Source organism: Mycobacterium sp. THU-M104 (genome assembly GCF_049197365.1).
Taxonomy (GTDB): Bacteria; Actinomycetota; Actinomycetes; order Mycobacteriales; family Mycobacteriaceae; genus Mycobacterium.
Genome location: NZ_JBMIOP010000013.1, coordinates 1 through 55,004, shown reverse-complemented (window position 1 = coordinate 55,004; position 55,004 = coordinate 1). Strand labels below are relative to the sequence as shown.

The 55,004-nt window shown below is 69.6% G+C and carries 50 protein-coding genes and 4 pseudogenes; 16 read left to right on the top strand and 38 right to left on the bottom strand.

What is annotated here, in order from left to right; genetic code table 11:
• Nucleotides 1–153: 153 nt before the first annotated feature.
• Nucleotides 154–459, top strand: a pseudogene (locus ACOJVU_RS01075) (type II toxin-antitoxin system Phd/YefM family antitoxin); the annotation flags it as partial.
• A gap of 3 nt (nt 460–462) precedes the next feature.
• Entirely contained in the window at nt 463–897 is a 435-nt protein-coding gene (locus tag ACOJVU_RS01070; protein WP_421528067.1) for a type II toxin-antitoxin system VapC family toxin, read from the top strand.
• Nucleotides 898–1,123: 226 nt separating this feature from the next.
• On the opposite strand, the gene ACOJVU_RS01065 is transcribed toward ACOJVU_RS01070, so the two are convergent.
• From ACOJVU_RS01065 to ACOJVU_RS00990, 16 genes are all read right to left on the bottom strand, one after another.
• Complete coding sequence (locus tag ACOJVU_RS01065) at nt 1,124–1,477, bottom strand: hypothetical protein (protein WP_421528066.1); 354 nt, start codon at nt 1,475–1,477, stop codon at nt 1,124–1,126.
• Nucleotides 1,478–1,548: 71 nt separating this feature from the next.
• A complete protein-coding gene (locus ACOJVU_RS01060) occupies nt 1,549–2,364 on the bottom strand; it encodes a DivIVA domain-containing protein (RefSeq protein WP_421528065.1) in 816 nt (271 codons plus the stop codon).
• Nucleotides 2,365–2,622: 258 nt separating this feature from the next.
• Nucleotides 2,623–2,928 carry a YggT family protein gene (locus tag ACOJVU_RS01055; RefSeq protein ID WP_421528064.1) on the bottom strand — a complete coding sequence of 102 codons (306 nt, stop codon included), beginning with the start codon at nt 2,926–2,928 and terminating at the stop codon, nt 2,623–2,625.
• Between the two features lie 152 nt (nt 2,929–3,080).
• A complete protein-coding gene (locus tag ACOJVU_RS01050; protein WP_421528063.1) occupies nt 3,081–3,734 on the bottom strand; it encodes a cell division protein SepF in 654 nt (217 codons plus the stop codon).
• Nucleotides 3,735–3,811: 77 nt separating this feature from the next.
• On the bottom strand, nt 3,812–4,606 hold the full coding sequence (locus ACOJVU_RS01045; RefSeq protein ID WP_421528062.1) for a YggS family pyridoxal phosphate-dependent enzyme: 795 nt from the start codon (nt 4,604–4,606) through the stop codon (nt 3,812–3,814).
• Nucleotides 4,603–5,310 (bottom strand): peptidoglycan editing factor PgeF, encoded by a 708-nt coding sequence (pgeF, locus tag ACOJVU_RS01040; RefSeq protein ID WP_421528061.1) that lies wholly within the window; start codon nt 5,308–5,310, stop codon nt 4,603–4,605. Before pgeF ends, ACOJVU_RS01045 begins: the two co-directional genes overlap by 4 nt.
• Before the next feature lie 88 nt (nt 5,311–5,398).
• The gene (gene ftsZ, locus ACOJVU_RS01035) at nt 5,399–6,565 is read right to left on the bottom strand and encodes a cell division protein FtsZ (protein WP_421528060.1); all 1,167 of its coding nucleotides are present in this window, start codon (nt 6,563–6,565) and stop codon (nt 5,399–5,401) included.
• A gap of 248 nt (nt 6,566–6,813) precedes the next feature.
• On the bottom strand, nt 6,814–7,770 hold the full coding sequence (locus tag ACOJVU_RS01030) for a cell division protein FtsQ/DivIB (RefSeq protein WP_421528059.1): 957 nt from the start codon (nt 7,768–7,770) through the stop codon (nt 6,814–6,816).
• A complete protein-coding gene (gene murC / locus ACOJVU_RS01025) occupies nt 7,767–9,218 on the bottom strand; it encodes a UDP-N-acetylmuramate--L-alanine ligase (RefSeq protein WP_421528074.1) in 1,452 nt (483 codons plus the stop codon). Before murC ends, ACOJVU_RS01030 begins: the two co-directional genes overlap by 4 nt.
• Nucleotides 9,219–9,256: 38 nt before the next feature.
• Complete coding sequence (gene murG / locus ACOJVU_RS01020; RefSeq protein ID WP_421528058.1) at nt 9,257–10,471, bottom strand: undecaprenyldiphospho-muramoylpentapeptide beta-N-acetylglucosaminyltransferase; 1,215 nt, start codon at nt 10,469–10,471, stop codon at nt 9,257–9,259.
• Nucleotides 10,468–12,054: a putative lipid II flippase FtsW gene (gene ftsW / locus ACOJVU_RS01015; RefSeq protein WP_421528057.1), complete on the bottom strand. Its 1,587-nt coding sequence runs from the start codon at nt 12,052–12,054 to the stop codon at nt 10,468–10,470. The genes murG and ftsW overlap by 4 nt, the downstream gene beginning before the upstream one ends.
• A gap of 6 nt (nt 12,055–12,060) precedes the next feature.
• Nucleotides 12,061–13,530, bottom strand: a complete 1,470-nt coding sequence (gene murD / locus ACOJVU_RS01010) for a UDP-N-acetylmuramoyl-L-alanine--D-glutamate ligase (RefSeq protein ID WP_421528073.1) — start codon at nt 13,528–13,530, stop codon at nt 12,061–12,063.
• Nucleotides 13,530–14,609 (bottom strand): phospho-N-acetylmuramoyl-pentapeptide-transferase, encoded by a 1,080-nt coding sequence (mraY, locus tag ACOJVU_RS01005; protein ID WP_421528056.1) that lies wholly within the window; start codon nt 14,607–14,609, stop codon nt 13,530–13,532. Before mraY ends, murD begins: the two co-directional genes overlap by 1 nt.
• Nucleotides 14,606–16,162: a UDP-N-acetylmuramoyl-tripeptide--D-alanyl-D-alanine ligase gene (locus ACOJVU_RS01000; protein ID WP_421528055.1), complete on the bottom strand. Its 1,557-nt coding sequence runs from the start codon at nt 16,160–16,162 to the stop codon at nt 14,606–14,608. The genes mraY and ACOJVU_RS01000 overlap by 4 nt, the downstream gene beginning before the upstream one ends.
• A complete protein-coding gene (locus ACOJVU_RS00995; RefSeq protein ID WP_421528054.1) occupies nt 16,159–17,694 on the bottom strand; it encodes a UDP-N-acetylmuramoyl-L-alanyl-D-glutamate--2,6-diaminopimelate ligase in 1,536 nt (511 codons plus the stop codon). The genes ACOJVU_RS01000 and ACOJVU_RS00995 overlap by 4 nt, the downstream gene beginning before the upstream one ends.
• A 100-nt stretch (nt 17,695–17,794) precedes the next feature.
• Complete coding sequence (locus ACOJVU_RS00990) at nt 17,795–18,343, bottom strand: TetR/AcrR family transcriptional regulator (protein WP_421528053.1); 549 nt, start codon at nt 18,341–18,343, stop codon at nt 17,795–17,797.
• Between the two features lie 116 nt (nt 18,344–18,459).
• Here ACOJVU_RS00990 and ACOJVU_RS00985 point away from each other — a divergent pair, with 116 nt between their 5' ends.
• Together ACOJVU_RS00985 and ACOJVU_RS00980 are read left to right on the top strand one after the other, a co-directional pair.
• The gene (locus tag ACOJVU_RS00985; RefSeq protein WP_421528052.1) at nt 18,460–19,563 is read left to right on the top strand and encodes an FAD-dependent monooxygenase; all 1,104 of its coding nucleotides are present in this window, start codon (nt 18,460–18,462) and stop codon (nt 19,561–19,563) included.
• Between the two features lie 229 nt (nt 19,564–19,792).
• Nucleotides 19,793–20,035, top strand: a pseudogene (locus ACOJVU_RS00980) (TetR-like C-terminal domain-containing protein); the annotation flags it as partial.
• A 47-nt stretch (nt 20,036–20,082) separates the two neighbouring features.
• Here the strand turns inward: ACOJVU_RS00980 and ACOJVU_RS00975 are convergent.
• The 5 genes from ACOJVU_RS00975 to ACOJVU_RS00955 form a co-directional block, all read right to left on the bottom strand.
• On the bottom strand, nt 20,083–22,152 hold the full coding sequence (locus ACOJVU_RS00975) for a peptidoglycan D,D-transpeptidase FtsI family protein (RefSeq protein WP_421528051.1): 2,070 nt from the start codon (nt 22,150–22,152) through the stop codon (nt 20,083–20,085).
• The gene (locus ACOJVU_RS00970) at nt 22,149–23,297 is read right to left on the bottom strand and encodes a hypothetical protein (RefSeq protein ID WP_421528050.1); all 1,149 of its coding nucleotides are present in this window, start codon (nt 23,295–23,297) and stop codon (nt 22,149–22,151) included. Before ACOJVU_RS00970 ends, ACOJVU_RS00975 begins: the two co-directional genes overlap by 4 nt.
• Nucleotides 23,294–24,316, bottom strand: coding sequence for a 16S rRNA (cytosine(1402)-N(4))-methyltransferase RsmH (gene rsmH / locus ACOJVU_RS00965; protein ID WP_421528049.1), 1,023 nt, complete (start codon nt 24,314–24,316; stop codon nt 23,294–23,296). Before rsmH ends, ACOJVU_RS00970 begins: the two co-directional genes overlap by 4 nt.
• Before the next feature lie 214 nt (nt 24,317–24,530).
• Nucleotides 24,531–24,962, bottom strand: a complete 432-nt coding sequence (mraZ, locus tag ACOJVU_RS00960; protein ID WP_421528048.1) for a division/cell wall cluster transcriptional repressor MraZ — start codon at nt 24,960–24,962, stop codon at nt 24,531–24,533.
• Between the two features lie 381 nt (nt 24,963–25,343).
• Complete coding sequence (locus ACOJVU_RS00955) at nt 25,344–25,748, bottom strand: DUF3040 domain-containing protein (protein ID WP_421528047.1); 405 nt, start codon at nt 25,746–25,748, stop codon at nt 25,344–25,346.
• 338 nt (nt 25,749–26,086) lie between these two features.
• On the opposite strand from ACOJVU_RS00955, the gene ACOJVU_RS00950 reads away from it, so the two are divergent.
• Together ACOJVU_RS00950 and ACOJVU_RS00945 are read left to right on the top strand one after the other, a co-directional pair.
• Complete coding sequence (locus ACOJVU_RS00950) at nt 26,087–26,695, top strand: GNAT family N-acetyltransferase (RefSeq protein WP_421528046.1); 609 nt, start codon at nt 26,087–26,089, stop codon at nt 26,693–26,695.
• Nucleotides 26,696–26,846: 151 nt separating this feature from the next.
• A complete protein-coding gene (locus ACOJVU_RS00945; RefSeq protein ID WP_421528072.1) occupies nt 26,847–27,491 on the top strand; it encodes an LppM family (lipo)protein in 645 nt (214 codons plus the stop codon).
• On the opposite strand, the gene ACOJVU_RS00940 is transcribed toward ACOJVU_RS00945, so the two are convergent.
• Nucleotides 27,488–28,384: a mycobacterial-type methylenetetrahydrofolate reductase gene (locus ACOJVU_RS00940; RefSeq protein WP_421528045.1), complete on the bottom strand. Its 897-nt coding sequence runs from the start codon at nt 28,382–28,384 to the stop codon at nt 27,488–27,490. The genes ACOJVU_RS00945 and ACOJVU_RS00940 overlap by 4 nt on opposite strands.
• 256 nt (nt 28,385–28,640) lie before the next feature.
• Between ACOJVU_RS00940 and idsA2 the strand changes: the two genes are divergently transcribed.
• Both idsA2 and ACOJVU_RS00930 read left to right on the top strand, forming a co-directional pair.
• Nucleotides 28,641–29,690, top strand: a complete 1,050-nt coding sequence (gene idsA2, locus ACOJVU_RS00935) for a bifunctional (2E,6E)-farnesyl/geranyl diphosphate synthase (RefSeq protein WP_421528044.1) — start codon at nt 28,641–28,643, stop codon at nt 29,688–29,690.
• Nucleotides 29,691–29,694: 4 nt separating this feature from the next.
• Nucleotides 29,695–31,254 (top strand): alpha-(1->6)-mannopyranosyltransferase A, encoded by a 1,560-nt coding sequence (locus tag ACOJVU_RS00930; protein WP_421528043.1) that lies wholly within the window; start codon nt 29,695–29,697, stop codon nt 31,252–31,254.
• Here ACOJVU_RS00930 and ACOJVU_RS00925 read toward each other — a convergent pair.
• Nucleotides 31,241–31,645: an Rv2175c family DNA-binding protein gene (locus tag ACOJVU_RS00925; protein ID WP_421528042.1), complete on the bottom strand. Its 405-nt coding sequence runs from the start codon at nt 31,643–31,645 to the stop codon at nt 31,241–31,243. The genes ACOJVU_RS00930 and ACOJVU_RS00925 overlap by 14 nt on opposite strands.
• A 79-nt stretch (nt 31,646–31,724) precedes the next feature.
• Here ACOJVU_RS00925 and ACOJVU_RS00920 point away from each other — a divergent pair, with 79 nt between their 5' ends.
• The gene (locus ACOJVU_RS00920; protein ID WP_421528041.1) at nt 31,725–32,954 is read left to right on the top strand and encodes a protein kinase domain-containing protein; all 1,230 of its coding nucleotides are present in this window, start codon (nt 31,725–31,727) and stop codon (nt 32,952–32,954) included.
• Between the two features lie 5 nt (nt 32,955–32,959).
• Here ACOJVU_RS00920 and ACOJVU_RS00915 read toward each other — a convergent pair whose 3' ends face one another.
• The 3 genes from ACOJVU_RS00915 to ACOJVU_RS00905 are packed head-to-tail and all read right to left on the bottom strand — an operon-like array spanning nt 32,960 to nt 35,832.
• The gene (locus ACOJVU_RS00915; RefSeq protein ID WP_421528040.1) at nt 32,960–34,348 is read right to left on the bottom strand and encodes a class II 3-deoxy-7-phosphoheptulonate synthase; all 1,389 of its coding nucleotides are present in this window, start codon (nt 34,346–34,348) and stop codon (nt 32,960–32,962) included.
• 44 nt (nt 34,349–34,392) lie between these two features.
• Nucleotides 34,393–34,911 (bottom strand): polyadenylate-specific 3'-exoribonuclease AS, encoded by a 519-nt coding sequence (locus tag ACOJVU_RS00910; protein WP_421528039.1) that lies wholly within the window; start codon nt 34,909–34,911, stop codon nt 34,393–34,395.
• Nucleotides 34,912–34,956: 45 nt separating this feature from the next.
• The gene (locus ACOJVU_RS00905; protein WP_421528071.1) at nt 34,957–35,832 is read right to left on the bottom strand and encodes a hypothetical protein; all 876 of its coding nucleotides are present in this window, start codon (nt 35,830–35,832) and stop codon (nt 34,957–34,959) included.
• Nucleotides 35,833–35,940: 108 nt separating this feature from the next.
• On the opposite strand from ACOJVU_RS00905, the gene ACOJVU_RS00900 reads away from it, so the two are divergent.
• Complete coding sequence (locus ACOJVU_RS00900; protein ID WP_421528038.1) at nt 35,941–37,236, top strand: glycosyltransferase 87 family protein; 1,296 nt, start codon at nt 35,941–35,943, stop codon at nt 37,234–37,236.
• Here the strand turns inward: ACOJVU_RS00900 and ACOJVU_RS00895 are convergent.
• From ACOJVU_RS00895 to ACOJVU_RS00875, 5 genes are all read right to left on the bottom strand, one after another.
• Entirely contained in the window at nt 37,233–37,982 is a 750-nt protein-coding gene (locus ACOJVU_RS00895; protein ID WP_421528037.1) for a lysophospholipid acyltransferase family protein, read from the bottom strand. The two genes, ACOJVU_RS00900 and ACOJVU_RS00895, sit on opposite strands and share 4 nt — an antisense overlap.
• An 80-nt stretch (nt 37,983–38,062) precedes the next feature.
• Nucleotides 38,063–38,482 (bottom strand): hypothetical protein, encoded by a 420-nt coding sequence (locus tag ACOJVU_RS00890; RefSeq protein WP_421528036.1) that lies wholly within the window; start codon nt 38,480–38,482, stop codon nt 38,063–38,065.
• Entirely contained in the window at nt 38,479–39,762 is a 1,284-nt protein-coding gene (locus ACOJVU_RS00885) for an ArsA family ATPase (protein ID WP_421528070.1), read from the bottom strand. Before ACOJVU_RS00885 ends, ACOJVU_RS00890 begins: the two co-directional genes overlap by 4 nt.
• Complete coding sequence (locus ACOJVU_RS00880) at nt 39,755–40,192, bottom strand: SRPBCC family protein (protein ID WP_421528035.1); 438 nt, start codon at nt 40,190–40,192, stop codon at nt 39,755–39,757. Before ACOJVU_RS00880 ends, ACOJVU_RS00885 begins: the two co-directional genes overlap by 8 nt.
• Before the next feature lie 96 nt (nt 40,193–40,288).
• Nucleotides 40,289–40,687, bottom strand: coding sequence for a polyketide cyclase / dehydrase and lipid transport (locus ACOJVU_RS00875; RefSeq protein ID WP_421528034.1), 399 nt, complete (start codon nt 40,685–40,687; stop codon nt 40,289–40,291).
• A 126-nt stretch (nt 40,688–40,813) separates the two neighbouring features.
• On the opposite strand from ACOJVU_RS00875, the gene ACOJVU_RS00870 reads away from it, so the two are divergent.
• Nucleotides 40,814–42,616, top strand: coding sequence for an AMP-dependent synthetase/ligase (locus ACOJVU_RS00870; RefSeq protein ID WP_421528033.1), 1,803 nt, complete (start codon nt 40,814–40,816; stop codon nt 42,614–42,616).
• Here ACOJVU_RS00870 and pimB read toward each other — a convergent pair whose 3' ends face one another.
• The 4 genes from pimB to ACOJVU_RS00850 all read right to left on the bottom strand — a co-directional run bounded on the left by pimB (nt 42,617) and on the right by ACOJVU_RS00850 (nt 46,288).
• Nucleotides 42,617–43,759: a GDP-mannose-dependent alpha-(1-6)-phosphatidylinositol monomannoside mannosyltransferase gene (gene pimB / locus ACOJVU_RS00865; RefSeq protein WP_421528032.1), complete on the bottom strand. Its 1,143-nt coding sequence runs from the start codon at nt 43,757–43,759 to the stop codon at nt 42,617–42,619.
• Between the two features lie 11 nt (nt 43,760–43,770).
• Entirely contained in the window at nt 43,771–44,643 is an 873-nt protein-coding gene (locus ACOJVU_RS00860) for a hypothetical protein (RefSeq protein ID WP_421528069.1), read from the bottom strand.
• A 49-nt stretch (nt 44,644–44,692) separates the two neighbouring features.
• On the bottom strand, nt 44,693–45,841 hold the full coding sequence (gene ripC, locus ACOJVU_RS00855) for a peptidoglycan hydrolase RipC (RefSeq protein ID WP_421528031.1): 1,149 nt from the start codon (nt 45,839–45,841) through the stop codon (nt 44,693–44,695).
• A gap of 183 nt (nt 45,842–46,024) precedes the next feature.
• Entirely contained in the window at nt 46,025–46,288 is a 264-nt protein-coding gene (locus ACOJVU_RS00850; RefSeq protein WP_421528030.1) for a hypothetical protein, read from the bottom strand.
• A gap of 157 nt (nt 46,289–46,445) precedes the next feature.
• Here ACOJVU_RS00850 and ACOJVU_RS00845 point away from each other — a divergent pair.
• Nucleotides 46,446–48,332: pseudogene (locus ACOJVU_RS00845) on the top strand (DEDD exonuclease domain-containing protein); the annotation flags it as partial.
• Here the strand turns inward: ACOJVU_RS00845 and trpD are convergent.
• On the bottom strand, nt 48,270–49,352 hold the full coding sequence (trpD, locus tag ACOJVU_RS00840) for an anthranilate phosphoribosyltransferase (protein WP_421528068.1): 1,083 nt from the start codon (nt 49,350–49,352) through the stop codon (nt 48,270–48,272). The pseudogene ACOJVU_RS00845 and the gene trpD sit on opposite strands and share 63 nt — an antisense overlap.
• A gap of 173 nt (nt 49,353–49,525) precedes the next feature.
• Here trpD and ACOJVU_RS00835 point away from each other — a divergent pair, with 173 nt between their 5' ends.
• Genes ACOJVU_RS00835 through ACOJVU_RS00820 form a run of 4 tightly spaced genes read left to right on the top strand, consistent with a single transcriptional unit; the run spans nt 49,526 to nt 53,891 of the window.
• The gene (locus ACOJVU_RS00835) at nt 49,526–50,137 is read left to right on the top strand and encodes a cytochrome c oxidase subunit 3 (RefSeq protein ID WP_421528029.1); all 612 of its coding nucleotides are present in this window, start codon (nt 49,526–49,528) and stop codon (nt 50,135–50,137) included.
• A 30-nt stretch (nt 50,138–50,167) separates the two neighbouring features.
• Complete coding sequence (locus ACOJVU_RS00830; protein ID WP_421528028.1) at nt 50,168–51,037, top strand: c-type cytochrome; 870 nt, start codon at nt 50,168–50,170, stop codon at nt 51,035–51,037.
• On the top strand, nt 51,034–52,209 hold the full coding sequence (locus ACOJVU_RS00825) for a ubiquinol-cytochrome c reductase iron-sulfur subunit (RefSeq protein WP_421528027.1): 1,176 nt from the start codon (nt 51,034–51,036) through the stop codon (nt 52,207–52,209). The genes ACOJVU_RS00830 and ACOJVU_RS00825 overlap by 4 nt, the downstream gene beginning before the upstream one ends.
• Nucleotides 52,206–53,891: a cytochrome b gene (locus tag ACOJVU_RS00820; RefSeq protein ID WP_421528026.1), complete on the top strand. Its 1,686-nt coding sequence runs from the start codon at nt 52,206–52,208 to the stop codon at nt 53,889–53,891. The genes ACOJVU_RS00825 and ACOJVU_RS00820 overlap by 4 nt, the downstream gene beginning before the upstream one ends.
• A gap of 277 nt (nt 53,892–54,168) precedes the next feature.
• Here ACOJVU_RS00820 and ACOJVU_RS00815 read toward each other — a convergent pair whose 3' ends face one another.
• Both ACOJVU_RS00815 and ACOJVU_RS00810 read right to left on the bottom strand, forming a co-directional pair.
• Nucleotides 54,169–54,819, bottom strand: a complete 651-nt coding sequence (locus tag ACOJVU_RS00815; RefSeq protein ID WP_421528025.1) for a DUF2561 family protein — start codon at nt 54,817–54,819, stop codon at nt 54,169–54,171.
• Nucleotides 54,819–55,004, bottom strand: a pseudogene (locus ACOJVU_RS00810) (hypothetical protein); the annotation flags it as partial. The pseudogene ACOJVU_RS00810 and the gene ACOJVU_RS00815, both read right to left, overlap by 1 nt.

Here is a 55,004-nt window from a genome sequence, read left to right as displayed (position 1 = left end):
CAAGTCCCCCCTCGGACACAACTTGTTCGTTAAAAACATAGAAAACTCACTCTGAGCTCGATCAGAGCCGACCTTTTGCGTTTGCTGATATCGACAGGGCATCGCGTTTGTGTCCTAAATCTGTCGTACGGCGGGAACGGCACCACACTCAGTAGTGACATGTACAAATCACGGCTCAATGAGTGTACAGTTCACCGTGTGGATGTATCCGTGACCGAGTTGCGCGCGCATCTCAGCGATTGGCTCGATCGAGCGCGGGCTGGTGGCGAGGTCGTCATCACCGACCGTGGGATTCCGGTCGCGCGACTGGCTGCACTGGACAGCGCAGGCACCTTGGAGCGTCTCACGGCCGCAGGCGTGATTGGCAAGGCCACCGCGCAGCGGCCCGTCGCTGCGGGTCGGCCCGGGCCCCGACCGCGACGGCCGGTGTCCGACCGGGTCAGCGACCAGCGGCGCTGACCGGTGCCGCTGGTCTACTTCGACGCCAGCGCCTTCGTCAAACTTCTCACCACTGAGACAGGGAGCGCGCTGGCGACCGCACTCTGGGACGGCTGCGACGCCGCCTTGTCCAGCCGCCTGGCCTACCCCGAAGTCCGCTCCGCACTCGCTGCAGCGGCCCGCAATCACGACCTAACCGAATACGAGCTCGCCGATGCCGAGCGTGGCTTGGAGGACTTCTGGGCCGCGACCCGCCCAGTCGAACTCACCGCGACGGTTCAACAACACGCCGGCCACCTCGCGCGAGCCCATGCCTTGCGCGGAGCCGACGCAGTTCATCTGGCCAGCGCGTTGGCTGTCGGCGAACCCGACCTGATCGTCGCCGTCTGGGACCGACGCCTGCACACCGGAGCCCAAGCCGCCGGGTGCCGAGTCGCCCCCGCCCAACTCGACCCCTAGCCCGACCGCTCGACGTCAGAGCGGGTCAGCCCGGCACGGACGACGGTCACGTACCGATTCACCACGTCACGAACCGTGTCGCAATCGGCCAAGTGTCCCTTCGGGTACCATCCCGAACGGTCGACCCACGGGCCGCGGGTGCGCACTGGGCGGAATACAGACGATCGTGGCGATCGACGGGGTCCGCGAACTTCTCGGCGCACCGCCCGGTTGAGGCCCGCAGTGGCTACGGTGCCGGCTCGTCGCCGCGGCCGTCGGTGGCTACGGATGCGTCGGTGCCGGCTTCCTCGAACGACTCCGTGACGTTGGCATCGGCGGCACCCGCAGTGGCGGGCCGTTCGTCCGCACCTTCCTCCGGGTAGTCGACGTACTCGCCCTCTTCGTTCGCGGCAGGCTCGTCGCCCTCCTCGTCGCCGGCAGCACGCTGCTGGCGTTCCCGCAGCGCGTCAACGATCAGCAGCACCACGCCCAGGACACTGGCGCCGATGCACACCCACGCCACCAGCTCGTTGCTGGTCACGACCGCGAACACCAACGCGACCAGCCCGACGAGGGCCAACACCAACGCGATGATCAGCATCGGTCATCCTCCAGCCGACGAGGGACGTTTCGGGTACAGGTTGGCTCGAGTGTGCCAACCGTGCGGTTCCGCTAGTTTTTGCCCCGGTTGAACTGGTCAAACCCGCCGGAGTCGGCGCTGGAGTCGACGGGGGCCGCAGATCCGCGCTGGCCGAGCTCCTCGAGCTGAGATTCCAGATAGGTCTTGAGCCGCGTGCGGTACTCGCGTTCGAAGGTGCGCAGCTGTTCCAGGCGGCCTTCCAGCACCGTGCGCTGCTGGTTGATGGTTCCCATGATCTCGGAGTGTTTACGCTCGGCGTCGGCCTGCAGCGCGTCGGCTTTCTCCTGGGCCTGGCGCAGCTGCGCCTCCGAGCGGGTCTGGGCGTCGGACAGCATCGCCTCGGCGCGCTGCCGGGCCTCGGCGACCGTGGTCTCGGCGGTGTTGCGGGCCTCGGCGAGGATCTGGTCGGCGTTGGCGCGCGCATCGGTGAGCATTTTCTCCGATTCGGCCTTGGCCGTGCCGGTGAGCCGGTCGGCGGTGTCCTGCGCCAAGGCCAGCACGCGCGCGGCCTTCATGGCCTGCTCCTCGGTGCTGCCACCCGATTCCGCGGGCGCAGCGGCCACGACAGGCACCGGCTTGGCCGGCTCGGGCTCGGGCTCGGGCTCGGCGACGGGAATCGCCTGAGTGGGCTGGGACGCCACCGCTGTTCCGGCGCCGCCACCGGAGGCGAGCTCCTGATCGAGTTCCTCGATCCGCTGGCGCAAATCGGAATTCTCTTCGATGAGCCGTGTCAGCTCGGCTTCCACAAGGTCGAGGAAGGCGTCCACCTCGTCTTCGTTGTAGCCCCGCTTGCCGATGGGTGGCTTACTGAACGCCACATTGTGGACGTCGGCTGGTGTCAGCGGCATTGTTTCGTCCCCTCAAGTACCTGTCAAACGTTCTGGAAAGTGTAGAACGGAGTGCTACCCGTCGTGCAACTGCCGCCCATCCTGTCACACCAGAACCGAACGTTGCCGATTCGGCCAATAAACTGGAACGGATTTCTGACATTGACGCCAATGAAATCCCAACCCGCGGAAATTTGAAATTGCCGGCGCCGAATCGAGGCTAAAGCGTCGCCGAACCGTCGCCCGTCCGGAACCCGGATTCGAGCGCCGATTCGGCCACTAGGGAAGCGTTGCTGACGCGGCCGCGCCGAACGCCAGTTGCATCCCGATGAAGGCGACGAGCAGCAGCACCATGATGGACAGGTCGAATCGCACCGCGCCGATGGTGAGCTGCGGTATCAGCCTGCGCAGTAGCTTCACCGGCGGATCGGTGATCGACATGATGATCTCCAGGATCACCACGGTGACGCCGGTGGGATGCCAATCACGGCTGAACGAGCGGATGAACTCGACGACCACCCTGGCGATGAGCAGCAGCCAGAAGATGAACAGCGCGAACCCGAGAATCTGAAAGAACAGAACCAACGAAAGACCCGACCTTACCGATGAGATGTCAAGTGCCGCACACTTGACGGTCAACGTCAGCGTACCGACTGCGGCCGCGGGCACACATCTGCGTCAGGCGCGGTCCGTCCTGGCGGGCTGCGCGACCCGGCCGCACCACGCCGCGGCCGGCGCTACTGGTAGGCGTAGAAGCCGGTCTCGGCGATCCGCCGGCGCTCCTCGGGCGTCACGTCGACGTCGGCGGGTGACAGCAGGAACACTTTGGTCGCGACCTTGTCGAACGAGCCGCGCAGCGCGAACGCCAGACCGGCCGCGAAGTCGACCAGCCGTTTGGCGTCGGCGTTGTCCATCGAGACCAGGTCCATGATCACCGGGGTGCCGTCGCGGAACCGCTCGCCGATGGTCCGGGCCTCGCTGTAGTCCTTGGGCCGCAGCGTGGTGATCTTCGACATCGGACTGCCCTCGTCGAACAGCATCGCCATCCGGCGCGGGTCCATCGCCAGCGCCCCTCGGGTGGAGTTGCGCAGCCACGAACCGAAGCGTTGTTGCCGGGGCATGTCGGGACGCTCGTACTCGCGGGGGTGCACCGAACCGTATCGGGCCTCCTCCGCATACCCGCCGCGATACCCGGGTGGCGCATAGTCGGCCGGCTCGCCGCGCGGGTCCCGGAGGTCTTCGTAGTCGTGTCCCTCATAGCGGCCGTACCCGTCGTCGAAGCGCGGGCGCGGGAAACCGCGGGAGGGCACATGGTCGTCGTAGTACTCGTCGTCGTAATCCTCCATCGGGGCCATGCCGAAATAGGCCTTGACCTTATGCAGTGTGCTCATCGTGGTGACCCCTTCTAGCCCTGGGAAGGTTCTCGCAATGGTGTTGTCTGTGATGAAGATGTGACGACAGTGACTACTCAGGGTGACGGTAGCGGCCGTGGACCCAATAGCGCGGTACCGACACGCACACACGTCGAACCATGTTTGACGGCGATTTCGAAGTCGGCCGACATTCCGGCCGACAGCCCGACCGCTTCGGGATGCGACTGCAGAACTTGCCGGTGTTGCGCCTGGAGCCGATCGAAAGCCACCTCGGGTTCCCAGGTCAGCGGCGGGACGGCCATCAGCCCGACCAGTTCCAGGGATTCGGCGCCGGCGACCTGCGCGCACAGCTCGTCCACCGCTCCCGGGGTACCGATGTCGACGCCGCCGCGCGACACGTCCCCGTCGAGGCTGACCTGGACGTAGACGCGTAGCGGCTGCTGCCGACCCCCGTCTGCCAGCGCCCTGGTGACCGCCCGGTCGAGGGCGGTCACCAGCCGCGCGCTGTCGATCGAATGCGCGGTGTGCGCCCACTGGGCCACCGATCGGGCCTTGTTGCGCTGGATCTGGCCCACCATGTGCCAGTTGATGGGCGGCAACACCGTGCGCGGCGAGACGACCGCGAGCCGGGCGAGTTCGGCCACCTTTGCCGAGGCCTCCTGTTCCCGCGACTCGCCGACGGCCCGGCAGCCCAGGCGGGCCAGGATCGCGACGTCGGTGGCGGGAAAGAACTTGGTGATCGGGAGAAGTTCGATGTCGGCGATGTTGCGGCCCGCCGCGTCGGCCGCCGCCGCGAGCCGCGACCGCAGGGCGGCCAGGGCGTGCGTCAAATCCGCTTCGCGGGCGCCGCCGTAGCCCGCTACCGTCATGTCCTCCGCCACGGCAGTCATTCCATCCAGACCAGTGACGCCAGCCGGCCCGTCGGCGCCTCCCGGCGGTGGCTGAACAACATCGGGTCGGCCACAGTGCAGCGCGGGTCGACGTCGATCGACGTGACGCCCAGGTCACGAAGCCGGCGCACGATGCCGGCGCGCAGGTCGAGCCCGGGAGTTCCGGCCGAGGTGGTGGTGCGGCTGCCCGGGAGCGCCGCATCGACCTCGTCGGCCATCGCGGCGGGCACTTCGTAGTTGGCCCCGCTGACCGCCGGGCCCAGCAGCGCCGAGATGTCGGGGGGGCGCGCGCCCAGGCGCTGCATGGCCGCCACGGCGCGGTTCACGACACCGCGCTGCGCGCCCACCCGACCGGCATGGACCGCCGCGACCACCCCGGCACGCACGTCCGCCAGCAGCACCGGCACGCAGTCGGCCGTCACCACCGCCAGTGCCAGCCGGGTCGTGCCGGTCACCAACGCGTCGGTCTCGCCGACGGCGGCGTCACGCGGTCCGTCGACGACCTCGACGCGGTCACCGTGTACCTGGTCCATCCACACCACCCGGTCGGCACCGAGGCCGATGGCCGCGGCCAGGCGGGTCCGGTTGGCCGCGACGGCATCCGGGTCGTCGCCGACGTGGTCGCCGAGGTTGAAGGTGTCGAACGGCGGCTTGGACACACCGCCGGCGCGGGTGGTCGTCAATCGCCGGATCCGAAGGCTCACTCCACCAGTATCCGGAAGACGTTGGCCGCCACGCGACCCCGACACCGTTGTCTGTGGAGGTCGGGACCGCATTGTGACCTCCACGGCCTCAGCGGCGCATGAAGGGCGGCACGTCGACGTCGTCGTCGTCGCCGCCGATGTTCAGTGTCGACCCGTTGGTGTGTAGCGGCACGCTGACCGCGTCGACCGGCTCGAACAGCGTCGAGCTGAGCTTGCCCGCCTTCGCCGACTCGATCCGGTGGGACCCGCCGCCACCGGCCGCGGCGCCGCCGTCGGCGGCGTCACCCACAACCTGCCTGCGGCCCGGTCCGGCGGCGTCGAAGCCGGCAGCGATCACCGTGACCCGCACCTCGTCGCCGAGCGAGTCGTCGATCACGGTGCCGAAGATGATGTTGGCGTCCTGGTGTGCGGCATCCTGCACCAACGACGCCGCCTCGTTGATCTCGAACAGGCCCAGGTCGCTTCCGCCGGCGATCGACATCAGCACGCCCTGGGCACCCTCCATCGAGGCCTCCAGCAGGGGCGAGTTGATGGCGATTTCGGCGGCCTTGAGCGAGCGGCCCTCCCCGCGGGCCGAGCCGATGCCCATCAGCGCGGTACCCGCGCCGGACATGATGCCCTTGACGTCGGCGAAGTCGACATTGATCAGGCCAGGCGTGGTGATCAGGTCGGTGATGCCCTGCACGCCGTTGAGCAGTACCTCGTCGGCGCTGCGGAAGGCGTCCATCAGCGAGACGGCGGCGTCGCCCATCTGCAGCAGTCGGTCGTTGGGGATCACGATGAGCGTGTCACAGCTCTCGCGCAGTGCGCTGATGCCGTTCTCGGCCTGATTGCTGCGCCGCTTGCCCTCGAAAGAGAACGGCCGGGTGACAACCCCGACGGTCAACGCGCCCAGTTTGCGGGCAATGCTGGCGACGACGGGGGCGCCACCGGTGCCGGTCCCGCCCCCTTCGCCGGCGGTGACGAACACCATGTCCGCCCCGCGCAGCAGTTCTTCGATCTCGTCCTTGGCGTCGTCGGCGGCCTTCCGGCCGACTTCGGGGTCGGCACCGGCGCCGAGCCCACGCGTCGAGTCGCGGCCCACGTCGAGTTTGACGTCGGCGTCGCTCATCAACAACGCCTGCGCGTCGGTGTTGATCGCGATGAACTCCACACCCTTGAGACCCTGTTCGATCATCCGGTTGACGGCGTTGACACCGCCGCCACCGATACCCACGACCTTGATGACGGCGAGGTAGTTGTGCGGGGGGGTCATCATTCGTTTTCCTCCCTGATGGGCTGGTGTCCCGGCCGGGGATCTCCCCGTAGGCTGCTCCGGATGGTGGCGGGGCGCCCGCCTGGCAAACCCTTAACCTCTACCTCAGGATTAGAGTTATGTCAGGTAGTCCCGCGCAAACAGAACGGTATGGGTACGACGCCCGCTAACCCCGCAGGCGCGCCGACGCGCGACACGGTTTTTTTCTCCCGGGAATGCGTGCCGCCGGGGACGTATTCGCCACGGCGCTACTTGACGGTCGGCAGGTCCGGGCTGGACACGTCGTAGATCCGCCCCGGCTGGGTCAGCAGCGCGGCGAGCTTTTCGGCCTTCTCAGCGGTACGGTCGGTGGTCCCCCAGATCACCACCCGGCCGTCGCCCAGCGTCAGGGTGATCGAGGACACCGAGGGGACCGCGGCGCGGCTGACCTGGGCCACCACATCCGGGCTCAGCGCGGTCAACACCTGCAGCGCGGCCTTGGTCGCCGGGTCGCCCGGTCCGGGGCTGGCGACGTCGAGGTAGGGCAGCGCGGGTGGCGGCGGCGCGGTGGCGAAGTCGACGCCGTCGTGGTCGAACAGGTGCGGACCGTCCGGGAAGTCCACGACGGTCACCGGAACCCGCTCGACGATCGTGATCCGCAGCGCCGAGGGATAGTGCCGCTGCACGCGGGCGCTGGCCACCCGCCGGATCGTGGCCACCCGGTCGGCGACCTGCTCGGTGTTGATCTGCAGCAGCGGCGTTCCTGGCCGCACCCGCGCCACCGCCAGGACCTCTTCGCGGGTGACTGCCCCGGTTCCACTGACCACGATGTCACGGGCCGACATCGCTGGCGTGAAATACAGCACCAACCCCAGCCCGATCCCGACAACCACCAGCGCGACCGTGGCAAGCAGCATTTTCAGGCCCTGTACGACGCCCCGGGCCACGGGTTTGGGCTGGGCTGGTGCGTGCCCGCCGGCGCGGCGCTTGGCTTCGCGGCGCGCCTCCTCGATGACGGTGGCACGCGCCTGCGCGGCGCGACGCTCGGCCCGTTCCCGCCGGGCCCGCCGGCGCGGGCCCTCGAACTCGTCCTGCCCTCCGTCGGGTGCCGTCTCCTGGCCGCCGTCGGCCGACGGTCCGGTGACGGCGTCGCCGACAGCGAGACTGTCGGCGCCCTCGCAAGCCTCGACAGCCGACGCGCCCGGCGGAGGGTCCGGCTGGGTCATCGCGGCGCGCCCGGCCGGCCGGGCGCGCTACGGTTGGCCCGCACCCGCAGCGCCGTCACGATCTCGGGCCCCAGCAGTGTCACATCGCCCGCGCCCATGGTGACGATGACGTCACCGGGGCCGGCGGTTGCGGCCACCTCTGCGGCCACCGCGGAGAAGTCCGGCAGGTAGCGGACCGGCGCACCGACGTGCGCGGCGACGGTGGCGCCGCTGACACCTGCGAGCGGTCGCTCGCGTGCCCCGTAGACGTCGAGGACGAACACCTCGTCAGCGGCATCCAGCGCGTGACCGAACTCGACAGCGAAAGCCTTTGTGCGCGAATATAAGTGGGGCTGGAAAACCACGATGCAGCGACCCTCGCCGGCCTGGTCGAGCACCGTGCGCACTGCTGCCAGCGTGGCGCTGATCTCCGTCGGGTGGTGGGCGTAGTCGTCGAACACCCGCACCGGCGCGTGGCCGTCCGAGGACGTCCCGACCAGTTCGAAGCGGCGGCGCACACCCTCGAAGCCGGCCAGCCCGTCGAGCACCTCGTCGGCGGGGGCGCCGATCTGGGTCGCCGCCAGCAGCGCACCCAGCGCGTTGAGCGCCATGTGCCGGCCCGCCACCGACAGCCGCATCACGCGCGGGCGCGCCGCCGGGTCGAGATCCGGGGCCAACTGGATGTGGGCGACCGCATCGGTGCCCTGCTGGCCCCAGGACAGCAGCACGCCGGCCAGCGGCGCGCCGGGGCGGTCGGACACCGACCCGTAGCGCAGCACCCGGACACCGAGCTCGGCGCTGCGCTCGGCCAATGCGGCCGCACCGGGGTCGTCGGCGCAGACCACCAGCGCTCCCCCGGGCGCCAGCCGCTCCACGAAGGAGTCGAACACCCCGACGTAGGCGTCGGCGCTGCCGTAGAAATCCAGGTGATCGGTCTCGATGTTGGTCACCACGGCGACGTCGGGCCGGTACTCCAGCAGCGAGCCGTCGCTCTCGTCGGCCTCGGCGACGAAGCAGTCGCCGCTGCCGTGGTGGGCGTTGGTCCCGGCCTCGCCGAGCTCCCCGCCGACCGCGAACGACGGGTCGAGTCCGCAGTGCTGCAGTGCCACGATCAGCATCGATGTCGTGGTCGTCTTACCGTGCGTACCGGTGACCATCAGCGTGGTGTGCCCGTCCATCAGCCTGGCCAACACGGCGGGTCGCAGCAACACCGGGATCCCGCGGCGCCGGGCCTCGACGAGCTCGGGGTTGGTCTTCGGGATGGCGGCGTAGGTGGTGATGACTGCCGTGGCGCCGCCCGGCAACAGGTCCAGCGCCGAGGAATCGTGTCCGATGCGAACCAGTGCGCCCCGGGCCCGCAGGGCGTGCACGCCGCGTGATTCCTTGGCATCCGACCCGGAGACCAGGGCGCCCCGGTCCAGCAGGATGCGGGCGATGCCCGACATTCCGGCACCCCCGATGCCGACCATGTGCACCCGTTGCAGCTCGGGCGGCAGCGGGCGGGCGTTCACGACGCCCCTCCGGCCCCCCGGCCGGATGCCGATCGGTGGCGCGCCCGCCGGGCCCGGCCCGCGATGTCCAGCGCCGCCCGGGCGACCTGGCGCGCCGCGTCGGGATGGCCCACCCGGGCGGCGGCTGCCGTCATCGCCGCCAACCGCGGCGGGTCGTTGAGGAGCCCGGCGGCCTGCCGGGCGACCAGCTCCGGGGTCAGTTCGGCGTCGGCCACCACCATGCCTCCGCCGGCGTTGACCACCGGCAGCGCGTTGAGCCGCTGTTCGCCGTTGCCGATCGGCAGCGGGACGTAGACGGCCGGCAGGCCGACGGCCGAGACCTCGGCGACCGTCATCGCCCCGGATCGGCAGATGACCAAGTCTGCGGCCGCATAGGCCAGGTCCATCCGGTCCAGGTAGGGCACCGCCACGTAGGGCGGGTCGCCCGGCCCGGGACGACGGCGGTCGAGAGTGTTCTTGGGGCCGTGCGCATGCAGCACCGCGACGCCCGCGGCGGCCAGGTCGGCGGCGGCCCCGGCCACGGCCCGGTTCAGGGACACCGCGCCCTGCGAGCCGCCGAACACCAGCAGCACCCGCGCGTCTTCGGCGAAACCGAAGTGCGCCCGCGCCTCGGCACGCAGCGCCGCACGGTCCAGCGCGGTGATGGCCGCACGCACCGGCACACCGACAACTTCGGCGCGCGCCAGCCCGCAGTCGGGTACCGCCGAGAGCACCCGGTCGGCGGTGCGGGCACCGACGCGGTTCGCCAGCCCGGCTCGCGCGTTGGCTTCGTGGATCAGCACCGGGATGCGGCGGCGCAGCCGCGGCATCCCGCGCGCGGCGAGGTAGGCCGGCAGGGCGACGTAACCGCCGAACCCGATCACCACGTCAGCCTCCACGCCGTCGAGAACCGCGCGGGTCTCCCGGACGGCTCGCCACACCCGCGGTGGCAGCCGGGCCAGGTCCCCGCTGGGTTTCCGCGGCAGCGGTACCGGTGTGATCATCTCGAGGTGGTAGCCGCGCTCGGGCACCAGCCTGGTCTCGAGTCCGCGCGCGGTACCCAACGCGGTGATCCGGACCTGCGGATCCAGCGCGGCCAGCGCATCGGCCACAGCCATCGCGGGCTCCACATGCCCGGCGGTCCCGCCGCCGGCGAGCACGACCGACAAGGCGCCGGCGGGCGAGAGCCTTGGCCCCGGCCCGCCGGCGGACTTTGCGATGATGTCGTTCACCCGTAACGCTGACCTTCCAGTGCGCGAGCGCGCGCCGTTTGGCGCTGACCGGCGTGACGCTGGACAGATCCATGATGCCTGGCCCGCAGGCGGGCGTCCCCCCCAGCCTGCCGGGCCGGCCGGGTGGCCGGGCGCGGCGCCGCCTCGGAGATACGGGCGACTTTGCGCACGGGCGCCTTTGCCGTCTGCGCGCGGTCGCCCTTGCGATCCCGGAACGACTCCAGGCGGGTCGGCACGTACGGCTGCGGCAGCGGCAACCGGAGCAACCGGTTGACCTTGTCGTCGCGCCCGGCTCGCAGGGCGGCCAGCGCCTCCGGCTCGTGGCGGGCCGCGTTGGCCATGATGCCGATCATGAAAAGCGTTGTGGCCGTTGATGTCCCACCGGCAGAAATGAGTGGCAACTGGATGCCGGTGACCGGTAGGATTCCGACCACATAGCCGATGTTGATGAACGCCTGACCCAACACCCACATCGTCGTGGTGGCGGTCAACAGCCGCAGGAACGGGTCCGCCGACCGGCGCGCGATCCGCATCCCCGTGTAGGCGAAGAGCCCGAAAAGCACCAGCAGCCCGAACGCGCCGATGAACCCGAGCTCCTCGCCGACGATCGCGAAGATGAAGTCGTTGTGCGCGTTGGGCAGGTAATTCCACTTGGCCACGCCCTGGCCGAGGCCGTCGCCGAAGATGCCGCCGTGGGCAAGCGCGAACTTCGCCTGACGAGCCTGGTAGCCGGTGTCCTGCGGGTCGCTCTCGGGGTTGATCCAGGACCGCACCCGCTCGGAGCGGTAGCCGGCGGACATCGCCAGAACCGCGCCCGCGGCGAAGACCGCCAGCAGCGAGGTGCCGAAGACGCGAAGCGGCAGACCGCCGTACCACAGCAGGGCCAGCAGGATGATGCCCAGCGACACCGTCTGTCCGAGGTCGGGCTGGGCCACGATCAGCGCGAGCGAGATGACGGCGGCGGGCACCAGCGGAATCAGCATCTCGCGCAGCGAGGCCCGCTCCAGCCGCCGGGCCGCCAACAGGTGCGCACCCCAGACGGCCAGCGCGATCTTCGCCAGTTCGGAGGGCTGCATCGACAGCCCACCGACGACGAACCATTTGCGGGACCCGTTGGCCAGGTTGCCGATTCCGGGCACCAGCACCAGCACCAGCAAGATGACGGTGATCAGGTAACCGGTGAACGCGACACGGCGCAGCAACCGCACCGGCATTCTCAGCGCCACGTAAGCCCCACCGAGCCCGATGGTCGTCCACAGAACCTGCTTGCCGAAGATGACCCACGCCGATCCGTCGGAGTCGTAGGACCGCACACCCGAGGCCGACAGCACCATGATGAGGCCCAGCGTCGTCAGCAGCCCGGCGATGGCGATGATCAGGTGAAACGAGGCCATCGGCCGGTTTAGCCAGGCGCCGAACCGGTGGTGCGGCGCGAACTTTTCGACGTCGGCGTTCGCCTTGCTCGACAGCTTCCCTGTGTCGGCGTCGGCGGTGTCCGGCGTAGGCATGTCAGCCGTCGGACCGGTTTCGGCCGACTCGGCTTTCTTGCCCCGGCCCAGCAGCCGGGTCAGCGCGTTGTCCACACCCGCCTACCGGACGGCCGCGCGCACCGCGGCCGCGAATGCGTCGCCCCGGTCGGCGTAGCCGCTGAATTGGTCGAACGAGGCGCCGGCCGGCGCCAGCAGCACCGTGTCACCCGGCTTCGCCAGGTTGCGGGCCGCGGCCACCGCGGCCGTCATGACGCGAACACCGAGATCCCCACCCGCGCGTTTCACTTCTGCCACATCTATCTCAGAAATCACAGCAGTCGCATGCATACCAGCATCCTCGCCTGTCACAACCTGGACGACGGGGACATCCGGTGCGTGTCGCGATAACGCCTCTGCAACCTTCTGACGGTCACGGCCGATGAGCACCGCTCCGACCAGGCGGGACGCAATCCTGGCGACCTCCTGGTCGACCGAGGCGCCCTTCAGCAAACCACCGGCCACCCAGACCACCCGGGGGTAGGCCAGCACGGACGCCTCGGCGGCGTGCGGGTTGGTCGCCTTCGAGTCGTCGACGTAGGTGACGCCGTCGGCGACGGCGACGACCTCGGCCCGGTGCCGGCCGAACCGAAACGACCCGATCGCCTCGGCGATAGCCCCGGCGGACACCCCGACAGCGCGGGCCAGTGCGGCCGCGGCCAAGGCATCAAGCACCCCGACGGGGCCCGGCACCGGGATCGTCTCGGCCGCCACCAGCGCCAGGTCCGCGGCAAAGGCCCGATCGACGAGCCAGCCGTCGCGTACGCCGAGCTCGCCGGAACCCGGTTCGCCCAGCCGAAAGCCGGCCCGTACCGGTGCCGCCGCGGTCTCCAGCAACGCGGCCGAGCGGGCGTTGTCCAGCCCGACCACGGCCACCCGGCCGTTGAGCACCCGGGCCTTGTCGGCGGTGTACTCGGCCATCGACGCGTGCCAGTCGAGGTGATCCTCGGCGATGTTGAGCACGACGCCGGCCTCGGGCCGCAGCGACGGCGCCCAGTGCAGCTGGAAGCTGGACAGCTCGACGGCCAGCACGTCGGCGGGCTCGTCGAGAACGTCCAGCACCGGTCTGCCGATGTTGCCGCACAACACCGCGCGGCGCCCCCCGGCGGCCAGGATGGCGTGCAGCATCGACGTCGTCGTCGTCTTGCCGTTGGTGCCGGTAACGACGAGCCAGCGACGCGGTGGGCCGTAGTGGCCCGCGGCGTCAAGCCGCCAGGCCAGCTCGACGTCACCCCAGATCGGCACCCCGGCCCTCGCCGCGGCGGCCGGCACCGCCGTGCCGGGCGCGAAGCCGGGGCTAGTCACCACCAGCGCGTACGCCGAGATGCGGTGCGCGGCCGCCGAGGTGGACTCGGTCGCCACGCCCCGCTCGGCGTACCCGCGCAGCGCGGCCGGGTCGTCGTCGCACAGAGTCACCGCAGCGCCGAAGCGGGACAGCGCGGCCAACGCCGCCCTGCCCGTCACACCACCGCCGGCCACCAGGACGGGTACGCCCGGCGCCAAGGGAACCATCGCTTCTACGAACCCGCCCATCAGGCACCGATCGCGGCCAGCCACTCACCGTAGAACAGGGCCACCCCCAGACCGCAGGTGATCGCGGTCAGCAACCAGAAGCGGATGATCACCGTCGTCTCGGCCCAGCCGGACAATTCGAAATGGTGATGGAAGGGCGCCATCCGGAAAACCCGGCGCCCGGTGGTGCGGAAGATCAGAATCTGCAGCACGACGGAGCTGACCTCGGCGACGAACAGCGCACCCAGCACGACGGCGAGAACCTCGGTGCGGCTGGTGACCGACAGCCCGGCGATGATGCCGCCCAGCGCCAGCGATCCGGTGTCCCCCATGAAGATCTTGGCGGGCGCGGCGTTCCACCAAAGGAAACCGATGCACGCGCCGACGGTGGCGGCGGCCACGATCGCCAGGTCCAGCGGATCGCGCACGTTGTAGCACGCCAGGCCGGGCGCGGTGACGCACGCGTTGCGGTACTGCCAGAAGGTGATCAACACGTAGGCGGCGGTGACCATCGCCATGCTGCCGGCCGCCAGTCCGTCCAGGCCGTCGGTGAAATTGACCGCGTTGGACCAGGCGCTGACCACGATCACGCAGAACAGCACGAACAATGCCGGCGCCAGCGTGACGGTGGCGATCTCACGGACGTAGGACAGGTTCGGGCTGGCCGGCGTCAGGCCGTTGGCGTTGCGGAACTGCAACACCAGCATCCCGAACAGCACCGCGGCGGCGACCTGCCCGAGCGTCTTGGCCGTCTTGTTCAGCCCGAGGTTGCGCGACCTTCGGATTTTGATCAGGTCGTCGAGGAACCCGACGCCGCCCAGTGCGGTGGCCAGGCCGAGCACCAGCAGGCCCGACGCGGACACCCCTTCGCCGTCGAAGGCCAGGCCGGCGAGGTGCGTGCCCAGGTAGCCCGCCCAGATGCCGGCGACGATCGCCACCCCGCCCATCGACGGCGTGCCGCTCTTGGTGTGGTGGCTGGGCGGGCCGTCTTCGCGGGCCTGGTGGCCGAATCCCTGCTTGGTGAACAGCCGGATGAGCGCCGGGGTCAAGAGAATGGAAACGGTCAGCGCGAGCGCGACGGCGACGAGGATCTGTCTCACCGGCGGGCCTCGTCGCCGGCCTCGTCGGCCGGCGCGTCCCGGGCCAGGGCGTCGGCGAGCGCGCCCAGCCCGGCCGCGTTGGATGCCTTGACCAGGACGACGTCGCCGGGCCGCAACTCGGCCCGCAACAATGCCAGGGCGGCGTCACTGTCGGCGACTCTGAAAGCTCCCCTGTCGGCCCCCCTGTGGGCTCCGGCATCCCACGAGGCCAACCCGCCTTCCAGGACCGCTCCGTGGTGCATGGCGCTCATCGACCTCCCATTTCCCACGAAGACGAGTCGAGAGACATCTAAGCGCACCGCCAGCCTGCCGATGCGATCGTGCTCGGTTATCGCGTCCTCACCGAGTTCGGCCATCTCCCCCAGCACCGCCCAGCTGCGCCGGGGCTCCCGGGTCTGGTGGGCGATCCAGGCCAGCGCCTGAAGCCCGGCCCGCATCGAGTCGGGGTTGGCGTTGTAAGCGTCGTCGATCACGGTGACCGCGTCGGTGCGGGTGGTGACCTGCATCCGGTGCCGTGACCCGGGACCCGCGCCGGCCAGCGCGTCGGCGATCTGTTCGGGGCCGGCGCCGCACTCCAGCGCGACCGCGGCGGCGCACAGCGCGTTGGTGACCTGGTGGTCGCCGTAGACGCCGAGCCGGACCGGCGCCCGGATGTCGCCGGCATGCAACGTGAAACGCGGCCTGGCCAGATCGTCCAGCGACACGTCGCCGGCCCACACGTCGGCGGGTCCCGCGCGGCTCACCCGCACCACCCGGGCCGCGGTCACCCCTGCCATCCCCGCCACCACCGGGTCGTCGGCGTTGAGGACGACCACTCCTGACGACGGAACAGATTGCGGCAGTTCGGATTTTGTTCGCGCGATAGCGTCTCGGGAGCCGAACTCGCCCAAGTGCGCGGTGCCCACGTTGAGGACCACGCCGATCGCCGGCGGGGCGATCTGGGCCAGTGCGGCGATGTTGCCGGGGTGACGCGCCGACATCTCGAGCACCAGAAAGTCGGTGCGGCGAGTGGCGCGCAGGACCGTCCAGGGGTGACCCAGCTCGTTGTTGAACGACCCCGGCGGGGCGACCACCTCGCCCAGCGGCGCCAGCACGGCGGCCACCAGGTCCTTGGTCGAGGTCTTACCCGAGGACCCGGTGATGCCGATGATCGTCAGCCCGCCGGCCACCAGCTCGTCGGCCACCGCCCGGGCCAGCTTCCCCAGCGCGGCCAGGACCGCCGCGCCCGACCCGTCGGTGTCGTGCTCGAGCACCCCGGCCGTACCGAATCCCGTTGTGGATGCGTTATTTCGGGGTTCGATCACGATAGCGGGGACGCCGACCCGGCGGGCCGCCAGCACCGCGACCGCTCCTGCGGCCACCGCCGCGGACGCGTGGTCGTGCCCGTCGGAGCGGGCGCCGGGCAACGCCAGGAACAGCCCGCCGGGGCCGACGGCGCGTGAGTCGAACTCCACGGTGCCGGTGACCCGCAGCGCCGCGGCCTCCTGGGGCGAGATGTCGGCCAGCTTGCCGCCGACGATCTCGGCGATCCGGGCGACGGTCAGATCGATCATCGCGGAGTTTTCAGCGCGGCCAGAGCGCCGGCCAGCTCCACCCGGTCGTCGAACGGGCGGGTCTGCCCGGCGCCACGCTGACCGGTCTCGTGTCCCTTGCCGGCGATCAGCACGACGTCGCCGGGGCGCGCCCACGCCACCGCATGGTCGATCGCCGCCCGTCGGTCGGCGATCTCGACTGCTTCGGCGCCGCCGTGCGCCGCGCCGGTGAGGATCTGGTGACGGATCGCCGCGGGCTCCTCACCACGCGGGTTGTCGTCGGTGACGACGACGAGGTCGGCCAGTTCGGCGGCGATCTCGCCCATCGGGGCCCGCTTGCCCGGGTCGCGTTCGCCGCCGGCGCCGAACACCACCGCCAGCCGGCTGCCGGGCCTCTTGAGGGTGGACAGCACCGCCCGCAACGCGCCGGGCTTGTGGGCGTAGTCGACCAACGCCAGGAAATCCTGGCCGCGGTCGACCTGCTCCATGCGCCCGGGGACCCGGGTGTCGAGCAGGCCCGGTGCCGCCTGCTCCGGCGACACGCCGACCGTGTCCAGCAGGGCCAGCGCCACAAGGCAATTGGCGACGTTGTAGCGGCCCGGCAGGTTGATACCGACCTGGTGGTGCACGCCGGCGGGATCAGTCGCGGTGAACTGCTGTCCGCCGGCACCCAGCGGCGCCACGTCCGAGGCGCGCCAATGGGCGGGTCGTCCTTCGGAGCTCACTGTGACCGCCTCGCCGGCCAGCTCGGCCATCGCGCGCCCGGCGTCATCGTCGACGCACACCACGACGCGGCGCGCACGCAGCGGCGACGCGGGGTCGAACAGCACCGCCTTGGCCGCGAAGTAGTCGGCCATGGTGGGGTGGAAGTCGAGGTGGTCGCGGGACAGGTTGGTGAAACCGGCCGCCGCGAATCCGGTGCCGTCCGCCCGGCCCAGAGTGAGCGCGTGGCTGGACACCTCCATGACCACGGTGTCCACCCCGCGCTCGGCCATCGCGGCCAGCATGGCTTGCAGCGCGGGCGCTTCCGGAGTGGTCAGGGCACTGGGCATGTCGGCACCGTCGATGCGGGTGCCGATGGTCCCGATCAGGCCGGCGGTGCGGCCGGCGGCGCGCAGACCCGACTCGACCAGGTACGTGGTGGTCGTCTTGCCGCTGGTGCCGGTGATCCCGACGACCGTCACCCGCTCGGAGGGGTTGCCGTACACAGTGGCGGCCAGCACGCCCAGGACGCTGCGCGGGCCGGGGTGCACCAGCGTCGGCGTGGCAGCGGTCCGCTCGCCCATCTGTGCGGCACCGGCGGCGTCCGTGAGCACCGCGACGGCTCCGCGCCCGATCGCGTCGCCGGCGTAGCGGGCGCCGTGCGTCGACGCGCCGGGAAGCGCGGCGAACAGGTCACCGGGCAGCACCTCCTGGGCCCGCAGCGTCACGCCGGTGACCGGGATGTCCGGGGCGGCCCCGCCGCCGGCCAGCACCGCACCCACCTGGCCCGCCAGGGCAGGCAGTCGGGCACCCGCACCCCCGCCGGGTCGCAGCTCGGTGGGCTCCTGCACTTCCGGTCACACCTCCCTGGGATGCCACGTACTCACCATGATCAGCCATGACACCCTACCGACGCACACCGGCTTCGCCCCGGCTACCGCGCCCGCGGGATCATGGCGACGCCAGCAGCGGGAGGAAAATCGTGTCGACGATCTCTTCGATGGCTTCATCGGACAGCGGTCGCAACGTCATCAGGATTTCGTGACGCCAGAGGTCGGCGGGGAGCCGTCCGATGCGCTCGGTCACGCGTTCGCGGTCGATCTCGCCTCGATCGACGGCACGCTGGATCACCTCCTCCATGGCGGAGTCCCGGCCGCCCCGGACAAAGGCGCTGAGATCGGCCAGGCTGGTGCCGGTGTCGCGGTAGAAGCTGCCGAGATAGGTGTACACCTGCGCCGCCAACCCGATCCTGACTTTGTTCGCTTGCTGCAGCAGCCCGATGACGTCGCCACGCAGGCTGCCCGTGTCGGGAGCGACCACCACATCTTTGCCCGCCACGTACGCCAAGGTGGCGAGCACCAGCTCCTGCTTGCTGGACCAGCGCCGGTAGAGCACCGCGCGACTGGTGCCGGCCCGCGCGGCCACGGCGTCGATGGTGAAGCCGTCGTAGCCGCGTTCGGTCAGCTCGTCCCACGCGGCCGCAAGCAGCGCCTGTTCCAACGCGCGACCACGACGCCGCTGCGGGACACGCGTGTTAAGAGTCATTGCGTTTCCTAAAATCCGCACCTACAGTATTAGGGTACAATTCGTATCTTAAAGCTGGAAGGGCTGCTCCTGTGCGCATTCTCGTCTCCGGTGCCGGCATCGCCGGCCTGAGCACGGCCATCGACCTCGGCGACGACGGCCACGACGTGACCGTCGTCGAACGGGCCGACCACTTGCGGGTCAACGGCTCCCCCATCGACATCCGGGGCGAGGCCATCGCCGTCGCCGAGAAGATGGGCGTGCTCGACGACATCCGCGACCGACGCGTCGACATGAGCGAACGCGTCCAGTTCGTCGACGAGAACGGTCGCGTCGTGGCCGAACCGCCGTGGACGCAGATCAACGACTCCCCCGACGACGTCGAAATCCCCCGTGAAGACCTGACCGGCATCCTCCACGACCATCTCGGCCCCTCGGCAGAGCTGCGCTTCACCGAGTCGGTCGCCGAACTCGACGCCGGTGACCAGGGCGTGGACGTCCGGTTCACCTCGGGCGCCCAGGACCGTTACGACCTTGTCGTCGGAGCCGACGGGATGCATTCGGCGGTGCGCCGCCTGGTGGTGGGACCCGAACACCAATTTCTGCATCACCTCGGCTTTTATATCGCACTGGCCGAATTGACCAACGACATCCCGACCGGGCGCAACAACCCGATGTACAACTTTCCCGACCATCTTGCCGGCATCGCCACCTACAACGACAAAGCCCTGGCGGTCTTCACGTTTCGCTCGCCCTGGATCGAGTACGACTATCACGACCTCGATGCGCAAAAGCGGATCCTCGCCGGCGCTTTTGCGGGACACAGCGAATGGCGCATCCCCGAACTCCTCGACGCGGCGCTGGCCGATCCGGAACTTTACTTCGACTCGGTCAGCCAGATCCGGATGCCCGTCTGGCACCGCGGCCGGGTCGTCCTGGTCGGCGACGCCGCGCACTGCACCTCCAACCTGACCGGGCGCGGCACCAGTCTGGCACTGACCGGGGCCTGGTTTCTGGCCCAAGCCCTGCGCGGTCACCCCGACGACATCACCGGGGCGTGGGAGCACTACGAGCAGCACCAGCGACCGCGGGCCACCACAATCCAGGCGATGGCGGCACCCGGAGGCGACCGGCTGGTCCCGGCGACCCAGGAACAGATCGATGCCCGCAACCGCGCCTTCCGTACTGGGCACTAAATGCGGACGGCCAGCTCCAAACCCGTGTCGAGCGGCAGCGCCGTGCTGATGTCGTCGTTCTCCGGGGCACGCACGTAGTCGAGACACGTAGTCGAGATAGGCGTGATCGGGATCCAGGTTGACGTTGTCGCCGACGATCAGCGCGCCGGGCGCCAGCACCGGTTCACGTAGCTTGACCACCTGAAGATCCACGTCGGGCCAGCCGTCGAGCAACACGAATTGCACCGGGCCGCCGGACACCGGCAGCCTTGAGTCGGATCTGCGTGCCCACCTGCGCACCACGGCCCGATTTCTCGCCTTCGACGATGCCCGCGCGGTCGCACGCGGCGAGCTACCGCCCGGCGCGGACGTGGCTATGCTGGCCGAACGGCTGGTCGGACCGCTGCACTACCGGGTGATCGTGACGGGTGAGGCAGTCGACGACAGGTTCGTCGGCGCTCTCGTCGACGCCGTGATCGCGTATCCGAGATGACGTGCGGCGGCACAGATGAACAGTGTCCACCCGGCGAACATTGGTCGCTAGGTCGCTTGCAGGGTCAGCGGCGGTCCCGGGTCGGGTGACAGCGGCACATTCTCTCGCTGCATCAGCCAGCCCGCGATGTTGTGGAACAGCGGGGCCGCTGAGTGTCCCGGCGAACCGTCGGGGTTACGGTCCGGGTTGTCCATCATGATGCCGATGACGTAGCGCGGATTGTCGACAGTGGCCATGCCGGCGAAGGTGATCCAGTAGACGTCGTCGAAGTAGCAGCCGCAGCCCGGGTTGATCTGCTGGGCGGTGCCCGTCTTGCCTGCCATCTGGTAGCCGGGCACCGCGGCCGCCGACCCGGTGCCCTGCTGGTAACCCATCGGATCGCGCTGTACCACCGCTCGGAGCATGTTCCGCACCGTCTGGGCCGTGTGCGGCGACACCACCCGGACGCCTTCGGGGCGCGGCTCCTCGGTGCGGGTGCCGTCGGGCGCGATCGTCGCCTTGACGATGCGCGGCGGGATCCGCAGCCCGTCGTTGGCGATCGCCTGATACATACCGGTCATCTGCAGCAGAGTCATCGAAAGGCCCTGACCGATGGGCAGGTTGGAAAAGGTGCTGCCCGACCACTGGTCAATCGGCGGTACCAGCCCGGCGCTCTCGCCGGGCAGTCCGACGTTCGTGCGCTGTCCCAGCCCGAACTTCTCGACCATGTCGTAGAAGCGCTCCGGGCCCACGCGCTGCGCCAGCATCAGGGTGCCGACGTTGGACGACTTCCCGAACACGCCGGTGGTGGTGTAGGGCATCACGCCGTGTTCCCAGGCGTCGTGCACGGTCACCCCGCCCATGGTGATCGAGCCGGGCACCTGCAGCACCTCGTCGGGATCGGAGAGCCCGTACTCGATGGCCGACGAGGCGGTGATGACCTTGTTCACCGAGCCCGGCTCGAAAGGCGAGGACACCGCCGGATTGCCCAGCTGCCGATCGCCCTGCCGCCCGATGTCCTGGGAGGGGTCGAAGGTGTTGTCATTGGCCATGGCCAGCACCTCGCCGGTTTTGGCGTCCAGGACGACGGCCGAGACATTGTGCGCCCCGGACACGTTCTTGGCCTGCTGGACCTGCTGCTGCACGTAGAACTGCATATCGTCGTCGAGGGTCAGCTGCACGGTGGAGCCGTTGACCGCGCGGTGCCGGTTGCGGTAGCTGCCGGGGATGACGACGCCGTCGGATCCACGGTCGTAGGTGACCGAACCGTCGGTTCCGGCGAGTTCGGCGTCCATGGACTCTTCCAGTCCCAGCAACCCATGGCCGTCCCAGCCGATCCCGCCGACGATGTTGGCCGCCAGCGATCCGCCCGGGTATTGGCGCAGGTCCTGTCGTTCGGAACCCACCTCGGGGTACTTGTCGGAGATCGCACCGGCAACGGCAGGGTCGACGGCGCGGGCCAGATAGACGAACGACTCGTCGCTTTGCAGTTTCTTCAGCACGGTCTGCTGGTCCGGCTTGTTGCTCAGACGCGCCGAGACCTCCTTGGCGATGTCACGCAACCGCTGCTGCGGGTCGGGAGCCGACGAGTTCTTGGCCTTGGCCTCTTCCAGCTGTTTGCGGATCCGCTTCGGCTGGAAGGTCAAGGCACGCGACTCGATGGTGAACGCGAGCTGATCGTTGTGGCGGTCGATGATGCTGCCGCGCGCCGCTTTCTCGACGTCGGTGACCCTGAGCTGTCCGGCCGCCTGAGCGCGCAACGCCGGGGCATCGGTCACCTGCAAGACGAACAACTGCGCCGCGACGATCAACGTCATCACCAGGATGACCGCGTTGCCGGCGCGGTGCCGGGCGACGAACGACGCGCCTCGCGTCCCTACCTCGACGAGCTGACGGGTACGCCGCGCCCGCGCCGAGTGGCCGGCCGGGAGCCCGCCCGGCCCGGAAACCGCTCCAGATTTGGCGCCGCCCTTGGACGTGCGGAATCGCGCCGGTTCTCGCGCGTCCCCGGCCTTGTCGGCTTTGCGCGCCGCGCCGGCTCGCTTGGGCCGCCGGGGCTCTTTGTCGGATCTGCGGGGACCACGGCCCGGTCGCGCCGACTGCGACCGGCTGGTCCGCCCGGGCTCGCCGCCGCTCATCCGGGCGCACCCGGAGTCGCGACGGGGGGCGCGAACCGTCCCGCGGTGGCGGGCTGCGGCGCCGGGGCGCCGGGGACGGCGGGAACCGCGGCCTGGGGGGCTTCGGGCGCCGTGCCCAATTGCAGCGGAACCGCAATCTCGGCGGGCCCCGAAGCAGGCAAGGGGGGCACACCGGGGGCCGGCAACCCTGGTGTCGGGCCCGCACCCGCCGGCTGCCCGGGCGCCGCGACCAACCCCGGGGGTTGCCCGGTCAACGGCACCCCCGGCATGCCGGGCGGCATCGGCGGCGCGGCGGGCAGGTGCTGGCCGCCGACGGTCGAGGAGCCGTCCGGGACGCGCAGCAGCATCTCGGGTCCAGGCCGGGCCGGCGACGCCGGGTCGCCGGGGACCGGCTCTATCCGGACCGGGACCTCCGGGGACTGCTCCGGCCGCGGGGCCGGAGGGCCCTCGTCGGGAAGCTTGGCGTTCAGCGGCGGCGGCGGAACGCCGTCGGCAGGTTTGGGTGTGCCCACGACCACCCAGTTACCGCCGGGGTCCTGGACCAGGTGGGCGGTGTCCCGGGTCGGGATCATGCCCTGCTTGCGGGCCGCCTCGGCCAGCGCCGGCGCGGACTCCGCCTCGCGCACATCGCGTTCCAGCGACTCCTTCTGCTGCTGCAACAAGCGGTTCTTCTCGCGCGCATGGCTCAGCTGATAGGACCGCTCGGCCGAGGCGGTCGACAACCACAACGTCAGGCTCAGCCCGAGGCCGAGCGCACCGATGACCAGAATGACGAACGGGACCCTGCCGAGCAGGGTCCGGGGCCGCAGGTCGACCGCTGCCAGTCGCGCCGCCAGCCGCTCCGTCAAGCGAGGCCGGACAGCTTTGGGCGCCTTGGCTTTCCGCGCCTTGGCCCGAGCCTTGGCCTGACTGGCGCTCTTGGCTCGCACCGGCCGATCCACCGGCCGCGGGACAGGGCTGGTCTGAGGTCCGGATTTTGGTGTACGGCCCTCGCGGGGGGGCGCCGGGGCCTTGCCCGGCCTGGTGCTGTGCACCGACTCGGCCGCGGCGCGTCTGCCGTTGCGGACGGAACCGCCGGAGCCGGTGCCCGCACTCCGGCGATCGATGCTGCCACGGCGTTTCGGCGTCTCGCGTCTGGTCTTCATGAGTCGCCCTTCCCGATTGTGTGCCGTGCCGCTTCCCCGTCCTGCACCCGCTGCAGGGCCCGTAATCGCACCGCGGCGCTGCGCGGATTACCTTCCATCTCGACGGCACCGGCGCGTTCGGCACCGCGTGTCAACGACCGGAATCGAGGCCCGTGGCCGGGCAGTTCCACCGGCAGGTCGATCGGGGTGCGGGTGGCGACGGCCGCCGCGAAGGCCCGCTTGACGATCCGGTCCTCCAGGGACTGATACGACAGCACCACGATGCGTCCGGCGCCGACGAGGGAGTCCAGTGCGATCGGGAGAGCGCGGCGCAACGAGTCCAGCTCGTCGTTGACCGCGATGCGCAGCGCCTGGAACGTCCGCTTGGCCGGATGGCCACCGGTGCGCCGCGCCGGGGCCGGGATCGCTTGATAGAGCAGCTCCACCAGCTCCGCGGTGGAGCTGAACGGAACGCGAGCGCGCCGGCGCACGATGTGGGCGGCGATGCGGCGCGCGAACCGCTCCTCGCCGTAGCGGTGCAGGATGTCAGCCAGCGCCGCCTGGTCGTAGCTGTTGACGATGTCGGCTGCGGTCAGCGGCGATGCTGGGTCCATCCGCATGTCCAGCGGCGCGTCCTGCGCGTAAGCGAACCCGCGCTCGGCGCGGTCGAGCTGCATCGACGACACACCGAGATCGAAGAGCACGCCGTTTACCGATTCCCTCTCCGGACAGCCGGATTCGGCCAGCGCGACGGCCAGGCCGTCGTAGCGGGTGTGGACGAGCGTGACCCGGTCGGCGAATCGGGCCAGCCGGGCGCGGGCGATGTCCAGGGCGCCGGGATCGCGGTCGAGACCGATCAGCCGCAGTCCCGGCAGGTCGGTCAGGAATCGCTCGGCGTGGCCGCCGGCGCCGAGCGTTGCGTCGACGAGCAGCGCTCCCGACCCGTCCGCGGCGCAGCGGGTCAATGCGGGGGTCAGCAGCTCGACGCAGCGGTGCAGCAGGACGGGAACGTGTCCGTATTCGTCCGAATCATCAGCCACCGCAACGCCTCCCCGGGTTGGACGACGGCCGTCGACCGCACGGACCGGATCCGAGAGCACCCCTGCACCGAGGTCCCTGTCCGAAGACACGAACCTGGCGTTGGGGAAGTACGCCAGGGTCGGTTCGGGCAGAGGCCACGATGCACGGGCACGCGCCTCAGGTCTCGTGGTGATCGCAAGCGCGGCGGAGCCGGGCGCAGCGGGTCGCCACGCATCAGATGATGTCGCCGAGTGCTTCATCGCTGGCCGCGGAGAAGTTCTCTTCGTGTGTCTGCTGGTAGTCCTGCCAGGCCTGCGCGTCCCAGATCTCGAGGTAGTCGACCGCCCCGATCACCACACATTCCTTGGACAGGTTGGCGTAACGGCGGTGATCGGCCGATAACGTGATGCGGCCCTGCGCATCCGGATGCTGTTCGTCGGTGCCGGCGGCGAGATTGCGCAGGAACGCCCGGGCTTCGGGGTTGCTGCGCGACGTTTTGCTGGCGCGGCGGGCGAGCTGTTCGAACTCCGCGCGTGGATAGACGGCCAGGCTGTGATCTTGGCTCTTGGTGACCATCAACCCCCCTGCCAGCGCGTCGCGAAATTTGGCGGGCAACGTCAGCCGCCCCTTGTCATCGAGCCGGGGCGTGTAGGTGCCCAGAAACACCTGCCCACCTCCCGCCCGGAGCGGTTCGACCTCACCCGAACACTGCCGTCACCATACCCCACAATCCCCCACTTTGCCCCATTCCTAGGGTGTGGTCGGCACGTTTTCCGGGATATTTGCCACCCGGGACCAACCGGACGGGTCGAGAAGACACGGCGTGATCCGGCAGCGACATCGGAAAACCGCATTTCAAGGGCACTATACGGCGAGTGGGGCAAAGTGGGGGGAAGCTGTTCAGTCGGCTCGGACTCGGTTCGGACGCGGTTCGGCCTCGAATCGGACATGGCCGCAAGGGATTCCGCAAGGAAAAAGGCGTAGCCGGATGACTACGCCTTCACGAAGTTGTACGAAATCGGCACCGCCTCGCCAGCGGCGATTCCACTACTCGTCGAAGCGACGACGGAACCGGTCCTCCATGCGACTGGTGAACGAGCCCCCGCCACCCCTGATACGGCGCGGCCGCGGTGACGCTGGTCCGGATCCGGGGTATTCCGGCAGGCCCCCCAACCGGGGCCCGGTGATGGCGAACACCACACCGGCGAACATCACGACGAAGCCGAAGACGCTGAGGATCGGGAAGTTTCCGATCATCGTGGACTTGAACGCAACACCGCAAACCAGCATCGCCAGGCCCAGGACGAACAGTGCCGCGCCCTTCACGCGCCGCCGGGCGGTGGGCGCGTGGAGCCCTCCGCCCCGAACGCTCGACGCGAACTTGGGGTCTTCGGCGTAGAGAGCGCTCTCGATCTGATCGAGCATCCGTTGCTCATGATCGGAGAGTGGCATTCGTCCCTCCTTGCCGACAGGTTGGCACGTGGATACCGATAACACGCGGATGCCCGTTTCCGGGGGCAACTAACTCAGATGATACGAGGTCGATCTGCGCGTTACCACTGGTTCGGCGGCGATTCTATCGCGGGTTGGCCAGCAGACCGGGCGAGGCGACATCACTGGTGGGCTACCACTGCCCTGCCGGGGAGGAGTTTCACCGCTTGCTAGCCGTGACCCCTCAGCGACCGACGGTGCAGGAGTCCGATAATGGCCGTGAGGCGGGCTCTGGAATTGGCTTGACACGCTGGAATGCGCCGCCACTGTTGGGCGACGGATCAGGAGGACACCGCGAGTTGCCGACCTTCCTCATCGATCTGCCGCCCACCGACATGGAGCGTCGTCTCGGCGACGCGCTGGGCGTGTATGTCGAGGCGATGCGATACCCGCGGGGCACCGAGCAGCAGCGTGCCGCGACGTGGCTCGAACACCTGCGGCGACGTGGCTGGCAAGGAGTCGCCGCGGTGGAGGCCGGCAAGACCACGTCGCGGGACGGCGTCGCCCCGGGCGCCCGGCTGAGCGATGCGCCGCTGGTCGGCGTGGCCTACGGCTACCCCGGGGCGCCCGGGCAGTGGTGGCAGCAACAGGTCGTGATGGGTCTGCAGCGCGGCGGCTCGCCCCCCGAGGTGATCGCAGGCCTGATGAGCAGCTACTTCGAGCTGACTGAACTGCACATCCATCCCCGCGCTCAGGGGCGAGGCCTCGGCGAAGCGTTGGTCCGGCGGCTGCTCGCCGGGCGAGGCGAGAGGAACGTGCTGCTGTCGACTCCGGAAACCGACGACGGGCCCAACCGCGCCTGGCGGTTGTACCGGCGACTGGGCTTCACGGACGTCATTCGCGGCTACCATTTCGCCGGCGACCCCCGCGCGTTCGCGATCCTGGGCAGGGCGCTGCCCCTTCAGTGATGGCCCCCTCGAACGAAACACCGCCACGCCCCCGCGGCGACCCTCACATCCGCCACGCCGCATCTGGCACGATGACCTGGTGCGCGCTGGATCTCCCCCGATTCCCGCCCGAGGATTCACCGCTCGGCGGCGCCGGGTGCTGGCCGCGGCGATGCTGCTCCTGCTGGTCCCGCTGGCCGCCGGATGTCTACGCGTCAGGGCGTCCATCACCATCTCGCCCGACGATCTGGTGTCCGGCGAGATCATCGCCGCTGCAAAACCCAAGACGCCCAAGGACACCGGCCCGCAACTGGAGAACAACCTGCCGTTCGCCCAGAAGGTGGCGGTGTCCAATTACGACAGCGACGGCTACGTGGGGTCGCAGGCGGTGTTCTCCGACCTGACGTTCGCCGAGGTGCCACAGCTGGCGGAGATGAACAGCAACGCCGCGGGCGTCAACCTGTCGTTGCGCCGCAACGGCAACCTGGTGATCCTGGAAGGCCGAGCCGACCTCACCTCTCTCACAGATCCCGATGCCGAAGTCGAGTTGACCGTCGCCTTCCCGGGGGTGGTCACCTCCACCAACGGCGACCGCGCCGAGCCCGACGTCGTCTCGTGGAAGCTCAAACCGGGCGTGGTGAGCACCATGACCGCCCAGGCGCGTTACACCGATCCCAACACGCGGTCGTTCACCGGGGCAGGCATCTGGCTGACCATCGCATCGTTCGCCGCGGCCTTCGCAGTGGCGGCGCTGGCCTGGTCAAGTCGCGACCGCTCACCGCGGTTCAGCGGCCCGCGCGACCAACCGCCGACCTAGAACGTTTCGCCCGGTGACCAGTAGGCGAGCATCTCGGCGAACGCCTGAAAGGCCGGGGCCGACACCCCGTACGTCGCCTCGAAATGGATGCTGAGCGGAAAACCGAGGTCGGCGACGCCGTCGATGACGCGCTTGTACAGGTCGACCATTCGCCGGCGCTTGCGCGCCGGGTCGCAGCCGGCAAGTTCCTTCACGAACTCCTGCTCGGCGGCCACCGCCGCGTTACCCGGGTCCTGGATGAGCCAGTTGATCAGCCCGACGCGACCCTCCACCTTCGGCACGAAGCCGAAAGACAGCAGGACCTCCGGCCGGTGGTCGGTTCTTCGGGCGAACTCCGTTAAAAACCCCACGATCGCGTCTGAGTACAACAGCTGGGTCATGCCGTAGGTCGCGCCCTGAGCGCACTTGAAGGTGAAACGGCCCTGTTCGCCCTCGCGGGTGGGGATCAGGATCACCCCGCGGTTGCTCACCAGCTCCCGGTAGATGGACAGTGCGTCCGTCGGCGCGACACCGGAACCGTCGCCGTCGCTCATCGTGCGCGGCACACCGACGAACACCACACCCTCCATGCCGGCGTCGCACAGATCGGTGAGCCGCCGCCGCAGCGCGGATTCGTCCATGAAGGCGGTCACCTGCGTGCACAGTCCGCGCAAGCCCGGCAACTCCGGCTTGATGATCGACCAGAAGTCCAGCACGTCGAGCTTCGGCTTCATCGGGACGGGACGGTCGTCGTCCTCGGCGATCATGCCGGGGATCATCACGTGCCGGATCCGGCCCTCCAGTCCGCTCTCGACCGAGCACTGCACAACTTTTCGCACATCGTCCAGCGCCCGTTCCCGACCGTCCTCCACGTTGGGCGGCACCAGTTCCAGGGCGATGGTGTTGAGGGTCACGCGGCTCCTCTGCATCAGTCAACGGCTGCTCCGGCGTCCCCGGACCGGACGGCGCGGGCCTAGGTCCGGACCCCAGCCAGCATAAGCGGGGAGGCACCGCCGACGTGCGCGGGCAATCTCGCCAGGGCACACGGGGCCAGCCTGAGCGACTCCGGGCGCCGCGGCGACATACACTGTCGGGCCTGGAACAAACACCGCGTCGGGCCGAGCAGAAAGGGGCGCCGCGCTGAGCGTCGAAGCAACGGCGACGGCCGAATTGGCCGGCGCCATCACCGACCGACTCCGGCGGTATCTGTGCGAGCGGCGCATCGAAACCGCATACATCGGCGACGACTACGGCGCATTCATCACCACGCTCGAGGATTTCGTTCTCGGGGGCGGGAAAAGGCTGCGGCCGGCCTTCGCTTACTGGGGTTGGCGCGCAGTGGCCAGCGAAGATCCCGATCCCGAAGTGCTGCTGCTGTTCTCCGCGCTGGAGTTGCTGCACGCCTGCGCGCTGCTGCACGACGACGTCATCGACGACTCCGCGACCCGCCGCGGCAGACCGGCTGCCCACGTGCACTTCGCCGAAATGCACCGCAACCGGAGCTGGCGTGGCTCCCCCGACCGATTCGGGCTGTCGGCGGCGATCCTGCTCGGCGACCTGGCGCTGGCCTGGGCCGACGACATCGTGTTCGATGCGGACCTGGCGCCCGACGCCCAGCGGCGGGTCCTGCGCGTATGGGCCGACATCCGGACCGAGGTGCTCGGCGGGCAATACCTCGACATCGTCGCCGAGGCCAGCGGCGCCGAATCCATCGCATCGGCGATGAACGTCGACACGTTCAAGACCGCCAGCTACACGGTGGCGCGGCCACTGCAACTCGGGGTGGCCGCGGCCGCCGACAGACCCGACGTCCAGGACACCTTCGAACAATTCGGGGTGGACCTCGGCATAGCGTTCCAGCTGCGCGACGACGTGCTGGGCGTGTTCGGGGACCCGTCGGTCACCGGCAAACCGTCCGGCGACGATCTGCGGGCAGGGAAGCGGACGGTGCTGCTGGCCGAGGCTGTCGAACTGGCGGACAAGTCCGATCCGGCGGCTGCCCGGCTGTTACGCAGTGCGATCGGCGCGCAGCTGACCGACGCTCAGGTCAGCGAACTGCGCGACGCCATCGAGGCGGTGGGAGCGCTGCAGGCGGCCGAGCGGCGCATCGCCACGCTGACACAACGGGCGCTGGCCACGCTGGCATCGGCACCCGTCAGCGCGGCGGCCAAAGCGGGGCTGTCCGCGCTGGCCAGGATGGCCACGAACCGGTCCGCTTGAGCCGATGGAAACCCCGTCGAGTCCGATGCAGACCCCGGCCGCCGGCTCTCCCACGGCGCAACACCTCTGCAACCAATGGTTCGCGCGGCTGCTGGCCTTCGTCGCGGGCCCGCAGTCGCGACCGGCAAAGCTTGGGTTCCTGGGCTCCGCGCTGATCACCATGGGCGGGCTGGGCGCGGGCAGCACCCGCCAACACGACCCACTGCTGGAGTCGATCCACATGTCGTGGCTGCGCTTCGGGCATGGGCTGGTGCTGTCGTCTGTGGTGCTGTGGGCCGGCGTGGGGCTCATGCTGATCGGGTGGCTGGCACTGGGCCGGCACGTGCTGGCCGGCGACGCGACCGAATACGTGATGAAGGCCAGCACCGGGTTCTGGCTGGCGCCGCTGCTGGTGTCCGTGCCCGTGTTCAGCCGGGACACCTATTCCTATCTGGCACAGGGGGCGCTGCTGCGCGACGGCCTGGACCCTTACGCGGTGGGCCCCGTGGCGAACCCGAACTCCTTGCTGGACGACGTCAGTCCCATCTGGACGATCACGACCGCGCCGTACGGTCCGGCGTTCATCCTGATCGCGAAATTCGTCACAGTCGTCGTCGGCAACAACGTGGTGGCCGGGACCATGGTGCTACGTCTGTGCATGTTGCCGGGGCTGGCGCTGCTCATCTGGGCCACACCCCGACTGACGCATCATCTGCGCACCGACGGCTCCATCGCGTTGTGGATCTGCGTCCTCAACCCGCTGGTGCTCATTCACCTGATGGGCGGGGTGCACAACGAGATGCTGATGGTCGGGCTCATGGCCGCCGGCATCGCCCTGACCTTCGGAGGCCGCCACCTGTCGGGCGTCGCGCTGATCACCGTGGCGAGCGCGGTCAAGGCCACCGCGGCGATCGCGTTGCCGTTTCTGGTCTGGGTGTGGATGCGGCACTTGCGGGACCGCCGTGGACTCCCCCCGGCGCAGGCGTTCCTGGCGGCCCTGGCCGCCTCGCTGCTCGTCTTCGCCGTGGTGTTCGGGATACTGTCGGCCGCGGCCGGTGTCGACCTGGGCTGGCTGACCGCGCTGGCCGGATCGGTGAAGATCATCAACTGGCTGACCGTGCCGACCGGGGCGGCCAACCTTATCCACGCCTGGGGCAGCAACTTCTTCGCCTTCGACTTCTATCCTCTGCTGCGCGTCACCCGACTGATCGGGATCGTGGTCATCGCGGCGTCGCTGCCGCTGTTGTGGTGGCGGTACCGCCGCGACGACCGCGGCGCGCTGACCGGAATCGCGTGGTCGATGCTGATCGTCGTGTTGTTCGTGCCGGCCGCGCTGCCCTGGTACTACTCCTGGCCACTGGCGGCCGCGGCGCCGCTGGCCCAGTCGCGGCGTGCGGTCGCCGTCATCGCGGCGTTCTCGGCGTGGGTGATGATCATCTTCAAACCCGACGGCTCGCACGGCATGTACTCGTGGCTGCACTTCTGGCTGGCCACCGCCTGCGCCGTGATCTCCTGGTACACGCTGAATCGGGCACCGGCGGTGCGGCCGGAGGAACCGGGTCGCGCAGCCGTCAGTACGCCATAGCCTGGGCCCGGCGCACGACCTCCCGCGCCTGATGCGCGTGCAGGGCGTCGACGGGACGGGCGTTGCTGATGGAATCCCGGCTGCCGTCACGGGTGATGGTCAGCGACGAGTCGGGGGTGAACAGCCACCGCAGGATCTCGGTCTGTCGGTAACCACCGTCCCGCAGGATGGTCAACAGCCCCGGCAAGCTCTTGACCACGTCCCCGGTGGCTGTGAAGAACACCTGGGGGATCACGACACCGCCATCGCGCCGCAGGGCGACCAGGTGGCCCTCCCGTAACTGCTGGTGCACCTTGCCGACCGGCACGCCCAACAACTCGGCGACCCGGGGCAGGTCGTACGTTGGCTCGTCGGGATCTATCACGTCATCGCCGGCCGGGATGCTGCCCACCGCGCCAGTGTATGCCCTGCTCGGCGCGTTGAGCATGAAGTCTTTCAACCGGGCGCCGCGACCGACCTACGATGGCCCCGTGGCAGGCGCAGGGACCGGGGAGCTGGACGGCACGCTGCTGGATGGCCGCTACCTCGTGGAGTCCAGAATCGCCAGCGGGGGTACCTCGACCGTGTACCGCGGCCTCGACGTCCGGCTCGATCGCCCCGTCGCGGTGAAGGTCATGGACGCCCGCTACGCCGGCGACGAGCAGTTCCTGACCCGCTTCCGGCTCGAGGCCCGCGCGGTCGCGCGGTTGAAGAACCCGGGACTGGTCGCGGTCTACGACCAGGGGATGGACGCCCGGCACCCGTTCCTGGTGATGGAACTCGTCGAAGGCGGCACGCTGCGCGAGTTGCTGGCCGAGCGCGGCCCGATGCCGCCCCACGCCGTCGCAGCGGTACTTCGCCCGGTGCTGGGCGGGCTGGCCGCCGCGCACGGCGCCGGCCTGGTGCACCGCGACGTCAAGCCCGAAAACGTGCTGATCTCCGACGAAGGCGAGGTGAAGATCGCCGATTTCGGGTTGGTTCGGGCCGTCGCGGCGGCCGGGATCACCTCCACCAGCGTCATTCTGGGAACAGCGGCCTACCTGTCCCCCGAGCAGGTCCGCGACGGCCCACCCAATCGGGCCGGCCCCCGCAGCGACGTCTACTCGACCGGAATCCTCACCTACGAGCTGCTGACCGGGCGCACGCCGTTCACCGGCGACTCGGCGCTGTCGATCGCCTATCAGCGCCTGGACGGCGACGTGCCCCGGGCCGGCGCGGCGATCGACGGCGTGCCTCCGCAATTCGACGAGTTCGTGCAGCGCGCGACCGCCCGCAACCCCGCCGACCGATACGCCGACGCGATCGAGATGGCCGCCGATCTGGAGGCGATCGCCGACGAACTCGACTTGCCGGCCTTCCGGGTGCCCGCCCCGACCAGCTCCGCCCAGCACCGAGCGGCCGCACCGCAGCACGGCCGGATGGCGGAGCGCGGGGCCCTCGGGCAGCAACAACCCGGCGCCGCACCGGTTCGCCAGCCCACCCGCCGGCTCACCCGCGGGTCCGGGGACCGGCCCGCGGAGCAACCCCCGGCCGAGCCGGACGACTACGAATACGAACCCGTGTCAGGGGAATTCGCCGGGATAGCACTGAGCGAGTTTGTGTGGGCCCGCCAGCGCGGCCGGCGCAGTGTGTTGATCTGGGTGGCGGTCGTGCTCGCCCTCACCGGGCTCGCGGCAACGGTGGGGTGGACGATCGGCAGCAACCTGAGCGGCCTGCTGTGAGGTGCCTAGTCGCGCAGCATCTCGGCGACCAGGAACGCCAGTTCCAGGGACTGCTGGGTGTTCAACCGCGGGTCACACGCCGTCTCGTAACGCCCCACCAGGTCGGTGTCCGAGATGTCTTGCGCGCCGCCGAGACATTCGGTGACGTTCTCGCCGGTGATCTCCACGTGGATCCCGCCCGGGTGGGTACCCAGAGCCCGGTGCACCTCAAAAAATCCCTGCACCTCGTCGACGATCCGGTCGAAGTGGCGGGTCTTGTACCCGTTGGACGACTCGTGAGTGTTGCCGTGCATCGGGTCGCACTGCCAGATCACCTGGTGACCGGTGGCCTGCACCTTCTCGACGATCGGCGGCAGTAGGTCGCGGACCTTGCCGTTGCCCAGTCTGCTGACCAGCGTCAGCCGGCCGGGCTGGTTGCGCGCGTCGAGCCGCTCGACGTATTCGACGGCGAGCTCGGGAGTCATCGTCGGGCCGATCTTGACACCGATCGGGTTGGCGATCACCTCGGCGAAGGCGACGTGCGCACCGTCGAGCTGGCGGGTGCGCTCGCCGATCCACACGGTGTGCGCCGACAGGTCGTAGAGCCGGGGATCGCCGTCCTCGCCCTCGGACAGGCGCAGCATGGCTCGCTCGTAGTCGAGCACCAAAGCCTCGTGGCTGGCGAAAATTTCGGCAGTCTGAAGGTTGCGGTCGGCCACCCCGCACGCACTCATGAAGCGCAGCGCGCGGTCGATCTCGGTGGCCAGCGCCTCGTATCGCGCCCCGGCCGGCGAGGTCGCGACGAACTCGCGGTTCCAGTCGTGCACGCCGTGCAGCGAGGCAAGCCCCGACGAGGTCAACGCCCGCACCAGGTTCATCGCCGCACTGGCGTTGGCGTAGGCCCGCACCAGCCGCGACGGGTCATGCTCGCGCGCGGCGGCATCCGGGGCAAACCCGTTGACCATGTCGCCGCGATAGGACTTCAGACCCAGCGCGTCGATGTCCGACGAGCGCGGCTTGGCGTACTGGCCGGCGATGCGGGCGACCTTGACCACCGGCATGCTGGCGCCGTAGGTCAGCACCACGGCCATCTGCAGCAGCGCCCGGATGTTGCCCCGGATGTGGGGTTCGGTGTTGTCGGTGAACGTCTCCGCGCAGTCACCGCCTTGCAGCAGGAACGCCTCACCCTTGGCGACTGCGGCCAGTTGTTCCTGCAGACGGGCGATCTCGGAGGGCACCGTCACCGGCGGCACGCTCTCCAGGACCGTGCGCATCGCGGTGGCCTGGCCGGCGGGCCAGCTGGGCTGCTGGGCGGCGGGCTTGGCCAGTGCGGCGTCGAGACGGGCGCGCAACTCGGCCGACAGCGGCGGCAGCGAAGGCAGCTGATCGACCGGGATGTCGACGGTCCAGTTCATCGCACCATGGTAACCGGCAACCGGAATGGGCAGTGCGGGGCTGATCAGGACGAACGCCGTCCACAGTGCGCCTCGCCGGCCGACGTGATCAGCCGGAAGCGACGCAGCTGATCGCGGGCGTCGACCAGCGCGTCATGAGCATCCCGCGACCGCGGCGGCAGCCGGGGGGATCCGCGGTCCTCCCAGAGCTGCCGCAGTTCGCGGGTGAAGCGGGGCAGCGCCCGCGGCAACTCCGGCATCGTGCCCCACAACTGGCACAAGGCCACGTGGTCGTAGGCCCCGATCCAGGCCCACAGCTCGATCGGGTCGGCGTCGGCGATGCCGGAGACGCCGAAGAACTCCTCGAGGTCCTCCCGGATCCGCCTTCGCGAGCGCCACAACTGCGAGGACGGGGGCGGCAGTTTGGGCAGCACATGCGCGCGCACCCAACTGCCGGCGCGTTCCGGATCGAATTCCGTGGACACCGCGTAGTACTCACGGTCGTCTTCGGCGACCACGCCGATCGAGATCAGCTCGATGCTGCGGCCGTCCTCGATGAATTCGGTGTCATAGAAATACCGCACCGCAGAAAGCCTAGGCGTGCGGCCGAGCGGCGGCGTCGCGGCTATCTACCTGCCGATCAGGATGGGGTCGGTGTTCGCGGGCGGCGGCGCGGGACGCACCTCGTTGTCGAGCCTGGCGTCGACCGTGCGTTCGTCGGGCAGACGCGGGGTGCCGGCGATCGCGCACTGCAACGCCAGCTTGGCCCGCACCACGGGACGCCGCAACGTCCGTTCCCGCCGCAGCGCGTGGCGCATCTTGTCCGGCCGGGTGGTGTAGCGCCACCGCGCCCACGGGGCGTGGGGGCGCGACAACCGCACCGCCCCGACGACGAGCAGCACGACGATGAACATGCCGAGCAGGCCGGTCCACACCTTGCCCTTGAGCACGACGATCACGGCCAGCGGCAGCGTCAGCGCCATCGCACCGCCCACCGCGAGCCGCAGCATCGTCGAATCGGTGTCCTGCCAGACCGGCAGGAAGAACATCAACGGATGCAGGCCCATGATCAGCAGGCCGGCCACGGCCACCGCGGCGAACACCGCGTCCACCGAGGTGCGCCCGTCTTCCGACCAGTACACATCGGAGAGGTGCAGGATCAACGCGTACTCATCGAGCACCAGCGCGGCGCCGACACCGAAAATTATTGCTGCGGCAATGAATTCGGGCTCATGGCCATCGACGGACAAGGTTATCAGTGTCAGTCCGGAGGCCAGCACCAGCACCACCCCGAACGTGACGTGGTGAATGTGCACTCCCCCGATGTGGACATTGCGCGGCTGCCACCATTTGGGTGGCCGGCCGGTCGCGGCGCGAAAGCGGATGAACCGGACGAAGGTTCGCGTGACGAAAAAGGTCAGGATGAAGGCCACCAGACAACACAGCAGCGGCAACCGGCCGCCGTCGTGGATGTCATGGGAGAACCACCGCGTGACCCTCGGCACGAACCACTGCAGCACACCCGAAACCTACGCCTGCCTGGCCGCAGCCGGCAGCAGCCGCGCTGCATCACCCGCTGCCCGGCCCAGGCACCGATTACGCTGTTTGGCGATATGAGTAGATCGCAGGCGCCCGACGCGGGCTTCGCCGACAGAAGTGGGCTCGGATGGGTGCTGGCGTGGGGATTGCTCTGGTTGGCGGCGGCCGCCGCGCTGGGCTACACGGCGTGGCGCCTTTTCGGGCACACGCCGTACCGCATCGACATCGACATCTATCAGATGGGCGGTCGGGCCTGGCTGGACGGGCATCCGTTGTATCGCGGGGAGGTGTTGTTCCACACGCCCATCGGGCTGAACTTGCCGTTCACCTATCCGCCGCTGGCGGCCATCCTGTTCAGCCCGTTCGCCTGGTTGCACATGCCGGCCGCCAGCGTCGCGATCACGTTGCTGACGCTGGCGCTGCTGATGGTGTCGACGGTGATCATGCTCACCCGACTGGACGTGTGGGAGACCTCGGCGGTACTACCCGGGCCGCGGTGGCTGCGGCGGCTGTGGCTGACCGTGCTGATCGTGGCGCCCGCGGCGATCTGGCTGGAACCCATCAATTCCAACTTCGCGTTCGGCCAGATCAACGTCGTGCTGATGACGCTGGTGATCGCCGACTGCTTTCCGCGGCGCACCCCGTGGCCGCGTGGCGTGCTGCTCGGGCTCGGGATCGCGCTCAAGCTCACGCCCGCGGTGTTCCTGCTCTATCTGGTGCTGCGCCGCGACAACCGTGCGGCGCTCACCGCGCTGGCGTCGTTCGCGGCCGCGACGGCCGTGGGTTTTGCGCTGGCCTGGGAGGACTCGTGGGAGTACTGGACCCGCACGGTGCACCACACCGACCGCATCGGCGCCGCGGCGCTGAACACCGACCAGAACATCGCGGGCGGCCTGGCCCGGTTGGGCCTCGGCGAGCATGAGCGTTTCGCGCTGTGGGTGGCCGCGAGCCTGCTGGTGCTGGCGCTGACCGTCTGGGCGATGCGGCGGGTGCTGCGCGCCGGCGAGCCGACGCTGGCGATCATCTGCGTCGCGCTGTTCGGGCTCGTCGTGTCGCCGGTGTCGTGGTCGCACCATTGGGTGTGGATGCTGCCGGCAGTGCTGGTGACCGGGGCCCTGGCCTGGCGGCGGCGCAACGCGGCACTGGCGGCCATCGGCGCCGCCGGGGTGGCGTTGATGGCGTGGACGCCGATCGATCTGCTCCCCAAGCACCACGAGACGACCGCGGCGTGGTGGCGCCAACTTGCCGGAATGTCCTACGTGTGGTGGGCGCTGGCGGCCATCGCCGCGGCAGGATTCACCGTCGTTGCCCGTGTCGGTGCGCCGGATTCGACCACACCGACGCTGACGCCGGTGTCGGCGGCCGGCTAGCCTGCGGCGGTCTCGGGGATGCGCGCGGCGTCACCGGCGGAGGCACCACCGGAGTCGCCACTCGACTCGCCGTTGTCACCTTCCTTGAGGCTGGCTGCGTAGATGTCGACGTATTCCTGGCCGGAGAGCCCCATCAACTCATAGATCACCTCGTCGGCGACGGCACGCTCGATGAACCGGTTGCCGGCCATCCCTTCGAAGCGGGAGAAGTCCATCGGCTTGCCGAAGCGGACGGTGACCCGGCCGAAACGCAGCATGTTCGTCCCGGGAGGGTTGACCGCGTTGGTGCCGATCATCGCCACCGGGATCACCGGAACCCCGGTGTGCAACGCCAGCCGGGCAAGGCCCGTCTTGCCCTTGTAGAGCCGGCCGTCCGGCGAGCGGGTGCCTTCGGGGTACATCCCGAGCAGCTTGCCCTGACCGAGCAGCCGTTCGGCGGTGTCCAGCGCCGCCTGCGCGGCGTCGGCACTCGTGCGGTCTATCGGTACTTGACCGACGGCGGTGAAGAACCAGCGCTGGAACCAGCCCTTGAGGCCGGTGCCCGTGAAGTATTCCGACTTTGCCAGGAAGGTGATCCGGCGGCGCACGACCAGGGGCAGGTAGAAGCTGTCCATGACCGCCAGGTGGTTGCTGGCCAGGATCGCCGGTCCGGAGTGCGGAACGTGTTCCAGGCCTTCAACTTTGGGCCGGCCGAGCAGGGAGAGCAACGGACCGAGAAGAACGTACTTGAATAGCCAGTACCACATGGCCCTCCCTCCCCGCCGGTCTTTTCCTGCGCCAACTGTACCCATCCGCGAGGCGGGAGACCACCTTCGACGCGGGCGGCTCACTCCTCGACAGTGACGGGGATGGACTGATACCGGGTCTTGGCGGTGCCTTCCCCCGCGTCCCGGCCGGCGCGCGTCGCATCGCCTGGTGGCGGCTCACCCCCGCTGCGCGGCCGGTCCGGGGGCGGCTGCGGTGACCGGCCGCCGTCACCACCGTCACCACCGTCACCGACGATGCCTCGGATCACCTCGAGCAGAGCGACGCTGTGGTCGGCGATCAGGGTGAGCAACGGGTGCTCCTCACCGGTGGCCAGCGCGGCCAGCGCACACACCGGGCACCAGACCTGCTGGCATCTGCCGGTTCCCTGCCCGCCGGCCGTCATCGCGGCCGCCAGACGCACCGCCGGGTCGATTCCGTCGAGAATCGCCTGGGCCAGCCTGCGCAGCTCGGGACCGACGTCGGGATGAGCCCCACTCATCTGGGCCACACCTCCGGGTCCGGCCGGAAACGAACCGTCAGCTCACTACCCCGAAGACGTGCGTCCAACACTGTGCAGCGGCGCAGTACGGACGCCAACCGAACCCGGCGTCGCAACCCGCCGACGCCGATGATCAGGTCGTCATCGACCCGCCCGAGGGTCAGGGCACCAGAATCGAGTTGGGGCAACGCCAGCCGCATCCGGTATGTCGACCCGAGTCCCGATCCGGATTCGAGATCCACCACCGGCCGCAGCGGACCCGGCGGCGCCGTCGTGCCCTGCCGGCGGGCATTGTCGAGCAGTGCGGCGAGCGCCCCGGGACCGATCGGCGCGCCTGACAGGTGGGGCGTGACCACCAGCGCGATGTCCCCCACGGCGGCGCCGAGTTCCTCCAAAGCGAGGCGTTGTTCGCAGATGCGTTCGGCATACCAGGAGAACGCCGGGTGGGCCGGCAGGTTGTGGTACTCGTAGGACTGGTCCTGTACGAGCGCCTGGTTGACGATCAGCTCCTCGACGCGCACCCCCATCAACGCCAGCGATCCCAGGATCCGGACCGCCTCAGCCACCACCACCCGCTCAGGGGTCAGCACCACATGCGCACCGACGAGCTCGCCGTCGGTCAACAGCGCGCCGAGCGCGTCGACACCCGTGCTGATGCGTTCCAGCAGTTCCATCACCGCCGCCGACCGGCTGTCGTCGGCGGCGATCGACAACCTGCGGTGGCGCGGCCATGCGCGCTCGGCATAGAGCCCGAAGGCGGCGGGCAGGGTCAGCATCCGCAACGCATCGGCCGTCGAGGCGCAGTCGACGACCACCAGATCCCAGCGCCCGGAGGACGCCAACTCACCGACGGCGTGCAGCCCGAGGACTTCCTGGACGCCCGGCAGTGCCGAAAGCTCTTCGGTGGCAACAGTGCTCAACTCGGATTCGGGAAAGCTCCGATCCACGGCGCCGACCACCTGCTGCCAGCGGGCCTCGAGCAGGGCCAGCGTGTCCAGTGCCAGCGCGTCGAGGAAACCGCCGCTCGTCTCGGCCCGCCCGGTCGGGGGTTCGGCGAACACCCGAACGGGCTCGTCGCGACCGCTGGGCGGGACCGGGACGCCCAGCACGTCGCCCAGCGAATGCGCCTGGTCGACGGACACCACCAGCACGCGCTGGCCTCTGAACGCGGCGGAGACCGCGGTGGCTGATGCCAGAGTGGATTTTCCTACCCCACCCTTGCCGACGAACAGACTGATACGGGCCGGGGCCGGCGCCCGGGCTTCGGTGGACTCACTCAGCCTCGACTCGTTTCTTCAGGTCCTTCAACGCGGTGTCGGTCAGCCTGCGCTCAGCCTTGCGTTTGAGCATCCCGATCATCGGGAGGGCGAGGTCAACCGACAGCTCATAGGTGACGTCGGTGCCAGAACCCTTGGGCGCCAGGCGATACGAGCCTTCCAGCGAACGCAGCAGTGAGCTGGAGACCAAAGTCCAGCTCAGCGATCGGCGATCTCGGGGCCACTGGTAGGACATGACCAGGGTGTCTTTGATGATCCCCGCGTCCATCACGAAGCGCGCCACCTTGGGGTAGCCATCGGCACCTCGCTCCTGCACCTCGGCTTCCTTGTACTCCGAGATCCAATCCGGGTAGGAATCGATGTCGGCGATGACCTTCAATATCGTGTCGGGATCAGCGTCGATGTGAATGGTCTGCGTCGTCTTCTCCGCCACCTGACTGCTGCCTCTCTCCCACGAACGAGTCGGCCCGCTGCGGGGCTGCCCCGGTCTCCGGCCCGAAACGGTACTCTCCACGCCGGACGTTGAGCGTCAAACTGCCGGAGAAACCCCGACCGGGCGTGACCTTTCCAATGTCGCCTTGAGCTCGAAAGCCATGTTCTTGCCCGCGACCCGGCGGCGGTGGATCACCTTCGCCAGGTTCAGCTTGGCCAGCTGCCAGGCCGCCAAGCCGGTCGGTTCGGCGTGCAGGAAGTAGTGCAGCACCACGCCGTCCAGCCCGTCGGCCAGGGGCTCCAGCCAGATCTCCATGGTGCCGGTCAGCGCGCCGGTCACGGTCCAGCGGATACCCTTGTCGGCGCGATCCTCGACGACCTGCAACCGCAGGTCAGGCCACCAGCGCCGCCAGTTCGACGGATCGGCGATCGCGGCGCCGATCCGCGCGCCGTCGGCGGCGACGTACGTCTCGTCGGCGATCTGGATGCTGTTCACCGTCCCAGCTTCACACACCCGCGGCCTGGCGACCATCGCCGGGCCGGGCCGGGCGCAGAAAAGCCCGCATTAAGCTGGGTGCAACAAGCCGGACCCGGCAGCACTAGCCAAATCGAGGTCAACACAGTGCGTGAGTACAGCGTTCCCGCCCGCTTCTCCGTAGGCGAGCACGACAACGTCGCGGCCATGGTCTTCGAGCACGAGCGCGAGGACCCCGGCTTCGCGATCTACCAGCGCCACATCGACGGCGTCTGGACTGACGTCACGTGCGCCGAGGCGGCCGAACAGGTCCGTTCCGCGGCACTGGGATTGATCTCGCTGGGGGTGCAGGCCGGCGACCGGGTGTCGATTTTCTCGGCCACCCGGTACGAGTGGGCGATCCTCGACCTCGCGATCCTGTCGGTCGGCGCGGTTACCGTCCCGATCTACGAGACGTCGTCGGCCGAGCAGGTGCGCTGGGTGCTGCAGGATTCTGAGGCCGTGCTGGCATTCGCCGAATCCGACGCCCACGCCGCGATGATCACCGAGCTCGCCGGTGAACTCCCCGCACTGCGCCGGGTGTTGCACGTGGACGGGTCCGGCCCCAAGGCGCTCGAGCAGTTGGTGGAGGCCGGCGCGTCGGTCGACCCGGACGAGCTGAAGGCTCGGCTCGGGGCACTACGGGCCGAGAACCCGGCGACGCTGATCTACACCTCGGGCACGACGGGCCGGCCCAAGGGTTGTCAGCTCACCCATTCCAACCTGCTCTACGAGATGCGGGGAACCAAGGAGTGCCTCCCGACGCTGCTGGTCAAAGGGCAGCGGCTGCTGGTGTTCCTGCCGCTGGCACACGTGCTGGCCCGGGCGCTCACGCTGGGTGCGTTCGCCAACAAGGTGACCGTCGGCTTCACCAGCGACATCAAAAATCTGCTGCCGCTGCTCGCGGAGTTCAAGCCGACGGTGGTGGTGTCGGTGCCCCGGGTGTTCGAGAAGGTCTACAACACCGCCGAGCAGAACGCCGCCAACGACGGCAAAGGCCGCATCTTCGCGATCGCCGCGCGGACCGCGGTCGAGTGGAGCCAGGCCCGCGACGGCGGCCGGCCCGGGCTGCTGCTGCGCGCCAAGCACGCCCTGTTCGACCGGCTGGTTTACGGCAAGCTGCGCGCGGCGCTGGGCGGCGATTGCCGCGCGTCGGTGTCCGGTGGCGCACGGCTGGGGGCGCGGCTGGGCCACTTCTACCGTGGCGTGGGGGTCACCATCTACGAGGGCTACGGCCTGACCGAGACCAGCGCGGCCATCACCGTCAACCAGGTCGGCAACGTCAAGATCGGGACTGTCGGAACCCTGGTGCCCGGCAACAGCCTGCGCATCGGCGAGGACGGGGAACTGCTGGTGCGTGGCGGGGTCGTGTTCAGCGGCTACTGGAGCAACGAGCAGGCCACTGCGGAGGCGTTCACCGACGGCTGGTTCAAGACGGGCGATCTGGGCGCGGTGGACGACGACGGCTTCCTGACGATCACCGGGCGCAAGAAGGAGATCATCGTCACCGCAGGCGGCAAGAACGTCGCACCCGCGGTGCTCGAGGACCAACTGCGGGGGCACCCGCTGATCAGCCAGGCGATGGTCGTCGGGGACAACAAGCCGTTCATCGCCGCGCTGATCACGATCGATCCCGAGGCGTTCGACGGCTGGAAGCAGCGCAACAGCAAGGCGTCCGGCGCGTCGGTGGGCGATCTGGCCACCGACCCCGACCTGATCGCCGAGGTGGACACCGCCGTCAAGCAGGCCAACCTCTCGGTGTCGCACGCCGAGTCGATCCGCAAGTTCCGCATCCTTCCGGTCGACTTCACCGAAGAAACCGGCGAACTGACGCCCACAATGAAGGTCAAACGCAAAGTGGTGGCCGAGAAGTTCGCGGCCGACATCGAAGCGATCTACGCGAAGGACTAGTCAGCCCCGGAGCAGGTCGGCCAGCCGCGCGGCCAGCGTGTCCCAATGCCACTGCGTCCTCACCCACTCGCGCCCGGCCGCGCCCATGGCCGCGGCGCGATCGCGATCGGCCAGCAACTCGGTGACGGCCGCGGCGACCTTGCCCACCGAGCGGCCGTCGACCACGAGCCCGGTCTCGTTGTGCCGCACGGCTTCCGGGGCCCCGCCGGACTGGCCGGCGATAACCGGCACGCCGGTCGCGGACGCTTCCAGGAACACGATGCCCAGCCCCTCCACGTCCATGCCGGCGCCGCGGGTGCGGCACGGCATCGCGAACACGTCGGCCAGGGCATGGTGCGCGGGCAATTCGGCGGCCGGCACGCCGCCGGTGAACGTCACGTGCTCGGCGACCCCGCAGTCGCGGGCCAGCTTGCGCAGCGCGTCGGAGTGCGGGCCTCCGCCCACGATGACCAGGGCGGCCCCGTCAACACGCCGCCGGATCGACGGCAGCGCCCTGATCAGCATGTCCTGGCCCTTGCGCGGTACCAGACGCGACAGGCACACCACAGTCGGGCGCCCGCCCAGCCGGTAGCGGTCACGTAACTCGGCGCGGGCCGCGGGGTCGGGCCGGAACCGGGCGGTGTCCACCCCGGGCGGCAGGTATTCCAACGAGGCCGCGGGCCCGAAGGCCGGCGCGAACCGGGAGCGTGTGTATCGGCTGACGAACGTCACGACGTCGGTGTCGTCGCCGATGCGGCGCAGCACCGACCGGGCCACCGGCAGCATCGACCAGCCCACTTCGTGGCCGTGCGTACTGGCCAGCACCCGGGCCGCTCCGGCCCCGCGGGCACGCTGCGCCAGCAAGGCCAACGGCGCGGCGGCCCCGAACCAGACGGTGTCGACGCCGTGGTCGGCGATCAGCCGTCGCATCCGGGCGTCGACTGCGGGCCCGGGCAGCATCAGCGTGCCCGGATGGCGCACCACGCGGTAGCCGGCGGCCGTGGCCGCCTCGTCGAAGGCCCGGGCACCTTTCCATCGCGGTGCGTAGACCGTCACGGAATGCGACCGCGCTGCGACCAGTCGACCGACGAACTCGACCAGATACGACTGGATACCGCCCGGCCGCGGCGGAAAATCATTGGTCAACAGCAGGACCCGGCTCACAGTGCGACAGGCTAACCTGCCGGTCGCCCCGGCGTGCGCGTGCGTCGGCTCGCGGCGGGTGTCGCCAGCCACCGCCGCCACCGGGCGAGCAGGCCCGGCGGGTCGGTGCCCAGGACGTCGCGCACGGCGGTGGGCAGGTCGGTGTAGCCGGCGCCGCACGTGGCCACGTAGAACGCGCGCAGCGTCGCCGCCCCACCGTAGGTGTCGGCGACGAACCGGGCGAACCACCACGCGCGGTCATACGCCGCCGAGCGCTGCGGCCCCGCCGCGTCCAGATCGGCGTCCGACGGCAGCGCCGACGCCCCGGCCGCGCCGTCGGCGGGCACCGGGGTGGCCGGCCGGGCGACGAAGTCGGCGACCCCCTCGGTCAGCCACCGGGGCGCGTCCAGCGCGGTGTCGGGGCGTGCCGCGTAATGAAAGAGCTCGTGGGTCAACACGATTCGCAGTGCGGATGCGCTCATTGCGGCCGCGCCCGGGGCGAACACGATGCGCTGGCCGACCGCCACCCGGTGAACCGGATCGACGCGGTCGGCGACCGTCACGGCCGCGATGTCGGCCCACTGCGCCGCCGGTCCCCCGCCGGCGGCGGCGCGGAACTGCGCGTCGGAGCCGGCGGCCACCACCGCGACGTCGCGCGGCCAGTCGGCGCCCCAGAAGACGTTTACTCGCCGTACCGCGGCGGCGGCATCCGCAGCGATCCGGGCCAGCAGGCGGTCGCCAGACGGGCCGCCGCGCCCGATCAGCCGCACGGTGTGGCCCTCGACGACCGCGGCGGGCGCGTCGGCGACCGGGTGCCCGGCGGGCCGGGCCGGCACGGCGGGAGATGGGCGCGGCGGCACGGCGGCGGCCACGACCACCTCGGCGACAAACACCCACGCCAGCAGGGTCGACAGCCGCCGACGCCGCGCGGCGTCGGGATGCGCGCCCGGGCGCCTAGTAGCGACGGGCGTCGTGGATCGGGCCCGCGGCATTCATCGGAACCACGCGCACCGGTTGGCCGTAGGTGGAGGAATGGATCACCATCCCGTCACCGACGTAGATGCCGCTATGCGACGCGTCGGAATAAAAGGTGACCACGTCTCCGGGCTGCAGGTCCGACACCGCCACCGGTTGGCCGCCGTGGGCCTGCGCCTGGCTGGAGTGCGGTAGCGAGATACCGGCCTGCTGGAAGGCCCACATCACCAGCCCGGAGCAGTCGAACCCGCCGGGCCCGGCGCCTCCCCACACGTACGGCGAGCCGACCTGCGTCAACGCCGCCTGCACCACGCTGGCGCGGTCAGCACCGCCACCGCCGGGAGCAGCAGCCGCCCAGCCGAAGGGCGCCGGGGCCGCCCCGGGCGCCTGCCCGTCGCCCGGGGGCGCGCCCGGCGGTGCCGCTTCCGGCGCCGGAGCGCCCGGGGCAGGGGCGCCTTCCGGGACGGGCCCGGGGTCGGCCAGCGCGGTGCGCTGGTCGGCCGTCAGGGCCAGATACTGCGACTTGACGACGGCGATCTGCACCTGCAACTGGCTCTGCTTGGACTGCAGGCCGGCCCGGACCGCCGCCGCCTGTTCGGCCGCGCTCTTGGCGGCCGCGGCGGACTTGGCCGATTCCTGCTCCGCCTTGGCGGCCTGCTCGCCGGCGAAGCGGTAGCTGGCCATCTGGTTGGTCATCTGGGTTGCCATCAGGCGCTGCATGCTCAGCTTGTCGATCAACCCCTGCGGCGATCCCGCGGTCAGCATGGCTTCCATGCCATCGACACGGCCACCCATGTACGTTGCGGCGGCCAGCTTGTCGACCGCCTTGTGGAATCCGGCCAGACGGGCTTTCGCCGCATCGACGGCGACCTGGTCCCCCGCGTGCTTCTGCTCCGCTGCGCGCTCGGCCGCCACCTTGTCGTTGAGGTCGAGCTGCGCACTGTGCATGGCCTCGGTGGTCCGCTCGGCCCGTCGCGACAGCTCGGTCAGCTTGGCCAGCGCATCCTGGGCAGGGTCGGCAGCCACGTTTGCCGCGAAAACGCCGGAAAGCACCGTGAAGCCCGCTAACGTACCGACAAGACCACGTGTCAAGCCACGCGCAAGCGGACACCTAACGTCAAAGCTCAAGATTGTGCATCCTCGAACGGCCTTCGGCGGATGGCCGCCGAGCTGGTTTAGGTCTCAGACAGGTTACGAAACGATAAAGGCTTTGTCCAAAGTAGTTCGTTAAGAAATTGGAGAGATTTCTGTCATTTCTCTGTGGGTTACGGCGGGTGTGCCGCGCACCGAAGTGTAAGCGGCGCAGGGCGGTTAATCCACACCGGACGCGCGGGCGCGTCGTGTCGGCACCAGACGCAGTCGCGGCGCCAACCCGACGTCCGCGAGAACCTCCAAGGCCGCGCACTCATCCTGCAGCAGTGTCTCCGGCACGCCGAGCAGCACGCTCACCACACAGTCGCGGCAACCGGGCCCGCGGACCGCGCAGTCGTCGCAGTCGATCACCACCGATTCGGCCGGTTCGTCGCCTGCAACGCCTGGACTGTCGGGGCCGCTGATTCGTGCGATTCGTGCCATCGGGTCGATCCTCTCGGTTTGAGCTCTGCTGAAACCCCGGGTACGGGTTGCGCGCACGCTAACCGCTGGCACCGACATCGCCACGTCGCCGCATCCCGGCCGACCCGCGGCGTGGCGAGTCCGCCGGTGTCGGTGGACATGCCTAACGTGGCAAATCATGGGTGCCGACGGTGCGACTCAGCTGACTTTCGCGGACGTGGGAACGCCGGGCACCGCCGGCGAGATCCCGCTGCGCGAAACGACTTTCGTTGTGGTGGACCTCGAGACCACCGGTGGGCGAACCAAAAGCGCCGCCGGAACGCCGCCCGATGCCATCACCGAGATCGGGGCGGTCAAGGTCCGCGGCGGCGTCGTGCTCGGCGAGTTCGCCACGTTGGTCGACCCGCAGCGCAGCATTCCGCCGCAGATCGTGCGACTCACCGGCATCACCACGGCGATGGTCGGTGACGCCCCGCCGATCGAGGCCGTACTGCCGATGTTCCTCGAGTTCGCCGGCAACGCGGTGCTGGTCGCCCACAACGCCGGGTTCGACATCGGGTTCCTGCGCGCGGCAGCCGAGCGCTGTGGCATCGTCTGGCCCCGCCCGCAGGTGCTGTGCACGGTGCGGCTGGCCCGCCGGGTGCTCAGCCGCGAGGAGGCGCCCAGCGTGCGGCTGGCAGCCCTGGCGCGACTGTTCGCCGTTGCCGCCCAGCCCACACACCGCGCCCTCGACGACGCCCGCGCCACCGTCGAGGTGCTGCACGCGCTGATCGAACGGGTCGGGAACCAGGGTGTGCACACCTACGCCGACCTGCGCTCCTATCTGCCCGGTGTGACGCCGGCGCAACGCCGCAAGCGACCGTTCGCGGACGGCCTGCCGCAGCGGCCCGGGGTCTACCTGTTCCGCGGACCGTCGGGCGAGGTGCTCTACGTCGGCACCGCCGCCGACCTGCGGCGCCGGGTGCGTCAGTACTTCACCGGCGCCGACCCCCGCGGACGGATGAAGGAGATGGTCGCACTGGCCACCACGGTCGACCACGTCGAGTGTGCGCACGCGCTCGAGGCCGGCGTGCGGGAACTGCGCATGCTGGCCGCCCACGCGCCGCCTTACAACCGCCGCTCCAGATACCCGCAACGCTGGTGGTGGCTGGCGCTGACCGACGAGGCGTTCCCGCGGCTGGCGGTGGTGCGCGCCCCGCGACACGAGCGCGCCGTCGGGCCGTTCCACTCGCGCGCCGACGCCGCCGACACAGGTGAGTTGCTGGCCCGATTCACCGGGCTACGAACCTGCACCACCCGGCTGGGGCGCTCCGCGTTGCACGGACCGGCCTGCGCCGCGGCCGAGGTGTCGCCATGCCCCGCCGCGCGCGACGTCACCGCGACCGGGTACGCGGCGGCGGTGGCGCGCGTCGCGGCCCTGATCGACGGCCAGGACAACAGTGCCCTGGCCGCGGCGATCGGCCAGGTCGCCGCGCTGGCCGAGCACGGCCGCTACGAGAGCGCGGCGCGGATGCGCGACCGTACCGCCGCCGCGATCGAGACGCTGTGGCGCGGCCAGCGGCTCCGTGCGCTGACCGCTTTGCCGGAGCTGATCGCTGCCGCGCCCGACGGCCCGGACGGAAAGGGCGGATACCAGCTCGCCGTTGTGCGCCACGGCCAGCTCGCCGCCGCGGGCACTGCCCGGCGCGGGGTGCCGCCTATGCCCGTGGTCGAGGCCCTATGTGCTGCCGCCCAGACGATTCTGCCGTTACCGGCCCCGCTGGGCGGTGCGCTCGTCGAGGAGACCGCTCTGATCGCGCGATGGCTGGCCGGCCCCGGGGTGCGCATCGTGCGGGTCTCGAGCCCCGACGGCTGGGCCTCTCCGCTGGGATCGGCCGGCGCGTGGGCGGCGTGGGCGGCATCGGCACGCTCGGCGCGCCTGGCCTGCGATCACGCATGGCCCGACGGCCCGCCTCCTCGGCGCTCCGCCGCACGGCGCGCATCGCCACCGGGCGCCGGCGACTCAGGACTGCCGGCCGAACCGCACCCACCGCGCGAGCAGGTTTTCGGCCGCGCCGGAGTCGATGGCCGCCGCGGCCCGGCGCAGCCCGTCCTCCCACGCGGGCAGCCATTCGGCGCGGCTGGATAACCCTGCGTGCGCGACGATCGCCCCGGCGGCATTGAGCACGACCGCGTCGCGCACCGGGCCCCCGGCGCCGGCCAGCACCGCCCGGGCCTCCGCCGCATTGGCCCGTGCGTCACCACCCAGCAACTCAGCGCGGTCGGCACGGGCGAATCCGAAACCGGCCGGATCGAACGCCAGCTTGTCCACGGTCCCGGCCTGCACCCTCCAGATCGTGCTGGTGGTCGTGGTGGTCAGTTCGTCGAGCCCGTCGTCACCGTGCACGACCAGCACACTGGACCGGCGCGCGGCGAACACCCCCGCCATCACCTCGGCCAGATCGGCGAATGCGCAGCCGATCAGGCCTGCTCGGGGCGACGCTGGATTCGTCAGCGGCCCGAGGAGATTGAAGACGGTCGGCACGCCGATCTCGCGCCGCACGGACGAGGCGTGCCGGTACGACGGGTGGAAGACCGGGGCGAAGCAGAACCCGATCCCGACGTCGGTGAGGCAGCGCGCCACCTGATCGGGTTCGAGCTCGATGCGCACCCCGAGCGCCTCGAGGGTGTCGGCACCCCCGGACAGCGACGACGACGCGCGGTTGCCGTGCTTGACCACCGGCACGCCGGCGGCCGCGACCACGATTGCGGCCATGGTCGACAGGTTGACGGTGTTCATGCCGTCGCCCCCGGTGCCCACGATGTCGACGGCGTCGTCGGGAACCGCGCCGTCGGGCATCCGGTGCGCGTGGCTCAGCATCACCTCGGCCAGTTCACCGACTTCCGCCGCGGTGGGCACCTTCATCGTCATCGCCACCGCGAAGGCCGCGATCTGGGCGGGTGTCGCGCCGCCGGCCATGATCTGGTCCATGGCCCAGGCCGCCTGGCCACGCACCAGCGGCTGCCAGCCCGTCAACCGGGCCAGCACCTGCCGCCACGACGCCGCCGACCCGGCGGGGGCCCCGACAGCCGCGACCCCTGACATCTGGGACGACTCGGGGGACACGGGTGACACGGGCACCCGCCGATGGTCCCACGGTCGGCGGGCCCACCCCATCAGGCCCCCGACAGGCCCGGAACCGTCGTCGCCGCGACGCGCGGCGCCGAATTGCCGCCCCGGGTGGAGTTCGACAACTACAAAGCGTCATACTTGCGGATGTGACTAGCGTTGCCGGGACCTCAGGTGCTGCCATCACGTCGCGTGTGCATTCGCTGAACCGACCTAACATGGTCAGTGTTGGCACCATAGTGTGGCTTTCGAGCGAGTTGATGTTCTTTGCTGGCCTGTTTGCGATGTATTTCACAGCGCGCTCCCAGGCCGGCGGGAAGTGGCCGCCGCCGCCGACCGAGCTGAATCTGTATCAGGCCGTCCCGGTGACACTGGTGTTGATTGCCTCCTCGTTCACCTGCCAGATGGGTGTGTTCGCGGCCGAGCGGGGCGACGTCTTCGGGCTGCGCCGCTGGTATGTGATCACGTTCCTGATGGGGCTGTTCTTCGTCCTGGGGCAGGCCTATGAGTACTACCACCTGGTGATCCACGGCACGACCATCCCCGGAAGCTCCTACGGCACCGTCTTCTACCTGTGCACCGGCTTCCACGGCCTGCATGTCACCGGCGGCCTGATCGCCTTCATCTTTCTGCTGATCCGCACGACGATGAGCAAGTTCACACCTGCACAGGCGACGGCGAGCATCGTCGTCTCGTATTACTGGCATTTCGTCGACATCGTGTGGATCGCATTGTTCACCGTCATCTATTTCATTCGATGAGCCTGCGCTGGGACGAAGAGGAGTGCTCGGTTGAAGAAATTAGGGTCTAGTCGATCAGCCGTCGGCAGGCGGCGAGGTCACTCGTCACCGGCGCAGCGTGATCGCGCGCGGCGGAGGCTGCGCCGGCGCCTGTCCGGCGGCCTGCTGCTGCTGACCGCGCTGACGATCGCCGGCGGGCTGGCCGCCGTGCTGACACCCACGCCGCAGGTGGCCGTCGCCGACGAGTCGGCCTCGGCGCTGTTGCGTACCGGTAAGCAGCTGTTCGACACCTCCTGCGTGTCGTGCCACGGCGCCAACCTGCAGGGCGTGGACCAGCACGGACCCAGCTTGATCGGGGTCGGCGAGGAGGCCGTCTACTTCCAGGTGTCCACCGGCCGCATGCCCGCCATGCGGGGTGAGGCCCAGGCGCCGCGCAAGGAGCCGATCTTCGACGAGTCGCAGATCGAGGCGATCGGCGCCTTCGTGCAGGCCAACGGCGGCGGCCCGACGGTGGTCCGCAACCCCGACGGCAGCCTGGCGATGCAGTCGCTGCGCGGCGACAACGTGGGCCGCGGCGGCGACCTCTTCCGGCTCAACTGCTCGTCGTGCCACAACTTCACCGGCAAGGGCGGTGCGCTCTCGTCGGGCAAGTATGCGCCGGACCTCGGACCCGCCAACGAGCAGCAGATACTGGCCGCGATGCGCACCGGTCCGCAGAACATGCCCAAGTTCTCCGACCGCCAGCTGTCCTTCGACGACAAAAAGGACATCATCGCCTACGTGAAATCGGTCTCCGAAGAGCGCCAGCCAGGCGGCTACGGCCTCGGCGGCTTCGGACCCGCACCCGAGGGCATGGCGATGTGGATCATCGGGATGGTCGCCGCCATCGGGCTGGCACTGTGGATTGGGGCGCGAGCATGAGCGACATCGATCACGGCGGTTCCCAGGAGCCCGATGACGCCACACTGGCCGGGATGTCGCAGCAGCAACTGCTCGAGTTGGGCGGCAAGCTTGACGGCGTCGAGACCGTCTACAAGGAACCACGCTGGCCGGTCGAGGGCACCAAGGCCGAGAGGCGCGCCGAGCGCGGCGTGGCCCTGTGGCTTCTGGCGGGCGGCGGCTTCGGGCTCGCGCTGCTGCTGATCTTCATCTTCTGGCCCTGGGAGTACAAGCCCAAAGACGCCCCAGGCAGCATCCTGTACACGCTGACCACTCCGCTTTACGGCCTGACCTTCGGGATGTCCATCCTGGCCATCGCGGTCGGAGCAATCCTCTACCAGAAGCGGTTCATCCCCGAAGAGATCTCGATCCAGCAGCGTCATGACGGCGCGTCCCGAGAGATCGACCGCAAGACCGTGGTGGCCAACCTGACCGACGCTTACCAGACATCGACGATCGGACGCCGCAAGCTGGTCGGGCTGTCGCTGGGCATCGGCCTGGGCGCGTTCGGCCTGAGCAGCCTGGTGGCCTTCGTCGGGGGTCTGATCAAGAACCCGTGGAAGCCGGTGGTCCCCACCGAGAACGGCATGGAGGCGGTCCTCTGGACGTCCGGATGGACCCCCCGCTACCGCGGCGAGACCATCTTCATGGCGCGCGCCACGGGCGCCACCGACGGCGCACCCTTCATCAAGATGCGCCCGGAGGACATCGACGCCGGTGGCATGGAAACCGTGTTCCCCTGGCGGGAGTCCGACGGCGACGGCACGACGGCCGAGTCGCGCGAGAAGCTGCGCGGCATCCAGATGGGCGTTCGCAACCCCGTCATGCTCATCCGGATCCGGCCCACCGACATGCCCCGCGTCGTCAAGCGGCAAGGCCAGGAGAGCTTCAACTTCGGCGAACTCTTCGCCTACACGAAGGTCTGCTCGCACCTGGGTTGCCCGGCGTCGCTGTACGAGGAGCAGTCGTACCGGATCCTGTGCCCCTGTCACCAGTCGCAGTTCGATGCGATGCATTACGCCAAGCCGATATTCGGGCCTGCGGCGCGCGCGTTGGCGCAGCTGCCCATTACCATCGACGAGAACGGGTATCTGGTTGCCAACGGCAACTTCGTCGAACCCGTCGGACCGGCATTCTGGGAGCGCACCACATGAGTCCGAAACTCAGTCCTCCGAAGCTCGGCGACGTCCTGGCCCGTCAAGGGGAGGACATCGACACCCGGTATCACCCGTCGGCGGCGGTGCGCCGGCAGCTCAACAAGGTCTTTCCCACGCACTGGTCGTTCCTGCTCGGCGAGGTCGCGATGTACAGCTTCGTCGTGCTGTTGCTGACCGGCGTGTACCTGTCGCTGTTCTTCGACCCCACCATGGGTGAGGTCACCTACAACGGGGCGTACCAGCCGCTGCGCGGCGTGGACATGTCGAAGGCCTTCGCCTCCACCCTGGACATCTCATTCGAGGTGCGCGGCGGCCTGTTCGTCCGGCAGGTCCACCACTGGGCCGCGCTGATGTTCGCCGCCGCCATCATGGTGCACCTGGCGCGCATCTTCTTCACCGGCGCGTTCCGGCGGCCCCGTGAGGCCAACTGGGTGATCGGTTCCCTACTGCTGATCCTGGCGATGTTCGAGGGTTTCTTCGGCTACTCGCTGCCCGATGACCTGCTGTCGGGCATCGGAATCCGGGCGTCATTGTCCTCGATCACGCTGGGCATGCCGGTGATCGGCACCTGGCTGCACTGGGCCTTGTTCGGTGGTGACTTCCCCTGCGGCGGAGTGGGCTATCACTGCGCCGAGGCGGGCTACATCATCCCGCGCATGTACTCCCTGCACATTCTGCTGTTGCCCGGAATCATCCTGGCGCTCATCGGCGCGCACCTGGCCATGGTGTGGTTCCAGAAGCACACGCAGTTCCCGGGGCCCGGCCGCACCGAGCACAACGTCGTCGGCGTCCGGGTGATGCCGATCTTCGCGGTCAAGTCCGGCGCCTTCTTCGCGGCGATCGTCGGTGTGCTGGGCCTGATGGGTGGGCTGCTGCAGATCAACCCGATCTGGAACCTGGGCCCCTACAAGCCTTCTCACGTCTCGGCCGGCTCGCAGCCCGACTTCTACATGATGTGGACCGAGGGTCTGGCCCGTATCTGGCCACCGTGGGAGTTCTACTTCTGGCACCACACCATCCCGGCCCCGGTGTGGGTGGCACTGCTGATGGGCCTGGTCTTCATCCTGCTGATCATCTACCCCTTCCTGGAGAAGCGGTTCAGCGGTGACCACGCGCACCACAACCTGTTGCAGCGTCCGCGGGACGCCCCGGTGCGCACGTCGCTCGGTGCGATGGCGATCGCGTTCTACATGGTGCTGACGCTGAGCGCCATGAACGACATCATCGCGCTGAAGTTCGACATCTCGCTGAACGCGATGACCTGGATCGGGCGTATCGGCATGGTGGTGCTGCCGCCGATCGTGTACTTCGTCGCCTACCGGTGGTGCATCGCCCTGCAGCGCAGCGACCGGGACGTGCTCGAGCACGGCATCGAAACGGGCATCATCAAGCGGTTGCCGCACGGCGCCTACGTCGAGCTGCACCAGCCACTCGGCCCGGTCGACGAACACGGTCACCCGCTTCCGCTGGAGTACCAGGGATCGCCGCTGCCCAAGCGGATGAACAAGCTGGGCTCGGCGGGGTCACCCGGCAGCGGCAGCCTGCTGTACGCCGACCCGGCATCCGAGGACGAGGCGTTGCGCGAGGCGGCGCAGGCCGCCGAGCACCGTGCCCTGACCGCCCTGCGCGAACACCAGGACGCCGTCGTCGGTTCCTCCGACGGACACGACGAGCACTAGGTCTCGGCGCTCAGAGACGGGTTTGGCCCCCACTGGAGTGGGGGCCAAACCCGTCTCTGAGCCACCGCCGCAGGGCCTGACTTGCGACGGGGGCACCTGTTCCCGTCCGGCTCCCGTCCGGCCGCGGGGCACCTGTTCCCGTCCGGCTCCCGTCCGGCCGCGGGGCGGGGCGGGGCCGATCGTGTCGATGTGGACAGGCGCTGCGCTTTGACGGCATCCAGCCCCGGCCGGCTCCCCGAGGATCCCGACGACGCGGCCTGCTCCGGCGCGCCAACGGCTACACGTAACCGGCCACCAGGCGACGCACCTGTCGCACGTGCAGGAACTCGACCACCGGCATCGCCGCAGTGACTGCTCCGGACAGTCCGTAGCCCACCCAGGACGCGCCGTCGTGACCCACGGCCATCAGGTAGGTCGCCGCCGCGACCGCGACAAGTGCAGTGCCTATCGTTCCCACCAGCAGTACGGTGCCGCGCAGCCACACTCGATCCACCGCCTCACCGGACCACTCGGCGACCGGATCCGCCGCCTGCACCCCATACCGGCGCATCCGCTCCCCCTGCGTGCGCGTCGTGGCCGAGAAATCGGTCCGCAGCGGGGCGCCGGCCACGCCCCGTGCTGCCCCGGCCGGCGGACGGGCCGGCGGCTGCTCCTGGGACATCCGACGAGCCCGCAACAACACCGGGATGGCCCCCGCGATGATCAGCGCAGAAACGATGATCACCGCATACAGCACCGCGGTTGTGTGCGCGCCGCTGGCGGACATCTTGTGGAAACCGCGGCCCAGGTCGACCAGCGCGACGGCGGCGGCGACGCTGACGCCGAGGACGGCAAGCCAGATCGCTGCGCACGCCCCGACCAGCAGGCGATCGATCACGTCCGGCGGAATGGTATCGGAGCCGCGTCGAGACGAATAATTGCTGACCATCAGCAACTCGTCTGCGGCGCGTCGTTGGAGTTCGAGGACAGCACCGTTCCGTCGCTCGTGGTGATGGAGCAGTTGAGACGGCTGAGGCGGAACAGGCTGGACGCCTCGACCGAGCCTACGTCGGACTGGGCGATCGGCGTGACGGTCATCGACCAGGGAATGTACACGTTGTGCTGGGTGCGCCG

Bases quoted from the DNA above. Each gene is read 5' to 3' on its own strand.
- ACOJVU_RS01065 (WP_421528066.1), bottom strand. From the start codon at position 1,477: ATGCTGATCATCGCGTTGGTGTTGGCCCTCGTCGGGCTGGTCGCGTTG.
- ACOJVU_RS01060 (WP_421528065.1), bottom strand. From the start codon at position 2,364: ATGCCGCTGACACCAGCCGACGTCCACAATGTGGCGTTCAGTAAGCCA.
- ACOJVU_RS01050 (WP_421528063.1), bottom strand. From the start codon at position 3,734: ATGAGCACACTGCATAAGGTCAAGGCCTATTTCGGCATGGCCCCGATG.
- ACOJVU_RS01045 (WP_421528062.1), bottom strand. From the start codon at position 4,606: ATGACTGCCGTGGCGGAGGACATGACGGTAGCGGGCTACGGCGGCGCC.
- ftsZ (WP_421528060.1), bottom strand. From the start codon at position 6,565: ATGACCCCCCCGCACAACTACCTCGCCGTCATCAAGGTCGTGGGTATC.
- ACOJVU_RS01030 (WP_421528059.1), bottom strand. From the start codon at position 7,770: ATGACCCAGCCGGACCCTCCGCCGGGCGCGTCGGCTGTCGAGGCTTGC.
- murC (WP_421528074.1), bottom strand. From the start codon at position 9,218: ATGGTCGGCATCGGGGGTGCCGGAATGTCGGGCATCGCCCGCATCCTG.
- murD (WP_421528073.1), bottom strand. From the start codon at position 13,530: ATGGGCGGGTTCGTAGAAGCGATGGTTCCCTTGGCGCCGGGCGTACCC.
- ACOJVU_RS01000 (WP_421528055.1), bottom strand. From the start codon at position 16,162: ATGATCGATCTGACCGTCGCCCGGATCGCCGAGATCGTCGGCGGCAAG.
- ACOJVU_RS00975 (WP_421528051.1), bottom strand. From the start codon at position 22,152: ATGAGCGGCGGCGAGCCCGGGCGGACCAGCCGGTCGCAGTCGGCGCGA.
- ACOJVU_RS00970 (WP_421528050.1), bottom strand. From the start codon at position 23,297: ATGAAGACCAGACGCGAGACGCCGAAACGCCGTGGCAGCATCGATCGC.
- ACOJVU_RS00955 (WP_421528047.1), bottom strand. From the start codon at position 25,748: ATGCCACTCTCCGATCATGAGCAACGGATGCTCGATCAGATCGAGAGC.
- ACOJVU_RS00945 (WP_421528072.1), top strand. From the start codon at position 26,847: ATGCTGCTCCTGCTGGTCCCGCTGGCCGCCGGATGTCTACGCGTCAGG.
- ACOJVU_RS00930 (WP_421528043.1), top strand. From the start codon at position 29,695: ATGGAAACCCCGTCGAGTCCGATGCAGACCCCGGCCGCCGGCTCTCCC.
- ACOJVU_RS00915 (WP_421528040.1), bottom strand. From the start codon at position 34,348: ATGAACTGGACCGTCGACATCCCGGTCGATCAGCTGCCTTCGCTGCCG.
- ACOJVU_RS00900 (WP_421528038.1), top strand. From the start codon at position 35,941: ATGAGTAGATCGCAGGCGCCCGACGCGGGCTTCGCCGACAGAAGTGGG.
- ACOJVU_RS00895 (WP_421528037.1), bottom strand. From the start codon at position 37,982: ATGTGGTACTGGCTATTCAAGTACGTTCTTCTCGGTCCGTTGCTCTCC.
- ACOJVU_RS00890 (WP_421528036.1), bottom strand. From the start codon at position 38,482: ATGAGTGGGGCTCATCCCGACGTCGGTCCCGAGCTGCGCAGGCTGGCC.
- ACOJVU_RS00850 (WP_421528030.1), bottom strand. From the start codon at position 46,288: ATGGCACGAATCGCACGAATCAGCGGCCCCGACAGTCCAGGCGTTGCA.
- trpD (WP_421528068.1), bottom strand. From the start codon at position 49,352: ATGTCAGGGGTCGCGGCTGTCGGGGCCCCCGCCGGGTCGGCGGCGTCG.
- ACOJVU_RS00825 (WP_421528027.1), top strand. From the start codon at position 51,034: ATGAGCGACATCGATCACGGCGGTTCCCAGGAGCCCGATGACGCCACA.
- ACOJVU_RS00820 (WP_421528026.1), top strand. From the start codon at position 52,206: ATGAGTCCGAAACTCAGTCCTCCGAAGCTCGGCGACGTCCTGGCCCGT.
- ACOJVU_RS00815 (WP_421528025.1), bottom strand. From the start codon at position 54,819: ATGGTCAGCAATTATTCGTCTCGACGCGGCTCCGATACCATTCCGCCG.